This window comes from Povalibacter sp. (genome assembly GCF_036520495.1).
Classification (GTDB): domain Bacteria; phylum Pseudomonadota; class Gammaproteobacteria; order Steroidobacterales; family Steroidobacteraceae; genus Steroidobacter.
Genome location: NZ_DATDJO010000041.1, coordinates 1 through 56921, shown reverse-complemented (window position 1 = coordinate 56921; position 56921 = coordinate 1). Strand labels below are relative to the sequence as shown.

The 56921-nt window shown below is 61.7% G+C and carries 55 protein-coding genes and 1 tRNA gene (1 of these 56 running past the window's edge); 28 read left to right on the top strand and 28 right to left on the bottom strand.

The genetic code is table 11. From position 1 onward, the window contains the following. From VIZ63_RS16360 to VIZ63_RS16325, 8 genes are all read right to left on the bottom strand, one after another. Positions 1 to 644, bottom strand: part of the annotated coding region (locus VIZ63_RS16360; RefSeq protein WP_331610744.1) for a heavy metal translocating P-type ATPase (this coding region is incomplete at its 3' end). The annotated region extends 1462 nt beyond the left edge of the window; 644 of its 2106 annotated nt are in view. Next, entirely contained in the window at positions 641 to 826 is a 186-nt protein-coding gene (locus tag VIZ63_RS16355) for a hypothetical protein (RefSeq protein ID WP_331610743.1), read from the bottom strand. The genes VIZ63_RS16360 and VIZ63_RS16355, both read right to left, overlap by 4 nt. Then, positions 823 to 1713: a cytochrome-c oxidase, cbb3-type subunit III gene (gene ccoP / locus VIZ63_RS16350; RefSeq protein WP_331610742.1), complete on the bottom strand. Its 891-nt coding sequence runs from the start codon at positions 1711 to 1713 to the stop codon at positions 823 to 825. Before ccoP ends, VIZ63_RS16355 begins: the two co-directional genes overlap by 4 nt. After that, positions 1710 to 1862 (bottom strand): cbb3-type cytochrome c oxidase subunit 3, encoded by a 153-nt coding sequence (locus tag VIZ63_RS16345; RefSeq protein WP_331610741.1) that lies wholly within the window; start codon positions 1860 to 1862, stop codon positions 1710 to 1712. Before VIZ63_RS16345 ends, ccoP begins: the two co-directional genes overlap by 4 nt. After that, a complete protein-coding gene (gene ccoO, locus VIZ63_RS16340; RefSeq protein ID WP_349261208.1) occupies positions 1859 to 2494 on the bottom strand; it encodes a cytochrome-c oxidase, cbb3-type subunit II in 636 nt (211 codons plus the stop codon). The genes VIZ63_RS16345 and ccoO overlap by 4 nt, the downstream gene beginning before the upstream one ends. A 12-nt stretch (positions 2495 to 2506) precedes the next feature. Beyond that, positions 2507 to 3985 (bottom strand): cytochrome-c oxidase, cbb3-type subunit I, encoded by a 1479-nt coding sequence (ccoN, locus tag VIZ63_RS16335; RefSeq protein WP_331610739.1) that lies wholly within the window; start codon positions 3983 to 3985, stop codon positions 2507 to 2509. A gap of 337 nt (positions 3986 to 4322) precedes the next feature. Then, positions 4323 to 4952: a response regulator transcription factor gene (locus VIZ63_RS16330; RefSeq protein ID WP_331610738.1), complete on the bottom strand. Its 630-nt coding sequence runs from the start codon at positions 4950 to 4952 to the stop codon at positions 4323 to 4325. Between the two features lie 37 nt (positions 4953 to 4989). Further along, entirely contained in the window at positions 4990 to 5760 is a 771-nt protein-coding gene (locus VIZ63_RS16325; protein ID WP_331610737.1) for a HAMP domain-containing sensor histidine kinase, read from the bottom strand. Between the two features lie 162 nt (positions 5761 to 5922). Here VIZ63_RS16325 and VIZ63_RS16320 point away from each other — a divergent pair, with 162 nt between their 5' ends. Beyond that, positions 5923 to 7440: an ATP-binding protein gene (locus VIZ63_RS16320; protein ID WP_331610736.1), complete on the top strand. Its 1518-nt coding sequence runs from the start codon at positions 5923 to 5925 to the stop codon at positions 7438 to 7440. Between the two features lie 100 nt (positions 7441 to 7540). Continuing rightward, positions 7541 to 9910: a Tex family protein gene (locus VIZ63_RS16315; protein WP_331610735.1), complete on the top strand. Its 2370-nt coding sequence runs from the start codon at positions 7541 to 7543 to the stop codon at positions 9908 to 9910. Between the two features lie 94 nt (positions 9911 to 10004). Here VIZ63_RS16315 and VIZ63_RS16310 read toward each other — a convergent pair whose 3' ends face one another. From VIZ63_RS16310 to gspC, 5 genes are all read right to left on the bottom strand, one after another. Beyond that, a complete protein-coding gene (locus tag VIZ63_RS16310; RefSeq protein WP_331610734.1) occupies positions 10005 to 10256 on the bottom strand; it encodes a hypothetical protein in 252 nt (83 codons plus the stop codon). 184 nt (positions 10257 to 10440) lie between these two features. Then, entirely contained in the window at positions 10441 to 11661 is a 1221-nt protein-coding gene (gspF, locus tag VIZ63_RS16305; RefSeq protein WP_331610733.1) for a type II secretion system inner membrane protein GspF, read from the bottom strand. Positions 11662 to 11788: 127 nt separating this feature from the next. Then, a complete protein-coding gene (gene gspE / locus VIZ63_RS16300) occupies positions 11789 to 13315 on the bottom strand; it encodes a type II secretion system ATPase GspE (RefSeq protein ID WP_331610732.1) in 1527 nt (508 codons plus the stop codon). Positions 13316 to 13363: 48 nt separating this feature from the next. Then, the gene (gspD, locus tag VIZ63_RS16295) at positions 13364 to 15529 is read right to left on the bottom strand and encodes a type II secretion system secretin GspD (RefSeq protein ID WP_331610731.1); all 2166 of its coding nucleotides are present in this window, start codon (positions 15527 to 15529) and stop codon (positions 13364 to 13366) included. A gap of 28 nt (positions 15530 to 15557) precedes the next feature. Next, complete coding sequence (gspC, locus tag VIZ63_RS16290; RefSeq protein WP_331610730.1) at positions 15558 to 16556, bottom strand: type II secretion system protein GspC; 999 nt, start codon at positions 16554 to 16556, stop codon at positions 15558 to 15560. A gap of 442 nt (positions 16557 to 16998) precedes the next feature. Here gspC and clpS point away from each other — a divergent pair, with 442 nt between their 5' ends. Beyond that, positions 16999 to 17316, top strand: coding sequence for an ATP-dependent Clp protease adapter ClpS (gene clpS, locus VIZ63_RS16285; protein WP_331610729.1), 318 nt, complete (start codon positions 16999 to 17001; stop codon positions 17314 to 17316). A gap of 9 nt (positions 17317 to 17325) precedes the next feature. After that, complete coding sequence (gene clpA, locus VIZ63_RS16280; RefSeq protein ID WP_331610728.1) at positions 17326 to 19602, top strand: ATP-dependent Clp protease ATP-binding subunit ClpA; 2277 nt, start codon at positions 17326 to 17328, stop codon at positions 19600 to 19602. Positions 19603 to 19701: 99 nt separating this feature from the next. On the opposite strand, the gene infA is transcribed toward clpA, so the two are convergent. The 4 genes from infA to trxB form a co-directional block, all read right to left on the bottom strand. Beyond that, on the bottom strand, positions 19702 to 19920 hold the full coding sequence (gene infA, locus VIZ63_RS16275) for a translation initiation factor IF-1 (protein WP_324319183.1): 219 nt from the start codon (positions 19918 to 19920) through the stop codon (positions 19702 to 19704). 186 nt (positions 19921 to 20106) lie between these two features. Further along, positions 20107 to 20832 (bottom strand): leucyl/phenylalanyl-tRNA--protein transferase, encoded by a 726-nt coding sequence (aat, locus tag VIZ63_RS16270; RefSeq protein ID WP_331610727.1) that lies wholly within the window; start codon positions 20830 to 20832, stop codon positions 20107 to 20109. Positions 20833 to 20979: 147 nt separating this feature from the next. Beyond that, entirely contained in the window at positions 20980 to 22155 is a 1176-nt protein-coding gene (locus tag VIZ63_RS16265) for a GNAT family N-acetyltransferase (protein WP_331610726.1), read from the bottom strand. A gap of 17 nt (positions 22156 to 22172) precedes the next feature. After that, positions 22173 to 23141, bottom strand: a complete 969-nt coding sequence (trxB, locus tag VIZ63_RS16260) for a thioredoxin-disulfide reductase (protein WP_331610725.1) — start codon at positions 23139 to 23141, stop codon at positions 22173 to 22175. Between the two features lie 323 nt (positions 23142 to 23464). Here trxB and VIZ63_RS16255 point away from each other — a divergent pair, with 323 nt between their 5' ends. The 5 genes from VIZ63_RS16255 to serS all read left to right on the top strand — a co-directional run bounded on the left by VIZ63_RS16255 (position 23465) and on the right by serS (position 29516). After that, complete coding sequence (locus VIZ63_RS16255) at positions 23465 to 25795, top strand: DNA translocase FtsK (protein ID WP_331610724.1); 2331 nt, start codon at positions 23465 to 23467, stop codon at positions 25793 to 25795. A gap of 21 nt (positions 25796 to 25816) precedes the next feature. After that, positions 25817 to 26479: an outer membrane lipoprotein chaperone LolA gene (gene lolA, locus VIZ63_RS16250; RefSeq protein ID WP_331610723.1), complete on the top strand. Its 663-nt coding sequence runs from the start codon at positions 25817 to 25819 to the stop codon at positions 26477 to 26479. Position 26480: 1 nt separating this feature from the next. Next, entirely contained in the window at positions 26481 to 26882 is a 402-nt protein-coding gene (locus tag VIZ63_RS16245; RefSeq protein ID WP_331610722.1) for a VanZ family protein, read from the top strand. 25 nt (positions 26883 to 26907) lie between these two features. Then, positions 26908 to 28143, top strand: coding sequence for a replication-associated recombination protein A (locus VIZ63_RS16240; protein WP_349261206.1), 1236 nt, complete (start codon positions 26908 to 26910; stop codon positions 28141 to 28143). A 92-nt stretch (positions 28144 to 28235) separates the two neighbouring features. Then, entirely contained in the window at positions 28236 to 29516 is a 1281-nt protein-coding gene (gene serS / locus VIZ63_RS16235) for a serine--tRNA ligase (protein ID WP_331610720.1), read from the top strand. A 225-nt stretch (positions 29517 to 29741) separates the two neighbouring features. Here the strand turns inward: serS and VIZ63_RS16230 are convergent, their stop codons facing one another. Next, the gene (locus VIZ63_RS16230; RefSeq protein WP_331610719.1) at positions 29742 to 30410 is read right to left on the bottom strand and encodes a Bax inhibitor-1/YccA family protein; all 669 of its coding nucleotides are present in this window, start codon (positions 30408 to 30410) and stop codon (positions 29742 to 29744) included. 266 nt (positions 30411 to 30676) lie between these two features. Here VIZ63_RS16230 and VIZ63_RS16225 point away from each other — a divergent pair. The 14 genes from VIZ63_RS16225 to VIZ63_RS16160 all read left to right on the top strand — a co-directional run bounded on the left by VIZ63_RS16225 (position 30677) and on the right by VIZ63_RS16160 (position 43318). Next, positions 30677 to 30766 (top strand) — tRNA-Ser (locus VIZ63_RS16225). Between the two features lie 142 nt (positions 30767 to 30908). Further along, the gene (locus VIZ63_RS16220; protein ID WP_331610718.1) at positions 30909 to 31952 is read left to right on the top strand and encodes a site-specific integrase; all 1044 of its coding nucleotides are present in this window, start codon (positions 30909 to 30911) and stop codon (positions 31950 to 31952) included. Positions 31953 to 31972: 20 nt separating this feature from the next. Continuing rightward, positions 31973 to 32776: a hypothetical protein gene (locus VIZ63_RS16215; protein ID WP_331610717.1), complete on the top strand. Its 804-nt coding sequence runs from the start codon at positions 31973 to 31975 to the stop codon at positions 32774 to 32776. 353 nt (positions 32777 to 33129) lie between these two features. Continuing rightward, positions 33130 to 33582 carry a hypothetical protein gene (locus VIZ63_RS16210; RefSeq protein WP_331610716.1) on the top strand — a complete coding sequence of 151 codons (453 nt, stop codon included), beginning with the start codon at positions 33130 to 33132 and terminating at the stop codon, positions 33580 to 33582. After that, positions 33572 to 34894 carry an AAA family ATPase gene (locus tag VIZ63_RS16205; protein WP_331610715.1) on the top strand — a complete coding sequence of 441 codons (1323 nt, stop codon included), beginning with the start codon at positions 33572 to 33574 and terminating at the stop codon, positions 34892 to 34894. The genes VIZ63_RS16210 and VIZ63_RS16205 overlap by 11 nt, the downstream gene beginning before the upstream one ends. Before the next feature lie 502 nt (positions 34895 to 35396). Further along, complete coding sequence (locus VIZ63_RS16200; RefSeq protein ID WP_331610714.1) at positions 35397 to 35681, top strand: hypothetical protein; 285 nt, start codon at positions 35397 to 35399, stop codon at positions 35679 to 35681. Then, on the top strand, positions 35678 to 36445 hold the full coding sequence (locus VIZ63_RS16195) for a hypothetical protein (protein WP_331610713.1): 768 nt from the start codon (positions 35678 to 35680) through the stop codon (positions 36443 to 36445). Before VIZ63_RS16200 ends, VIZ63_RS16195 begins: the two co-directional genes overlap by 4 nt. Then, on the top strand, positions 36442 to 37059 hold the full coding sequence (locus VIZ63_RS16190) for a hypothetical protein (RefSeq protein WP_331610712.1): 618 nt from the start codon (positions 36442 to 36444) through the stop codon (positions 37057 to 37059). Before VIZ63_RS16195 ends, VIZ63_RS16190 begins: the two co-directional genes overlap by 4 nt. A 17-nt stretch (positions 37060 to 37076) precedes the next feature. Continuing rightward, entirely contained in the window at positions 37077 to 37292 is a 216-nt protein-coding gene (locus VIZ63_RS16185; RefSeq protein ID WP_331610711.1) for a hypothetical protein, read from the top strand. A 68-nt stretch (positions 37293 to 37360) separates the two neighbouring features. Further along, positions 37361 to 38089, top strand: a complete 729-nt coding sequence (locus VIZ63_RS16180) for a hypothetical protein (protein WP_331610710.1) — start codon at positions 37361 to 37363, stop codon at positions 38087 to 38089. A 126-nt stretch (positions 38090 to 38215) separates the two neighbouring features. Next, the gene (locus tag VIZ63_RS16175) at positions 38216 to 38539 is read left to right on the top strand and encodes a phage tail assembly chaperone (RefSeq protein ID WP_331610709.1); all 324 of its coding nucleotides are present in this window, start codon (positions 38216 to 38218) and stop codon (positions 38537 to 38539) included. After that, positions 38536 to 41499, top strand: coding sequence for a phage tail tape measure protein (locus VIZ63_RS16170; RefSeq protein ID WP_331610707.1), 2964 nt, complete (start codon positions 38536 to 38538; stop codon positions 41497 to 41499). The genes VIZ63_RS16175 and VIZ63_RS16170 overlap by 4 nt, the downstream gene beginning before the upstream one ends. A gap of 23 nt (positions 41500 to 41522) precedes the next feature. Next, on the top strand, positions 41523 to 41933 hold the full coding sequence (locus tag VIZ63_RS16165; RefSeq protein ID WP_331610705.1) for a hypothetical protein: 411 nt from the start codon (positions 41523 to 41525) through the stop codon (positions 41931 to 41933). After that, a complete protein-coding gene (locus VIZ63_RS16160) occupies positions 41930 to 43318 on the top strand; it encodes a terminase large subunit domain-containing protein (protein WP_331610704.1) in 1389 nt (462 codons plus the stop codon). The genes VIZ63_RS16165 and VIZ63_RS16160 overlap by 4 nt, the downstream gene beginning before the upstream one ends. 243 nt (positions 43319 to 43561) lie before the next feature. On the opposite strand, the gene VIZ63_RS16155 is transcribed toward VIZ63_RS16160, so the two are convergent. The 8 genes from VIZ63_RS16155 to VIZ63_RS16125 form a co-directional block, all read right to left on the bottom strand. Next, entirely contained in the window at positions 43562 to 44206 is a 645-nt protein-coding gene (locus tag VIZ63_RS16155; RefSeq protein ID WP_331610703.1) for a PEP-CTERM sorting domain-containing protein, read from the bottom strand. Positions 44207 to 44386: 180 nt separating this feature from the next. Further along, complete coding sequence (locus VIZ63_RS16150; RefSeq protein ID WP_331610702.1) at positions 44387 to 44665, bottom strand: hypothetical protein; 279 nt, start codon at positions 44663 to 44665, stop codon at positions 44387 to 44389. Next, on the bottom strand, positions 44662 to 45147 hold the full coding sequence (locus tag VIZ63_RS16145) for a hypothetical protein (RefSeq protein ID WP_331610701.1): 486 nt from the start codon (positions 45145 to 45147) through the stop codon (positions 44662 to 44664). The genes VIZ63_RS16150 and VIZ63_RS16145 overlap by 4 nt, the downstream gene beginning before the upstream one ends. An 83-nt stretch (positions 45148 to 45230) precedes the next feature. Then, positions 45231 to 45578, bottom strand: coding sequence for a hypothetical protein (locus VIZ63_RS16140; protein WP_331610700.1), 348 nt, complete (start codon positions 45576 to 45578; stop codon positions 45231 to 45233). Positions 45579 to 46595: 1017 nt separating this feature from the next. Beyond that, positions 46596 to 46760: a hypothetical protein gene (locus VIZ63_RS16135; protein WP_331610698.1), complete on the bottom strand. Its 165-nt coding sequence runs from the start codon at positions 46758 to 46760 to the stop codon at positions 46596 to 46598. Between the two features lie 609 nt (positions 46761 to 47369). Continuing rightward, positions 47370 to 48500 (bottom strand): HAMP domain-containing sensor histidine kinase, encoded by a 1131-nt coding sequence (locus VIZ63_RS16130; protein WP_331610697.1) that lies wholly within the window; start codon positions 48498 to 48500, stop codon positions 47370 to 47372. A gap of 154 nt (positions 48501 to 48654) precedes the next feature. After that, positions 48655 to 48849, bottom strand: a complete 195-nt coding sequence (locus tag VIZ63_RS25675; protein ID WP_414703806.1) for a hypothetical protein — start codon at positions 48847 to 48849, stop codon at positions 48655 to 48657. After that, positions 48843 to 49142: a hypothetical protein gene (locus VIZ63_RS16125; RefSeq protein WP_331610696.1), complete on the bottom strand. Its 300-nt coding sequence runs from the start codon at positions 49140 to 49142 to the stop codon at positions 48843 to 48845. The genes VIZ63_RS25675 and VIZ63_RS16125 overlap by 7 nt, the downstream gene beginning before the upstream one ends. A gap of 130 nt (positions 49143 to 49272) precedes the next feature. Here VIZ63_RS16125 and VIZ63_RS16120 point away from each other — a divergent pair, with 130 nt between their 5' ends. Then, complete coding sequence (locus tag VIZ63_RS16120) at positions 49273 to 50346, top strand: phosphotriesterase family protein (RefSeq protein WP_331610695.1); 1074 nt, start codon at positions 49273 to 49275, stop codon at positions 50344 to 50346. Between the two features lie 382 nt (positions 50347 to 50728). Here the strand turns inward: VIZ63_RS16120 and VIZ63_RS16115 are convergent, their stop codons facing one another. Beyond that, complete coding sequence (locus VIZ63_RS16115) at positions 50729 to 50893, bottom strand: helix-turn-helix domain-containing protein (RefSeq protein WP_331610694.1); 165 nt, start codon at positions 50891 to 50893, stop codon at positions 50729 to 50731. Positions 50894 to 51364: 471 nt separating this feature from the next. Here VIZ63_RS16115 and VIZ63_RS16110 point away from each other — a divergent pair. Both VIZ63_RS16110 and VIZ63_RS16105 read left to right on the top strand, forming a co-directional pair. Then, positions 51365 to 52806 (top strand): IS3 family transposase gene (locus VIZ63_RS16110; RefSeq protein ID WP_414703807.1). Its coding sequence is split into 2 segments (ribosomal slippage): positions 51365 to 51755 and positions 51755 to 52806, totalling 1443 coding nucleotides; the frame shifts between segments, so codons are not numbered across the junction. A gap of 226 nt (positions 52807 to 53032) precedes the next feature. Further along, complete coding sequence (locus tag VIZ63_RS16105) at positions 53033 to 54187, top strand: DUF418 domain-containing protein (RefSeq protein ID WP_331610693.1); 1155 nt, start codon at positions 53033 to 53035, stop codon at positions 54185 to 54187. A gap of 48 nt (positions 54188 to 54235) precedes the next feature. On the opposite strand, the gene VIZ63_RS16100 is transcribed toward VIZ63_RS16105, so the two are convergent. After that, positions 54236 to 55093, bottom strand: coding sequence for an REP-associated tyrosine transposase (locus tag VIZ63_RS16100; protein ID WP_331610692.1), 858 nt, complete (start codon positions 55091 to 55093; stop codon positions 54236 to 54238). A gap of 365 nt (positions 55094 to 55458) precedes the next feature. Between VIZ63_RS16100 and rmuC the strand changes: the two genes are divergently transcribed. Both rmuC and VIZ63_RS16090 read left to right on the top strand, forming a co-directional pair. Continuing rightward, positions 55459 to 56751, top strand: a complete 1293-nt coding sequence (gene rmuC / locus VIZ63_RS16095) for a DNA recombination protein RmuC (RefSeq protein WP_331610691.1) — start codon at positions 55459 to 55461, stop codon at positions 56749 to 56751. A gap of 50 nt (positions 56752 to 56801) precedes the next feature. Continuing rightward, a partial coding sequence (locus tag VIZ63_RS16090; RefSeq protein WP_331610745.1) for a transposase occupies positions 56802 to 56921 on the top strand: 120 nt, incomplete at its 3' end.

Below are 56921 nucleotides of genomic sequence, written 5' to 3'. Positions count from 1 at the left end.
AAGCCGAGCCAGCGGAACAATTCGTGAGTGGCGGGCGCCGTATCGCCGCCGCCGAGATACAAAACCGCTGCGAACATCATGGCCTGCATGCTGCCGAAGCCGGCAACCAGCAGACGTTTCAATGCATCGCGCGATTCGCGCCGACGCACGTCGTCGAGTGCCTGCTTGTCCAGCGGCAACGCGCGATAACCCGTGCGCGACAGATGATCGAGGATTCGCGGCAGGTCGACGATGGCGTCGTTCCAGGCGACGCGTGCGCGCCGGGCGACGGCATTGACCTGGACGGAGGTCACGCCTGGCAGATTGCCGAGCGCACGTTCGATCAGCCACACGCAGGCCGAGCAGCGCACGCCTTCGATCAGCAGCATGGTTTCCCGGCGTCCGGCGCCAAGATCGCGGATCACGTGACGTGCAATCTCCGGTCGCTGCCAGGCGTTGCTGTCACTGAACGACTCGGGCTTCTGCGCGGACTGGGTGCGCAGACGGTAGTAATCGCCGAGTCCGATCTGCTCGATCCACTCAGCGGCGGCGCGGCAGCCGTGACAGCACATCGCGCGCGTCTCGCCGCCAACGCGTGCATGAATGACAACGCCTGCGGGCACGGGTTCTGCGCAATGCCAGCATGCATTGTCGTGTGTCGTCATTGGGAGGAGGGCTGGTGCGTCGCCGGCATTTTCAGCAGGCGTTCGCTGCCGACTGCCACGGGTTCATCAGGATACTGCGACGCCAGCACGATCATGCCGATGCAGCCGGCGAGCGAGACGACGAAGAGTGCGATGCCGAGCCACAACACCGGCACGCGATACCAGGGCAACGCGTCGTTCATGTAGGTCCTTGCGCGTGCAGCCAGGCCGCGATCATGCGCACCTGCTCTTCACCAAGACGACCTCGCCAGGCGGGCATGACACCGCTGCGACCTTCGGCGATGCTCGCGCTCACGCTGGCGAAATCCCTGCCATAGAGCCAGACGGAGTCGGTCAGATTCGGAGCGCCGAGCGCCGGATTGCCACGGCCGTCGGCGCCGTGACACGCAACGCACAGCATCTCGTAGCGCGGCTTTCCGGCGGCCACCCAGTCGGCGGGAGCATTGACGCCGCTCAGGCTCAAGACATACGACGCCACCTCATTGACGCCATCGCGGCCGAGCGTCGGAGCCCAGGCCGGCATCACGCCGTTGCGTCCGTCGAGAATGCTGGTCATCAGCGAGTCGTGACCGTACAGCCAGTCGTCATCGACCAGATTCGGTGCACCCAGCGACTGATTGCCGCCGGCCGCAGTGCCGTGGCAGGCCGCGCAATTGTCGAGATACAGCCGTTCGCCGCTGGTGAGCGCTGTCCGATTTTTCGACAGCTGCCCGATATCCATCGACCCCAATGGTTGCAACGACGCTTCGATCTTCGCGTTGTTCGCCGCGGTATCGCGCTGCCATTGATCGATCGACGTCCAGCCCAGCGCGCCGCGGTAGCCGCCGAAGCCCGGATACAGCGCCAGGTAGCCGATGCCCACGACGAACATGCTCGCGGAGAACAGCACCCACCACAGCGGCAGCTTGCGCACGCTTTCGCGCAACACGCCGTGCGCCCAGACGTGACCGGTAGTACCGTCGGGTTGCGTCGGAATCTGCAGGCGCTGACTCCACAGAAACAGAAAGAATGTGATGCCGAGGTTCAACACCACCAGGAACATGACCCAGCCCGACCAGAAGCCGCTCATCGTGTCTCGTCCTCATGCAGCGGCACACGCGCCAGCGCATCGAAGTTCTTGCGGTGATACGGCAGCCAGGCCCAGATCCAGATGCCGAGGAACGTCAGCGTGAGCACGACGATGATCACGCCGATCATGTGACCCCACAGCGCGCTCATGGCGACACCGTCCTGGCTGCTGCGGCGACGTTGTGGACGCCGAGGCCCTGCAGATACGCGACCAGTGCGTCGAGCTCGCTCCTGTCCTTGACGGCAGCCGGCGCAGCAGTGATCTCTTCCTCGCTGTACGGATCACCGAGCAGGCGCAGCACACGCATGCGTGCCTGGATGTCTTCGCCGTCGACCGGGCGTTTGGCCAGCCAGGGATAGTTCGGCATGTTCGACTCGGGCACGAGCGAGCGCGGCGCGATCAGGTGCAGGCGCTGCCATTCATCGGAGTACTTGCCGCCGACACGCGCCAGATCCGGACCGGTGCGCTTGGACCCCCACTGGAATGGGCGGTCGTACACCGATTCGCTGGCGACCGAGTAGTCGCCGTAGCGCTGCGTCTCGAAGCGCAGCGTGCGCACCATCTGCGAATGACAGAGGTGGCAGCCTTCGCGCACGTAGACGTCCTTGCCTGCCAGCCGCAGCGCGTCGTACGGCTTGAAACCTGGTGCGGGTTCCACCGTGTGCGCCTTGATGAACAGCGGCGTGATCTCGGCGAGACCGCCGAGCGACACCATCAGGGCGATCAGCGCACCGAGCAGGCCGGCATGCTTCTCGATCTTTTCCAGATGCTTGTAACGCAGCGCCATGATTGCTTATCCGTGGGCCGGCAGCGGCGCCGGCACCTGGTCTTCGACGGGTTCGGGGATCGGTTCGGGGATGGGAACCAGGATCGGCTTGATCTTGTTGGCGCGCGCATCGGCCGCGGTGTGCCACAGGTTCCACGCCATGACGACCATGCCGGCGAGCACCAGCACGCCGCCCAGTACGCGGATCGCGTAGAACGGTTTCACGGCGATCAGGCTGGCGAGGAAGCTGTAGGTCAGCGAACCATCGGGATTGGTCGCGCGCCACATCACACCTTCGGTCACGCCTGCGGCCCACATCGACAGCACGTACACCGCAAGTCCCGCCGTATGCAGCCAGAAGTGCAGATTCATCGCGCTGAGCGAATGCATCGCCGGGCGATCCAGCGCACGGGGTGCCATCGCGTACAGCGAGCCGATCGTGATCATCGCCACCCAGCCAATGGAGCCGGAGTGCACGTGCGCGACGGTCCAGTTGGTGTAATGCGAGAGCGAGTTGACCGACTTGATCGCCATCATCGAGCCTTCGAAGGTCGATGCGGCATAGAACACCAGCGCCAGCACCATGAACTTCGCGGCCGGATCGACGCGCACCTTGTCCCAGGATCCGTTGAACGTCAGCAGGCCGTTGGCGGCGGAGCCCAGGCTCGGCATCAGCAACACCAGCGAGAACGCCATGCCCACCGACTGCACCCAGTCCGGCAGCGCGCTGTACAGCAGATGGTGCGAGCCCGCCCACATGTACACGGAGATCAGCGCCCAGAAGTTCACGATGGAGAAGCGATAACTCCACAGCGGCTGCTGCGCCTGGCGCGGCACGAAGTAGTACATCATTCCCAGGAAGCCGGCCGTGAGGAAGAACGCGACAGCGTTGTGGCCGTACCACCACTGCACCATCGCATCGACCACGCCCGAGTAGATCGGATAGGACTTGGTCAGCGACACGGGCACCGCGAGGTTGTTGACGACGTGCAGCAGACCGACCGCGATGATGAAGGCGCCGTAGTACCAGTTGGCGACGTAGATGTGCCGGATGCGCCGTTTTGCCAGCGTCGCGAAGAACACGACACCGAACGAGACCCACACCACGGCGATCAACAGATCGATGAACCACTCGGGCTCGGCGTATTCCTTGCTCTGCGTGATGCCGAACGGCATGGTCGCCATGGCAAGAAACAGTGCGAGCTGCCAGCCCCAGAACGTGAACATGGCGAGTTTGCCGAGCGCGAGCCGCGTGTGACCCGTGCGCTGCACGACGTAGTAGCAGGTGCCCATCAGGGCAGAGCCGCCGAAGGCGAAGATCACGCCGAAGGTGTGATTGGCGCGGATGCGGCTGAAGGTCAGCCACGGCACATCGAAATTCAGCGCGGGCCACGCCATCTGCGCGGCGGCGAGAACTCCGATAGCCATGCCGACGATGCCCCAGACGGCAGCGGCGAGCAGGAACAGGCGAACGATGTGGTCGTTGTACGTTTCTGATTTGGGCATGGCTGTGTGTCTTGCGCGGCGGCGGCAAGGTACAGGGGCCAGGCGCGGCGCCCATTAAGGGGAGTCCGAGAAGTCCGGCGAGGAAGTCCTGTGATGCGCATCGTTGCGCGCCCGCGCGCAGTGAAATCTGCGACGCGCAGCGCACAAAAACGAGCTCTCGGCAGCCGCTTGCCGCGGCCATTCACTTAAGGGGAAGTCCGTAGCCGCTGCGTCTGCCAGCGCTGGAGCAGAAGGGAAGGTCTCCACGGGGTACGCGGGGAGAAGAATGTTCTGTGCTTTTCTCGCCCCGAGTTACCCCGTGGACATTCTTTCTTTGTCCGCGTGAAATCGCAGGAAACTAGCCGTTCTCGCCAGTGAGCATCAGATGCATCTTCACCAGATGCGCGATGGAGCGGGCGCCCATTTTTTCCATGACGTTGGCGCGATGGATTTCGATCGTGCGTTCGCTCAGGCCGAGATCGATGGCGATGACTTTGTTGGCGCGACCGTCGACGACCAGCTTGATGACATCCTGCTCACGCGGCGTCAGCGATTCGAAACGGCGCCGGATGTCGGCATGACGCTCGATGACCTCGCGATTCTCCGCATCGAGTTTCAATGCGGCGTTGATGCGGTCGAGCAGATCCTGATCGCGGAAGGGCTTTTCCAGGAAGTCGAACGCGCCGTGTTTCATGGCCTGCACGGCCATGGGCACGTCGCCGTGTCCCGTGATCATGATGACCGGCAGCATCGAGCCGCGCAGGTTCAGCTGCTGCTGGACTTCGAGGCCGCTCATCTGCGGCATGCGGATGTCGAGAATCAGGCAACCGGGGCGGGTGGGATCGTGCTGCTGCAGAAAATCTGCCGGCCGCGCGAAGGTCGCGGTGGCATGACCGATGGTGGCCAGCAATGCTTCCAGTGCGCGGCGCATGCCCTCATCGTCATCGACGACCTGGACGAGCGGGACGGTCTTCTTGCTGTCTCTCATGCGGACAGGATCGCAGATCCGGGCGGCCCGACAAACCCTATGCCGTGGGATGCAGCGGCAGCCGGATCCAGAAGCGGGCGCCGCCGGTGGCGATGTCTTCGAAGCCGATCGCCCCTTCGTGAGCCTCGACGATGGCCCGGCTGGAGGCCAGGCCCAGGCCGGTGCCCTGCGTCTTGGTCGTGAAGAACGGGCGGAAGATCTGATCGCGCGCCGTCAGCGGCACGCCGGGTCCGGAATCGCTGACGGCAATTTCGATGTTGTAGCGGTCCGACGTGACGTTCAGGCTCACGGCGGGCTTCCTCTTCGTCGCATCGTCCGCGCCGGCGGCTTCGATGGCGTTCTGCGCCAGGGTGAAAATGACGTGCTGAATCCGCAGCGCATCCACCTGGACGTGCGGGAGATCGGAGGCGACCTGCACATCGAACTGGCAACCGGCGCGCTGTGCCAGCGTATCGAGCAGTGGAAACAACTCGTAGATCAGGTCGCCGAGAGCGTGGAAGGATTTTTCACGGGTATCGCGATTCACCAGTCGTCGCATCCGGCGAATGCCTTCGGCGGCCGTCATGGCCTGCGCGCTGATCTGCCGCAGCACATCGATCGCCTGCGGCAGCATCGGGTCGTCGCGATCGAGCATGCGCTGGCCGGCCTGCGCGAAGGTCGTGATGGCGCCCAGGGGTTGATTGATCTCATGCGCCATGCCGCTCGCCAGTTCCTCCAGCGCGGAGGCACGGGTGATTTCCAGCAGGCGTTCGAACATGGGCCGCGCGAGGCTGTCCGGGCTGCGAACGGGTTTGGTCAGTCGATTCATGGTGTGTCCGTGACGCAGTGTGCGAGCCCAGCCTGCCGTAGCCCAGGACAACGCGCACCCGCGACATCCCCGCATCTGGTTGCGCCTGCCCCTTAATGTGCTTCATGGCGGCTTGCCTGGTGGCGGCGACCCGGCGGTCACTGCCGTGCAACAATGTAGACCATGAGCGAAGCCGATGAAATCACGCGCCAGTTGCTGCGTTATTCGCCGGATGCGCTGGTCGTGGTGGATGCCGGCGGCATCATCCGCTTCGCCAACGAGACGGTGCGGGATCTGCTGGGTTACGAGCCGGGGGATCTCACCGGCAAGCCGATCGAAGTACTCGTGCCGGAGCGTCTCAGGCAGCGCCACGGCTCATATGTCGCAAACTTCCTGCGTGCGCCGCGCAATCGTGAGATGGGTGTGACGGTCGCAGACCTTGCCGCGCAACGGGCCGACGGCTCCGAATTCCCCGCGGCGATCCGTCTCGCGCACTTTCACGTTGGCGAATCCCTGCTCGTCGCTGCGGCCATTCGCGACATGACCGAGCGCCGCCGCATCAACGCAGCGCTGGTGCTGGCTCGCGAGGAAGCGGATCGCGCCAATCGCGCCAAGAGCCGCTTTCTTGCCTCAGCCAGCCACGATCTGCGGCAGCCCCTGCAAACCGTGCGGCTGCTGAATGCGTCGATGCTGCGCATGGTGAATGACACGGACGTCGGCGCGCTGTTGCGACGTCAGGAGCAGGCGATCGATAGCATGACCCGCCTGCTCAACGGCCTGCTGGATGTCAGTCGCCTGGAATCCGGCGCCATCGAGCTGCAACTCGTCGATGTCCGCCTGGACGATCTGCTGGACGAACTGCGGCAGCAATTCGAACCCATCGTGCGTGCGCGGGGCATCTCGCTCTATGTCACTGCGGAAAACGTGGGGCTGCGCACGGATCGCACGCTGTTCACGCAACTGCTCGAAAACCTGCTCGGCAATGCCTTGAAGTACACGGACCGGGGCAGCGTGTCGCTTACCGGCACGCTGCAATCCGACGCTCTGCACCTGGATATCGAAGACACCGGCATTGGCATCCCGCAGGAGAAGGTCGAGCATATTTTCGACGAGTACTACCAGGTCGATTCCAGCGGCACGCGTCGCGCGGGAGTAGGTCTCGGACTCGCCATCGTGCGCGAAGTGTCGCGCCTGCTCGGTTACACCGTGGCCGTGTATTCGCAAGTGGGTGTCGGCACACGGGTGCGGGTAAGCATTCCCCGCGACATGCTGGTGGCCCGCGATGCGGTCGCCGACCCGCAGGCGGCACGGCATGCGGCGCGCAGCGCGTCGCGGCCGCGTCTGATCCTGATCGAGGACAATGAGGGCGTGCGGGTCGCCACCGAGCTGTTCCTGCAGCTCGAGGGCTTTGAAGTGACGAGCGCGGGCTCGGCAGGCGAGGCGCAACAATTGCTGGAGTCGATGCGCGGCGATGAACTGCTGGTCGTCGACTATCACCTCGAGGGCAGCCGGACCGGCCTCGAACTTGTCAGCGGCGTGCGGCAGCGTCGCGGCGTGGAAATACCGGCGGTCGTTCTGAGTGGCGATCTGCCATCGGTGCTGCGCGTGCAGAAAACCCCGATCCCGCGTTGCCGGTTTCTGAGCAAGCCAGTGGACACCGAAGCACTGCTGCAGGCGATCAGCGAACTGGCCACGGGCTGATCGCCAACACTATCGCCGTGGTTTGGCAAGTCTTGTTGCCCGGGGATGCGTTCTGCATAGTTCGCGTCCCTCGTAACTGCCAGTGCCGACCGACGTATTCATGTTGCCTTCCATCGAATCGCGCATTGCCGCTGAACTCTCCGTCAAACCTGTACAGGTTGCTGCCGCCGTCGCTCTGATCGACGGGGGTGCGACCGTGCCGTTCATTGCCCGCTATCGCAAGGAAGTGACGGGCGGACTGGACGATACGCAGCTGCGTACGCTGAATGAGCGCCTGAGCTATCTGCGCGAACTCGAGGAACGCCGCACCACGATCCTGAAGAGCATCGACGAACAGAAGAAGCTGACGCCCGAGCTGCGAGCCAGCATCGAAGCGGCGGACAGCAAGCAGCGTCTCGAAGACCTTTATCTTCCCTACAAGCCGAAACGCCGCACCAAGGCGCAGATCGCGCGGGAGGCGGGGCTCGAGCCGTTGGCCGAGGCGCTGCTCGGCGATCCGACGCTGACGCCTGCCGTCGAAGCTGCGAAATATCTGAAAGAGCCGTTCACCACCGACAACGGCGACAACCCAGGCGTCCCCGACGTGAAAGCCGCACTGGACGGCGCGCGCCAGATCCTGATCGAGAAGTTCGCCGAAGATGCGGAACTCATCGGTTCGTTGCGCCTGTGGCTGCAGGACAATGCCGTCATGGTCTCGAAGGTGGTCGAGGGCAAGGAGGAGGCCGGCGCCAAGTTCCGCGACTACTTCGACTACAGCGAGCCGATCAAGGCCATTCCTTCACACCGTGCGCTCGCGCTGTTTCGCAGCCGCACCGAGGAGATCGTGCGGCTGGCGCTGAAGTTGCCGGAAGAACTGGAACCTGCGCAGAAGGCGCAGCCCGCTACGGCCACACCAAATACCTGCGAACTGAAGATTGCAGCGCGCTATCGGATCGCCGATCAGGGACGCGCCGCCGATACGTGGCTGAAGGAAACCGTGCGCTGGACCTGGCAGGTCAAGGTGGCCTGGCAGCTGGAAGCGGAGTTGTTCACCGCCTTGCGCGAGCAGGCGGAAGAAGAAGCCATCCGGGTCTTCGGCAGCAATCTCAAGGACCTGTTGCTCGCAGCGCCCGCGGGCGCGCGCGTGACGATGGGCCTCGATCCCGGCATTCGCACCGGCGTGAAAGTGGCGCTGGTGGATCGCACCGGCAAGGTGCTGGAGACCGCAACGGTCTACCCGTTTCCACCGCGCAACGACATCGAAGGCACGCTGCATACGCTCGCCGTGCTCATCAAGAAGCATCAGATTGAGCTGGTCGGCATCGGTAACGGCACAGCCTCGCGCGAGACCGATCGTCTGGCCGCGGAGCTGATCAAGCGGCTGCCGGACCTGCGCATTACCAAAGTGGTGGTGTCCGAGGCGGGCGCGTCCGTCTATTCCGCGTCGGAGCTGGCCTCCAAGGAGTTGCCGGATCTCGACGTTTCCTTGCGCGGCGCAGTCTCGATTGCGCGGCGATTGCAGGATCCGCTGGCCGAACTGGTCAAGATCGATCCGAAGTCCATCGGCGTCGGCCAGTACCAGCACGACGTCAACCAGACCCGCCTGGCGCGTTCGCTCGATGGCATCGTCGAGGACTGCGTGAACGCCGTTGGTGTCGACGTGAACATGGCGTCGCCGGCGCTGCTGGCGCGAGTGTCGGGCCTGACGGCCTCGCTTGCCGAGAACGTCGTGAAGCACCGCAACGAGCACGGTGCTTTCGGCAATCGCAGCGACCTGAAGAAGGTGCCGCGTCTGGGGCCGAAGGCATTCGAGCAGGCCGCAGGCTTCCTGCGCATCGTGGGCGGCGACAATCCACTCGATGCCTCATCGGTGCATCCGGAGGCCTATCCGGTAGTCGAGCGCATCCTGGCCGATCTCAAGCGGCCGATGCAGGACGTGCTGAGCGATGCATCGCTCGTCCGCCGCCTGGATGCAGCCCGATTCACCGACGAGAAATTCGGTCTGCCTACGGTGCAGGACATCCTGCGCGAACTGGAGAAGCCGGGTCGCGATCCGCGTCCGGAATTCAAGACCGCTTCGTTCAAGGACGGCGTCGAGGAACTCAAGCATCTGGAGCCGGGCATGCTCCTGGAAGGCGTGGTCACGAACGTGACGAATTTCGGCGCCTTCGTCGACATCGGCGTCCATCAGGACGGTCTGGTGCACATCTCCATGATGTCGCACAAATTCATCAAGGATCCGCGCGAGGTCGTGAAGGCCGGCGACGTGGTGAAGGTGAAGGTGCTGGAGGTCGACGTGCAGCGCAAGCGCGTCGCGCTGACCATGAAGCTGGATGAGGCGGCGCCACGGCCGCGCCCCGGCGAATCGGCTGGTGGAGGTCGCCCGAACGTCCGGCCGCCGTCCAGTCGTCCGCAGCAGCAACGTGAGCAGCCGCCGCCGCCAGGCAGCGGGCTCATGGCCGAGGCGTTTGCGAAGGCGTTGAAGAAGTGAGAGGCGGCCAACCGGCCAACTGGCTCACTGGTCTGCCGGCCAGAATGAAGCAGAGACCCTGTCTTTAATCTGGCCAGTTGGCCAGTTGGCCGCCTTAGCTCTTCCGCCGTCGCCGTACGGCGCCAGGTTCGTCGATGTCGTAGTCGTCCAGATCGGAAAGCTGCGCAGCGGTTTCCAGTTCTTCGCGGCGCCGTTCGAGGCGGCGCAGCGCCGGCTCGCCGACTTTGGGCGTGCTCTTCTTGCGCTTGTCCAAATCGTCCAGCAGATGATCCAGACCGGCATCATCCGTATCGACTACGGCGTCGTCTTCGTCATCGTCGAACTCATCTTCCGGCTTCTCGATCATTCGTAGCACCGATGGCAGTCGATGTTAGAACCGCAAGTGGAGATTGAAGAGAATGCGGAAATATATAAATGGAATGCGGGCACCCCTGCAAGAGTGATTTTCAAGCAACACGCAGGCCAGTGACTCGGTAACGCATCGGTAACGCATCGCAGCGCCGCCAGCGCCGCGAAATCGCCAGGGGCGATCAGGCAATGAGCTGATTGAGTTCGAAAATCGGCAGCAGCATGGCCAGCACGATCAACAGCACGAATCCGCCCATGACGAGAATCATCAGCGGGCCGAGCAACCCGACGAACGTGCCAAGGATGGCTTCCATTTCGCGCTCCTGGTTGGTCGCCGCGCGATCGAGCATGGTCTCGAGTTCGCCGCTGGTCTCGCCGCTGGAGATGAGGTGGATCATCATCGGCGGAAACATCTTGGTTGCGCCCAGCGAGCGCCCGATGGCTGCGCCTTCCCGCACCCGCGCTGCGGCTTCCTGCACCGCGTTGCGCATCGGCAGATTGGTGACCACTTCGCCGGAAATGCGCAGCGCTTCGAGCACTGGCACGGCGCTGGAGGTCAGCGTGGCCAGGGTGCGGGCGAAGCGCGCCGTGTTGTTGCCGCGCACGACCTTGCCGATCAATGGTACGCGTAACAGGAAGGCGTGATAGCGCTGACGGGCTGCGGGATTCCGCAACCAGCGATTGAAGAGCCACGCGCCGAGGCCCAGGCACAGGATCACCAGCCAACCCCAGTCGCGGGCGAAGTCGGAGACCGTGATGAGGATTTCCGTGAGGACGGGCAGTGCTGCCTTCGAGTTTTCGAACTGCTTGACGATCTTCGGGACGACGAACGTCAGCAGGAGGAAGACGATACTGGTGCAGACAACGAACAGCAGCACCGGATAGAGCATGGCGTTCATCGTGCGGCTGCGCAGCTGCTCACGGCTTTCGGTGTAGTCGGAAAGTCGTTCGAGCACCGTGTCCAGGTGGCCTGACTGTTCGCCGGCCGCGACCGTGGCCCGGTAGATTTCCGGGAACACGCGCGGGAAGTCCGACAGGCCGTCCGCAAGCGAGTGACCTTCGAGAACCTTGGCGCGAACACCGAGAATGACGCTACGGATGCGCGGCTTCTCGGTCTGTTCGCCGACGGCCTGCAGCGCTTCATCGAGGGGCAGGCCGGACTGGACCAGTGTCGCCAATTGCCGGGTCAACAACGACAGATCGGCGGCGGAGACGCCACGTCGCACCGTTCCAAGTTTCGGGTGCAGCTGCCTGCGTTCCTGTTGTGCGACTTCCGTAACCGTCAGCGGCAGCAGCGCCTGATCGCGTAGCAACTGGCGGACCTGCCGCGCAGTGTCGCCTTCGAGAGTGCCCTTGCGCTCGCGTCCGGCAGTATCGACGGCGGTGTATTCGAAGGCGCTCATGGGAAAGGCCCTAGGCCCTAGGCTCTAGGTGAGGAGAAGCGAGAATGGAAAACGTCTTCGAGCAAGTCATATATCACCGCCAACTCATCATCCCGTTCCAACCTAGCACCGAGCACCTAGCGCCTTCCTAGTCTTCTCTCGTTACCCGCAGCACTTCCTCGATGGTCGTGACGCCGGACGTGATCTTGGCGCGGCCATCGTCGCGAATGCTCGGCGTCAGCGTCCGGGCATGGCGCTCCATTTCCTGCTCGCTGGCGCCGTCGTGAATCATGGTGCGCATGGCATCGTCGATGACGACCAGTTCGTAGATACCGGTGCGGCCCTTGAATCCCACGGAGGTCTCGACGCCCGGCCGGTAAAGCGTGGGCGAGGGCGCGCTATCGGGGATGTTCAGCAGGCGTCGTTCGTACTCGCCGGCCGTATAGGCTTCCTTGGTCTCGGGATTCAGCACGCGGACCAGCCGCTGCGCCAGCACGCCGACCAGACTCGAGGACAGCAGGAACGGCTCGACACCCATGTCGCGCAAGCGCGTGACGGCGCCGACGGCGGTGTTCGTGTGCAGCGTCGACAACACCAGATGGCCGGTGAGCGATGCCTGCACGGCGATGTGCGCCGTTTCGAGGTCGCGGATTTCGCCGACCATCACGACGTCCGGGTCCTGACGCAGGATGGCGCGCAGGCCGCGGGCGAAGGTCATCTCGACCTTCGTGTTCACCTGTGTCTGGCCGATGCCATCGATGTAGTACTCAATGGGGTCCTCGACCGTCATGATGTTGCGCGTGTTGTCGTTGATGCGTTCCAGCGAGGAATACAGCGTCGTGGTCTTGCCCGAGCCGGTCGGTCCCGTCACCAGCAGGATGCCGTGCGGCTTGTGGATCAACTCATCCATCAACTTCTGGGTGCGCGGGTCCATCCCCAGCGAATTCAGTTCGAGCCGGCCCGCCTGTTTGTCGAGCAGACGCAGCACGACGCGTTCGCCGTGACCGGCCGGGATGGTCGAGACGCGGACGTCGACGGCACGGCCCGCGACACGCAACGAGATGCGTCCGTCCTGGGGCAGGCGTTTCTCGGCGATGTCGAGCTTCGACATCACCTTGATGCGGGAAACGACCAGCGGCGCCACGGCGCGGCGGGACTGCAGCGCTTCGCGCAATACGCCGTCAACCCGGAAACGCACGACCAGGCGGTTCTCGAACGGTTCGATGTGAATGTCCGACGCATTGTCCTTCACGGCCTGCGTGAGGATGGCGTTGATCAGCTTGATGATCGGCGCGTGATCGTCGCTTTCGAGCAGATCGGAGGGCTCTGGAAGGTCCTGGGCGAGGTGGGCGAGGTCAGTGTTGTCCTCGAAGCCCTCGACCATCTGCATGGCCGTCGTGCCGCCTTCATAACGCTTGCGCAGCAGCGCATCGAACTGATCGCTGTCGACCCGGCGCAGTTGCAATGGAATGCCCAGCACGCGTCGCACTTCGGCGATGCTCGATGGCTGTGCGCCCGTGCGATAGACCGCATCGGCCACGCCGTCTTCAATCGACTGAACGAGTACGCCGTGCCGTTTGCAGAAGGTAAAGGACAGCGGGGCGTTCGCAGCAGGCACGCTCGCTGCCGGAACCACGGGCTCCGCAGCTAGCGACAGATCGACGTCGGCGCTCATGGTATTGCTCCTGCAGTCGGAGGCGGGCGGCCGCCTCCGGCACTGATCTCAGGGATTGGTGGGCGGCGGAACCGTTTCCGGAGGCGGTGCGGCCGGTAGCGGCGCCGTCTGCAGCGGTGGTTGCGCCTGTGTCTCGTCAGTGTTCGCTGGCGGAGGGCCCGCGCCTGCGGTGGGATCCGCATAACGCGAGAGTTCTTCGATCGGCGGCAGGAGCGGCTGACGCTCGCCCGGCAGCAGGTTCACTTTACCGCCACGACGCTCCAGCTGCTGGTTGCGCATGACGTTGTACTTCGCATTGGTCTCGATCGCTGCTTTCACGCCATCACGCAGGATGGTGGGGCGGATGAAGACCATCAGGTTGCGCTTTTCCTTGCTGCCCGATCGGGTCCTGAACAACTCGCCGATGATGGGAATGGCGCCCAGCACCGGCACGCGGCTTTCGCTCTCGATGGCTGCATCGCGAATCAAGCCGCCCAGCACGATGATGCCGCCGTCTTCCACCATCACCTTGGTGTTGATGGTGCGCTTGTTGGTAATCAGGTCGACCGCACCCGACGAAGCTGTCGCCCCAGGCGCGAGATCGGACGATTCCTGTTCGATCTTCAGCGTCACCGAGTCGCCTTCGTTGATCTGCGGTGTGATCTTGAGAATCGTGCCCACTTCCTCGCGCTGAATGGTCTGGAAGGGATTCACGGAGCCGTTGTTGCTGCCGCTGCCGGTGCTGGTGAACTGGCCGGTGACGAACGGCACTTCCTGCGCCACCTTGATTTCGGCTTCCTCGTTATCGAGGGTCGTGATGGACGGCGTCTGCAGGATGTTGGAGTTACCGTCGCCGCGCAGCGCGCGCAGGATGACGGCGAAGTTGGTGCCGTTGTCGAGGAATCGCCCGGCGCCTAGCGTGAGGCCCGTTGGCAGCCCCGTGCTCGCCAGCAACGCCGGATTGTCGATGGCGGCGGCAATGCTGCCGATACTGGCGTTGCCGACCGGCTGATTCCACGTGCCGATCGGCACCGTGCTGTTGGAGTCGGTATTGGCGATGGCCCAGTTGACGCCCAGTTCCGATGCCTTGGTGGCGCTGATTTCCACGAGGATGGCTTCGATAAGCACCTGCGGGCGCCGAATGTCGAGCTTGTCCACCACCGACATGATCGAACGCATGATCTTCGGCGGCGCCGTGACGATCAGTGCATTGTTCTGCGTGTCCGACCAGATCGAGACGCTGCGGTCGGCTCCGGCAGAGGCGCTGCCCGGGGACGCCGCGGGAGCTCCGCCGGGAGTTGCCTGGACGATACCGGTGATCTGTTCCTTGAGCTTTCCTGCGATGGATTCGGCATCGGCATAGCGCAGGTAGCGCACCTGCGTATCACCGCCAGCTTCGAGCGGCGTGTCGAGATGGGCGATCAGGGCGCGCAGCTGCAGGCGCCGATTCTTTTCACCGGACAGCAGGACGCTGTTGGTGCGGTCGTCGGCGACCACCTTCGTGGACGCCACACCGGCTTCCTGCTGCGGGCCGGCGGCCGAATACAGAGTGTTGACGACCCGGACTATCTCCGCGGCGCTGGCGTTTTCCAGGCGGATGATCTCGACCTCTTCGTCACCGGCCTGGTCGATGCGCTGGATGATGCGCATCATGCGGTTCACGTTCGAGGCGCGGTCGGAAATGATCAGCGTGTTCGAACTCTGATGCGCCACGAAGTGTGCACCCTGCGGCAGCAGTGGCCGCAAGGCAGGGACCAGGTTTGCGGCATTCACGTTCTTGACCTGGATCACCTGCGTGACGATCTCGTCCGACGACGGACTGACCTGGTTCGGCAGATCGTTGCCCGGCATCCAGCGCGAATTCTGCGCCGGGACGATCTTCACGACGTTGCCGGACGGTACTGCGACGAAGTCATGCACCTGCAGCACCGACAGGAAGGCGTTGTAGAACGCATCCGCGCTCATCGGCGTGGACGAAAGGATCGTGACCTGCGCGCGCACGCGCGGATCGATGATGAAGGTCTTGCCCGTGATGGACTGCACTGCCTGCACGACCAGCGCGAGATCGGCGTCCTTGAAATTCGGCGTGATGGTCTGCGCCTGTTGCTGTTGCTGCGCCTGCTGCTGCTGGGTCTGGCCCGACGACCAGGTGAGAGTCATCGCCAGTACGCACAGCAACGGGCCGGCCGTGCGCAGCCCGCCTTTGCGCCGCGTTCTCGTCGTGGAAATCGTCATGCACAGTCCTTACTGATCACTGCTGCGCTCACTGTGTTTCGGGTCCGCCGTTCGCCGGCGTGACAGGTTGTTGTGACATGCCGCCGCGGCCTGCTCCAGGCGGCTGCGGGCCGTTCTGGGGTGCGGCGTTCTCGGGCAGCATGACCTGGGCCGTGTTCAGCGTCAGATCCTGAGATTGCCCGTTACGCTCCACCGTAACCGTGACGCGGTCCGATGATCCCATGGTGTTGAAAATTTCCATGCCGCGCTGCGGGTCGTCCAGCGACGTACCGTTGATCGCCAGTACCAGATCGCCTGGCTGCAACCCAAGACGCGCGAACAGCTGACGGTTCCGGCCGGGGTACACGCGATAACCGCGCTGTACGCCATTGGCGAATACCGGTTGCGGTCGGACCACTTCGGCGAAAGCGCCCGGGTTGGACTCGGCGATGCGCTTCAGGTTCTCCTGGAACTGCGATTGCGGCCGTGCGGCTGTCGGCGCCGCGCTCGACATCTGCAACCCTGCGAGGCTCTGCGTGGGTAGTGCCAGTGCTTCGAGTGTGCCGCCGCGTTCGAGAATGACCCGGTCCGGATACACCGCATGCAGCCTGGTGCCCGGTCGCACAGCCTCACCCACCGCGAAGACATTTGCTGCGGCCGCCGATTCACCGATGATCGCGAGTCCTTTCGCCGGGTCGTTGGTGGCGAACACCGCCGACAGCACCAGGTTCATCTGGGTGGGTGTGGCACTGGCGGGATCCACTGCAGCTGCCGCTTCTTCCTGACCGAACAGGTTGGCGTCCGCTATCTTCTGCACGTCAACGCCGCGCGGCGGCGCTACGACCGTCGTGCCGATTCCGGGTGACGGCAACGGAATGGCGACGGGTTCCTGGCGATCGAGCAAGATCCAGGTCAGTTGTACGAGCTGCCAGGCGATGGCCACGACGAGGATGACGGTCAGTGCTTGCGGCAGCGTGCGCGACGCACGATCCAGCCATTGCTGTGGCGTCAGAGTTTCGAGGGCGCGCATGCTGGATGGAATCGCCATTCGGTGTATCAGTCGTCGTTCCGGTGTCGTTGTATCGTTGCCGCGTGCACCCATAGCCCCGGCTAATCACGGCGCGCCATCATACGGAGTAGCAGTACTCTGTCACAAGAGATTGTTCCCATTGATGAAAACACCTTCGTGAGCGTATGTGTTTAGCGTCACTGCAGTGCTTGCCGGGCAAGTCTGGCGGTCATTCGTGTCGGTTTTATTGTGCGTCGCAGACGCGCGTACTCAGGCGCCGTTCGCAGGCGGCAGTCAAACCCTGAATGTGCGGTCCACGGCTGCGTGATTCCACGCCGATCGTCGCGAATCCACTGGACTTTTCGCTTTCAGGAACCGTGACTTAGTTGCGCGCGCTGCTGCCTTGTAATGTCCGAGATTCCCCCCTATAAAGAGTCGGAACCGTTTCACAGCAACGAACATTTCATTCACTGCAGCGACGATGCCGGAAGAGGGAACACAGCACGAACGTGGCTTGGTCACAGAAGAGGCCCAACCGCGACTGAAACGGCCACCGCTGTTCCGTGTGGTATTGCTGAACGACGATTACACGCCGATGGAGTTCGTCGTCGACGTGCTGGAGAATTTTTTTGGCATGGATCGCACGACAGCCACCCGCGTGATGCTCGAAGTGCATACCCGGGGCAAGGGTGTTTGCGGAGTGTTCACTTTCGAAATCGCCGAAACGAAGGTTGCACAGGTCACTACGTATTCCCAGCAGCACCAACATCCGTTGTTGTGCACGATGGAAGAAAACTGAGACGCCGAAGTGTTAAGCAGCGAACTTGAAATCTGTCTCAACGAGGCCTTCCAGGCAGCCCGCGACGCGCGTCATGAATTCATGACCGTCGAGCATCTGCTGCTCGCCATCGTCGATACCCCCAAGGTCCGGGACATCCTGCGGGCATGCGGCGCCGATGTGGTCCGGTTGCGCAAGGACCTCAAGGATTTCATCGACCAGACCACCCCGCGCCTGAAAGAGGATGACGACCGCGAAGTGCAGCCGACCCTGGGTTTCCAGCGCGTCCTGCAGCGGGCAGTTTTCCACGTGCAGTCCAGCGGCAAGAAGGAAGTCACGACGGCCAACGTGCTGGTCGCGATCTTCAGCGAGAAGCACTCGCACGCGGCCTACCTGCTGTCGATGCAGGATGTGGCCCGCCTGGATGTCGTCAACTTCATCGCCCACGGCCTGTCCAAGATCGCCGAGGATCGTCCCGAGAAGGACGAATCCGTCGCGGCCGCCGAGACCGAGCGTGAAGGCGAGGGCGACACCGCGCTGGAAAAATACACGACCAATCTGAACAAGCTTGCCCTGGAAGGACGCATCGATCCGCTGATCGGTCGGCGCGTCGAGATCGAGCGCACCATCGAAATCCTGTGTCGGCGCCGCAAGAACAATCCGCTGTATGTCGGCGAAGCCGGCGTTGGCAAGACCGCGATCGTGGAGGGCCTGGCCCGCCTGATCGTGGAAGAGAAAGTGCCCGATGTGCTGTCCGACAGCACCGTGTTCTCGCTCGACATGGGCTCGCTCATCGCCGGCACCAAGTACCGGGGCGATTTCGAGAAGCGTCTGAAGAGCGTGCTTTCCGAATTGAAGAAGACGCCGGGTTCGATCCTGTTCATCGATGAGATTCACACGGTCATCGGCGCCGGTGCGGCGTCCGGCGGCGTCATGGATGCCTCGAACCTGATCAAGCCGGCGCTCGCCAACGGCGAACTGCGGTGCATCGGTTCGACGACCTACGCTGAATACCGCGGCATTTTCGAAAAGGACCATGCGCTGGCGCGCCGTTTCCAGAAGATCGACATCATCGAGCCGTCGGTGCCGGAGACGATCGAAATCCTGCGCGGCCTGCGTTCACGCTTCGAGGACCATCACGGAGTGAAATACGCCGACGATGCGCTCGTTGCGGCAGCGGAACTCGCGGCGCGTCATATCAACGACCGTCAGTTGCCGGACAAGGCGATCGATGTGATCGACGAGGCGGGCGCGCGCCTGCGACTCAGGCCGGAAGCTGAGCGTGAGACCACTGTGACGATGCAGATGATCGAGGACGTGGTCGCCCGCATTGCCCGCATCCCGGCCAAGAATGTGTCGAAGTCCGATCGCGATGTGCTGCGCAACCTCGAACGTAACCTGAAGCTCGTGATCTACGGCCAGGATCCGGCCATCGATACCCTGGCGGCTTCCATCAAGATGGCCCGCTCCGGGTTGGGCGATCAGCGCAAGCCGGTGGGCTCGTTCCTGTTCGCCGGTCCGACGGGTGTCGGCAAGACGGAAGTGACGCGACAGCTGGCGATCGCGCTCGGCGTCGAGCTGATCCGTTTCGACATGTCCGAATACATGGAACGTCACACCGTATCGCGCCTGATCGGTGCGCCTCCGGGGTATGTAGGGTTCGATCAGGGTGGCTTGCTTACCGAAGCCATCAACAAGCATCCGCATTCGGTGCTGCTGCTGGATGAAATCGAGAAGGCGCATCCCGATGTCTTCAACCTGCTGTTGCAGGTCATGGATCACGGCACCCTGACGGACAACAACGGTCGCAAGGCGGATTTCCGCCATGTGGTGATCGTAATGACCACCAACGCCGGCGCGTTCGAGATGAACCGCCCATCGATCGGCTTCACGCAGCAGGATCATGCAACCGACGGCATGGAAGCGATCCGCCGCTTGTTCTCGCCGGAGTTCCGCAACCGCCTCGATGCGATCATCCAGTTCAGCCCCCTCGATCCGCGCACCATTCAGCGCGTCGTGGACAAGATGCTGGTCGAGGTCGAGGCGCAGCTCGAACAGAAGGGTGTGCAGCTGCACGTCGACGATTCGGCCCGTGAATGGCTGACCCGCAAGGGGTACGACCCGAAGATGGGCGCGCGTCCGATGGCTCGCGTGCTCCAGGAAGGCATCAAACGTCCGCTGGCTGAGGAACTGCTGTTCGGCAAGCTGGTGTCAGGCGGGCATGCCTTCGTCACGCTGGGCGACGACGACAAGCTGAAAGTCGAAGTGCGTGCCGACAGCGAGCAGCCCCTGCTTGAAGGCAGCTGATCAATCAACAGTTCACAATGAACAATTAATGGCAGCGAGAAACAAAAAAGGCCGGCAATGCCGGCCTTTTTCAATTGTTCATGTCAATTGTTGATTTCGTTACCGTCCGCGGTAGACGATTCGTCCCTTGGTCAGATCGTACGGTGTCAACTCCACGGTCACCTGATCGCCGGTCAGGATGCGGATGTAGTTCTTGCGCATCTTGCCGGAGATATGCGCAGTCACCGTGTGACCGTTGGTGAGTTGCACCCGGAACGTGGTGTTAGGAAGGGTGTCGACGACCCGACCTTCCATCTGAATTGCGTCCTCTTTGGCCATGCACTCACTATATGAAATTACCCGGGGGTGGCCCGGAAGCGCGCGAATTGTGCATAAAGGCTGACCCCATTGCAATGAAGCCACAGAATGAGTGGCTGCCCGGTGAGCCTTTCCCGGCGTGAGACAGGGGAATGGCTGAGGAAAGTTGCAGGCGGGCAACGCCGATACACGGCTCAATTACAGGGCTCAATGCGCGCGTGGTTCATTCGCCCCTGATTCATTCCAATGACCGGCCCGGTCCTCGCCCGCAGTGTGTTCAGCTAGTTGCCGGATGAATTGCTCGCGCGGGATGAGTTGTGCGCCGAGGCTCAGCAGGTGCGGCGTGGCCATCTGGCAATCGATCATCTGAAAGTCGCGCTCGATCAATTCGCGGCACAGCCGGCTCATGGCGACCTTGGATGCATCGCGTTCGAGGCTGAACATGGATTCGCCGAAGAACATCCGGCCAACGGCGACACCGTACAGGCCGCCGACCAGCTTACCGTCGAGCCAGGTCTCCACCGAATGCGCATAACCCTGGGCATGCAGGGAATCGTAGGCCCACTGCATCTCGGGCGACAGCCAGGTTCCGCCAGGTCGCACTGCGCTGCTGCCGCACGCCTCGATGACATGCGTGAAGGCAGTGTCCACCCGGGTTTCGAATCCCTTGTTACGGATCGTCTTGCCCAGACTGCGCGACAGTTTGAATTCGTTGGGGAACAGTACGGCCCGGGGATCGGGACACCACCACAGGATCGGCTGGCCCTGCGAGTACCACGGAAAAATGCCGCGTCGGTAGGCAGCGATCAGACGAGTGGGCGAGAGATCCCCGCCTGCAGCCAGCAGGCCGTCGGGTTCACGCAGGGCATGATCCACCGGCGGAAAGGTATCCGGCGAATCGCGCTCCGATAGCCAGACGATGGAGCCTCTCACGATGAACTCCGTCAGAAAACAGGTGGTGCGCCCAGTGTTGCACAGGCAGCGAGGGACGGGAATGAGACTTCGGCGGCGGGCGGGTTCACCAGAATTTCCGGCAAGCCGGACCCACAGCCAGCGCTCCGGATCCAATGAGTTCGCGGGTCAGGGCTCGGGATTTCCCGGCACCAGCGCTGGGAGTTCCATGTCCTTCCTGAACGGCACGTGGTCGCGCACGTTGGCGGCGTACTGGTCGATTGCGTCGCGCTCTTCGCGCAGATAACTGTCGATCGCGCGGCGGAAGCGGGGATCGGCGATCCAGTGGGCTGACCAGGTGGTCGCCGGTTCAAAGCCGCGCGCGACCTTGTGCTCGCCCTGCGTGCCCGGCTCGAAGTGCTGCAGCCCCTGCTCGATGCAGTATTCGATGCCCTGGAAGTAGCAGGTTTCGAAATGCAGGCTGTCGAAGTTGGCGGCCGCACCCCAGTAGCGTCCATAGAGCGTGTCGTGGCTGCGAAAGAAAATGGCGGTGGCGATGGGGGTGTCCTGCAGCATGGCCAGCTTCACCATCACCGCGTCGGGCAGCACCCGGGACAATGTCTTGAAGAATGCGGCGTTCAGGTAGTGCTCGTTACCATGCATGGCGAAGGTCCGCGCCGAGAATTCGAAGATGACGTCCCAGAGCGAATCCGTGATGTCGGCGCCCGACAACGTTCGATAGGTCACGCCGCCCTCGCGGACCCGGCGTCGTTCACGCAATGCCTTTTTGCGCTTGTCGGCGCGAAAGGTAGCCAGGAATTCCTCGAAACTAGCGAAGTTGCGGTTGTGCCAATGGAACTGACAGTCCTGCCGCAGCATAAAGCCCGAGTCACGCAGCACATCCCGATCGCAGTCCGTCACGAAGATCGCATGCGCTGACGACAGCGAGTGTTGCTGTGCGTGACCGATGATGGCCTCGGCCAGTGCACGTCGGGTTGCTGCTTCGTCCGTCCCGGGTGCGACCAGCAGGCGCGAACTCGTCGCAGGCGTAAACGGCGTCATGCTGACGAGCTTGGGGTAGTACTCCAGCCCTGCCTGCGTGTAGGCGCGCGCCCAGCTCCAGTCGAAAACGAACTCACCCCAGGAATGGGTCTTGAGGAACAGCGGCGCAGCCCCGCGCAGTTCGCCTGAATCGTCTTCGAGAAGCAGGTGGTGGGGAATCCAGCCGGTCGACTCGCCCACGCAGCCGGTGTCCTCCAGCGCCGCGAGGAACTCATGGCGCAGGAAGGGCGTCTGCGTGGCGTTCAGCGCATTCCATTGCGCTGCCGCAACACGGTTGATGGAGGTCAGGAACCGCGTTCGCATGTCATCGATGATCGGGGTCAGTGCTTCTTCGCAGCATCGAACTGGTCCAGGTACTTGTCCGCATCCAGCGCCGCCATGCAGCCGGTGCCCGCGGAGGTGATCGCCTGGCGATAGATGTGATCGGCCACGTCACCCGCCGCGAATACGCCTGGAACGCTCGTCTGAGTGGCGTTGCCGTTGATTCCCGATTGCACGATCAGGTAGCCGTTCTTCATCTCGAGCTGATCGACGAACAGCTGCGTATTCGGCGCATGGCCGACGGCGATGAAGACGCCCGACACGTCCAGGTCCTGCTTGAGTTGATTGGCCGTACCAGTGATGCGCAGTCCGGTGACGCCGCTGTCGTCGCCCAGCACCTCGTCAACCGCGTGATTCCACATGATTTTCACCTTGCCGGCGCGTTCCTTTTCGAACAGGTGATCCTGCAGGATTTTTTCGGAGCGCAACGTGTCACGTCGATGCACGAGCGTCACGTGCGAGGCGATGTTCGCCAGGTACAGGGCTTCTTCCACTGCCGTGTTGCCGCCACCCACGACAGCGACTTTCTGGTTCTTGAAAAAGAAACCGTCACAGGTTGCACAGGCCGAGACGCCGCGGCCGCGGAAGGCTTCTTCGGACGGCAGACCAAGGTACTTGGCCGTCGCGCCGGTGGCGATGATCAGGGCATCGCACGTGTAGACGCCGCGGTCGCCTTCGAGGCGGAACGGGCGCTGCTTGAGATCGACCTTGTTGATGTGGTCATTGAGGACTTCGGTATTGAAGCGTTCGGCATGCTTGCGCATGCGCTCCATCAGGCCGGGGCCCGTGAGTCCATGTGGATCGCCAGGCCAGTTGTCGACTTCGGTCGTCGTCATGAGCTGGCCGCCTTCCTCCATTCCCGTAATGAGCAGCGGCTTGCGGTTGGCGCGCGCTGCATACACAGCGGCAGCGTACCCCGCAGGGCCGGAGCCCAGGATCAGGACGCGGGAGTGACGGGGAGTGCTCATGTATCATCCACCTCGAATTTACGGATCTTTGTTGCACGGATGCGCGCATCCTCCGCTCGATTCTCGAGCAGCGTCAGATGTCGACGGCTGGCGAGGCAGGCAGGATGCGGCGGGCCGCGACGCAATGGTAAGGAATGGGCTACGTGGCAGCAAAATAGACTGCTTCGATGGCACTGATCGAGGCGCTGCAGGGAACAAGTGAAATTCCCGACAGCGGATGCGGCTGGCGAGCGTCGCGTCTGACAAGAAGCCTCATAAATATCATTCAGTTACAGGTATAGTCTGAAGTCGGTTATCCGGCTATCGCAAGAGGCATCTCAGCATTGGCCAGCACAGCACCCGCACGCGGCACCGCCGCACGTAGCAGCACGCGCCTTGGATCGACCGTCGTTCGATCCCTGCGCGAAGGTGCGCTGTGGGTGTTCGGCGCGCTGGCGCTGATCGTGCTCGCAGCTCTCCTCAGCTACGACCGCAACGATCCGTCCTTCGCGACCACTGGCGAGCCGGGTCCGATCTCCAATGTCATCGGTCCGTTCGGCGCGCATCTGGCCGGGCTGCTGGTGATGCTGTTCGGTGCGCCTTCGTTCCTGTTCCCGATCATGATCGGCTTTGCAGGATGGCTGCTGTACCAGGATCGCAGCAAGGAAGACTCGCCATCGCGAGCAACGCTCGCATTTCGTGTCATCGGTTTTTTCCTGACGCTGATCACGAGCTGTGGACTGGCGACCCTGCACTTCAGCGCCAACGACTATCCGAGTTCGGCCGGCGGCGTTCTGGGTGAGTTTGCGGGTGGCGGGCTGGAACACAGCCTGAGTTTTCTCGGCGCAACGCTGCTGCTGCTGGCGCTGTGGCTCGCGGGCGTGTCGCTGTTCATCGGCGTTTCCTGGATCGAGATCATGGATCGCGTCGGTCGTGCGACATTGCAGCTGGTCGAGTGGAGCAGGGGCAAGATCAATGCCGCCCGCGAAATCAAGCAGGGCCGCGATGTGAAGGAAGCGCGCTCCGAAGTCATCCGCGAGGAGAAGAAGCGGGTAGCTGCGCGGCCGCCGCCGAAGATCGAATCCGTCCTTCCCAAAGTGGAAAAGAGCGAGCGCGTCGAAAAGGAAAAGCAGGTTCCGCTGTTCGACAAGCCGACGTCCAAGGAACTGCCGCCGCTTTCGCTGCTGGACGACGCAAAGCCGCAGACCGCGGGTTATTCCGCCGAAGCGCTCGAAGCCATGTCGCGCCTGGTCGAATTGAAGCTGCGCGACTTCGGCGTCGAAGCGGAAGTGGTCGAAGTGCATCCGGGACCGGTGATCACGCGCTTCGAGCTGCGTCTCGCGCCGGGCGTGAAAGTCAACCAGATCACGAATCTCGCCAAGGATCTGGCGCGCGCGCTGTCGGCAATCAGCGTGCGTGTCGTGGAAGTGATCCCGGGAAAGTCGACCGTGGGTCTCGAGATTCCGAACGAGAAGCGCGAGCTGGTGACCCTCGGCGAGATCATCAAGTCGCGAACGTACGACGAAGTCACGTCGCCGCTGGCGCTGGTGCTCGGCAAGGACATCGCCGGCCATCCGGTCGTCGCCGACCTCGCGCGCATGCCGCACTTGCTGGTCGGTGGTACCACCGGTTCGGGTAAGTCGACGGCCGTGAACGCGATGGTGCTGTCGTTGCTGTACAAGTCAACGGCCGAAAGCGTCCGCATGATCATGATCGACCCGAAGATGCTGGAGTTGTCTGTCTACGAAGGCATTCCGCATCTGCTGGCGCCGGTCGTGACCGACATGAAGGAAGCCGCGAATGCGCTGCGCTGGTGTGTTGCGGAGATGGAGCGCCGTTACCAGCTGATGTCGGCACTCGGCGTACGTAATCTCGCGGGCTTCAATCGCAAGATCAGGGAAGAGCAGGAGGCCGGCCGCCCGATCCGCGATCCGCTGCTGATGAAACATCTGGGCCCTGAAGGCAGGGCGGAAGACATCCCGCTGCTGGACCCCTTGCCGTTCATCGTGGTCATCGTCGACGAGCTCGCCGACATGATGATGATCGTCGGCAAAAAGGTCGAAGAGCTGATTGCACGCCTGGCGCAGAAGGCACGCGCGTCGGGTATTCACCTGATTCTTGCCACACAGCGTCCGTCGGTCGACGTCATCACCGGCCTGATCAAGGCCAACATCCCGACACGTATCGCATTCCAGGTCTCCGCCAAGGTGGATTCGCGCACGATTCTCGACCAGGGCGGCGCCGAACAATTGCTCGGTCACGGCGACATGCTGTTTCTGCAACCGGGCACATCGGTGCCGGTGCGCGTGCACGGCGCGTTCGTTTCGGATGCCGAGGTGCATCGGGTCGTCGCCGGGCTCAAGGGATCCGGTCCGCCTGCGTACGTGCAGGAAATCCTCGATGGTCCGGTCACGCCGATTCCGGGCTTTCCAGGCGAAGGCCAGGAAGGCGAGGGCGAGGCGTCCGATGGCGAGCAGGACATGCTCTACGACCAGGCGGTTCGCATCGTGGTGGAGAGTCGCAAGGCATCGATCTCCGGCGTACAGCGTCGCCTCAAGATCGGCTACAACCGCGCCGCCCGCATGATCGAAACCATGGAAGCGGCGGGTCTCGTCGGACCGTTGCAAACGAACGGATCGCGCGAAGTTCTGGCGCCGCCGCCGGCGGAAGAATAGCCCCGCAGCCTTCGAGGAATCATGATCATCAAGACCATTGCACGGCGTGTCGTCGCTGGGCTTCTGCTGAGCTTTTCCCTGGCGTGCGCCTCGGCGGCCGATGACGCCGGCTACAAGCGGGTCGAGCAGTTGCTCGGCAATCTGCAGAGCCTGCAGGCCGATTTCAAGCAGACGCTCACCGACGGTAAAGGCGAGGTCGCGGAGCAATCCAGCGGCACGATCGCCATCCGCAGACCGAATCGCTTCCGCTGGGAATACCAGCAGCCGCACGAACAGTTGATGGTCGCCGATGGCACGCGCATCTGGCTGTTCGATCCGGATCTCGAGCAGGTCACCGTCCGCCGCATGGGCGATTCGCTGTCGGCAACGCCTGCGATGCTGCTGAGCGGTGAGGGCAAGCTTTCCGATAATTTCAATGTCACGAAAACGACCAGGGATGCGGCTGCCGAATGGGTCATGCTGGAACCCAGGCGCAATGACACGGACTTCAAATGGGTGCGGCTCGGCTTCGGCGGTGACGTACTGAAGTACATGCAACTGGCCGACAAGCTGGGTCAGATCACGACGCTCGAGTTCACCAACGTGCAGAAGAATCCATCGCTCGATCCGTCCCGCTTCGTTTTCAAAGTACCCGAAGGCTCCGATGTGATCGGAGACTCCGGCGCCGCTGCGAGTGCCCCTTAGAATGTTGCAGCTCAGGTACGGGCGCTGGTGGCTTGCGATCGGCTGGTTACTGGTTCTTGCGGTCATGGTCGTGTGCCTCATGCCTGCGCAGGAATTGCCAAAGACCGGCATGAGCGACAAATCGGAGCATCTGATCGCGTTCTGCGGCCTGATGCTGTGGTTCGCGGGCCTGTCGCCGCGATCCAGCTATCTGCGCATCGCTGGCGCGTTGTTCGCGCTTGCCGTGGGTATCGAGATCGCCCAGAGCCAGATGCATCTCGGACGGTACGGCGATGTCTGGGACGTAGTAGCCGACTCTATCGGCATCGCGACCGGCCTGGGCCTGGCCTATGCCGGACTCGGGCGCTGGGCACAATGGTTCGACGGATGGGCAGGCGGCCGTGAACTCAAACGCGCCGACTGACGACCTGCGGCCGCTGGCTGACCGGATGCGGCCGGCGATGATCGACGACTACGTCGGTCAGAGTCATTTGCTCGGGCAGGGCAAGCCGTTGCGTCGCATGCTCGAAGGCGGTCATCTCCACTCGATGATTCTGTGGGGGCCACCCGGTACAGGGAAGACCACGCTAGCGCGGCTGGTCGCGCTTCGCTGCAACGCCGACTTCATTGCGCTCTCGGCCGTGATGGCTGGTGTGAAGGACATTCGTGCCGCCGCCGAAACAGCGGCAACGGCGCGACGCGAATCAGGTCGGCGCACAGTGCTGTTCCTCGACGAGGTGCATCGCTTCAACAAGGCGCAGCAGGATGCCTTCCTGCCGTGGGTCGAAGACGGCACGCTCGTCTTCATCGGCGCGACCACCGAGAATCCTTCCTTCGAACTCAACAACGCATTGCTGTCGCGTGCGCGTGTCTACGTGCTGCGGGCACTGACGGTCGAGGATCTGCTCGGTGTACTGCAGCGGGCGTTGCGGAACGAGCCTGACGTTCTGATCGATGATGGCGTGCTCAGCCTGATGGCAACCGCCGCCGACGGCGATGCGCGGCGTGTGCTGAATATGCTGGAACTCGCGCTCGATCTGGCGCGCGCCTCCGAACCTGCCCATCTCACGCAAGCGATCGCCAACGAAGTGGCGGCTGGCGGCTTGCGGCGCTTCGACAAGCAGGGAGAGGCGTTCTACGACCAGATTTCCGCCTTGCACAAGTCCGTGCGCGGATCGGACCCGGATGCCGCGCTTTACTGGCTGTGCCGCATGCTCGATGGTGGCTGCGATCCACGTTACATCGCGCGACGCGTGTTGCGCATGGCGTCGGAAGACATCGGCAATGCCGATCCGCGTGTACTGACGATGGCGCTGGAAGCCTGCGAAGTCTATGAGCGGCTGGGCAGTCCCGAGGGCGAGCTCGCGATCGCGCAGGCCGTCGTGTTCATGGCCTGCACCGCGAAGAGCAACGCCGTATACGTCGCCTTCGGCGAGGCGATGGCGGATGCGAAACAGCGCGGTTCCCTCGATGTTCCGCTGCACCTGCGCAATGCGCCCACGCGCCTGATGAAGCAGCTCGGATACGGCAAGGACTACCGCTACGCGCACAACGAACCCGATGCGTACGCGGCCGGCGAAAAGTACTTTCCGGACGAAATGGCGCCGACGCAGTACTACCGACCCGTAGCCCGCGGGCTGGAAATCAAGATCGCAGAAGCCCTGGAGCGCCGCAAGAAGAAGTGACGCTTCGCTCAGGCAGGCGCTGCCGGGTGCTGTTTGGAAAAACCCGGCTGTCTGCTACCTTCTCGCCCCGTTACTCACCACAGCTCACTGACATGCTCGACCCCAAGCTGCTGCGTTCCGATCCCGCTGCCGTTGCCGCCAATCTCGCGCGTCGCGGCTTTTCGCTGGACGTCGCGAAACTCGGCGTACTCGAAGAATCGCGCCGCAAGTGGCAGCTGCGCGTCGATGAGCTGCGCAACGAGCGCAACGTCAATGCGAAGTCGGTCGGCAAGGCCAAGGCACAAGGTCAGGACATCGCGCCGCTGCTGAAGCAGGTCGAAACACTGGGTGAAGAGCTCGCGAAAGCCGATGCCGAGCTGACCGCCGTGCAGACAGAGCTCGACCAGATCGCACTCGGCATGCCGAACCTTCTGCATGAAAGCGTGCCCGATGGTCGCGATGAAACGAGCAATGTCGAGATTCGTCGCTGGGGCACTCCGCGCGAGTTCACCTTCAAACCGCGCGATCACGTCGAACTCGGCGAGAAGCTCGGTCAGCTGGATTTCGCAGCGGCCGCGAAAATTTCCGGAGCCCGTTTCAGCGTGCTGAGCGGCGCACTCGCGCGACTGCAACGTGCGCTGATCCAGTTCATGCTCGATCTGCACACGGGTGAGCATGGCTATCGCGAGGTCTACGTTCCCTACCTCGTCAACGCCGACTCGTTGACCGGGACGGGCAATCTGCCGAAGTTCGAAGCCGATCTGTTTGCTCTGAAGGGCGAGCACAAGCTCTATCTGATTCCGACGGCAGAAGTGCCCGTAACCAACCTGGTTCGCGACACCATCGTCGAGGCAGCCGATCTGCCGCTGCGCTTCACTGCACACACGCCGTGCTTCCGTTCCGAGGCCGGTTCTCACGGCAAGGACACGCGCGGCATGATCCGTCAGCATCAGTTCGAGAAGGTCGAACTCGTGCACATGGTCCGGCCGCAGGACTCCTATGCCGAGCATGAAACGCTGACCCGCAATGCCGAAGAAGTGCTGAAGCGACTGGCTCTGCCTTATCGCGTCGTGCAGCTTTGCGCGGGCGATATCGGCTTCGGCTCCGCGAAGACTTACGACATGGAGGTCTGGCTGCCCGGCCAGCAGGCCTATCGTGAGATCTCGTCGTGCTCGAACTTCGAAGCCTTCCAGGCGCGCCGCATGCAGGCTCGCTGGCGCAATCCGGAAACGGGCAAGCCCGAGCCCCTGCACACGTTGAACGGCTCCGGCGTCGCGGCGGGCCGCGCGCTGGTCGCAGTGCTGGAGAACTATCAGCAGGAAGACGGCAGCATTACAGTCCCGGAAGTCCTGCGGCCGTACATGGGCGGAGTGGCGCAGATCGGAAGAGGCTAACTGGCGAACCGGCTAACTGGTCCGCGGGCCGGAGTCGGAAGTGGCTCTGGGTGTCTCTACGGGTCCGACTTCAGTCGGACATCTTCAGATTCGAGACGGGTCCCGCTCAAGCCGGACCCACAATGTGTGGCAAGACGCACCCAATACAAAGGGCGCTGCAGTCGCAGCGCCCTTTGTATTTCTGGCCAGCCGACCAGTGAGCCAGTCGGCCAGTGGCCCCAAAAATCACTCGTCTGACGACATTCCCAGCAGATGCAGCAGGCTGGTGAACAGGTTGTAGATGCTCACGTACAGCGTGACCGTCGCCATGATGTAGTTGGTCTCGCCGCCGTGGATGATCTGGCTGGTCTGGTAAAGGATCAGGCCGCTGCTCAGCAGGACGAAGAGGCCGGAGACGACCAGCGACAGCGTCGACATTTCGAAGAAGAAGGCGACCAGGCCCAGCACGAACGCGCCAACCAGACCGACCATCAGGAAGCCGCCCATGAAGCTGAAGTCACGCTCGCTCTTCACGGCGTAGGCTGACAGCCCCAGGAACACGGCCGCTGTCGCACCCAGCGCAGTCATGACGACCTGCGAACCGTTCGGCAGCATGGTCAGGTAGGCATTGAGGATCGGGCCGAGCGTCAGGCCGAGGAAGCCGGTGAGGGCGAACACCCAGAAGATGCCCCAGCTGCTGTTCTGGGTCTTGTTGACCGCAAACAGAATGCCGACGTAGGGCAGAAGCATCCACAGTCCGAGGAATGGCACATTCAGCGCCATGGAAACGCCTGCCATCAGCGCGCTGAAAGCGAGCGTCGCGCCAAGCAGCAAATAAGTGTTCCGGAGAACCTTGTTGGTCGTCAGTGCTGAACCACGTGTGGTAGTACTGACATTGGCCGGGTAGGTCTGCATCGCAACTTATCTCCTGTAAGGGTCCGAACCGATTCGACCGCGGCGACTGTCGCAAGTTCGCGTCGCGGCCAATATGCGGGGCATTCTAGCAACAGCCTGCCGTTCGCTGTCCACGCTTTCGGAAGATGGCGCTAAACACCACAGAATCAATGGTTACGGCTTGTCCCGCCGCTCAGGAATAGTGACAATGCGCGCCCCGCAGGGAGGCCAACTGGCCGACTGGTCTGCTGGCCGACTGGCCAGAGACCACGGGACTCGATGATGCAGGAAGGGTGGCCGAGCGGTTTAAGGCTCTAGTCTTGAAAACTAGCGTGGGTTAACGCCCACCGTGGGTTCGAATCCCACCCCTTCCGCCAGATTTTTCAATCACTTACGAACTTCCCAACAAGAGGAAGTCCAGGCTCAAGTTGCATCCCAAGTTGCACTGACTTTCTAGGTCGGCGCATATTTGCTCTTACGTGCGACAAACGTCAAGCGCACGCATCGGAGAAAGAGCGTATGCCGACGATTCAAAGGCGGAAGTATTCGGACGGCTCGATCGCGTACCTCGCCCAGGTTCGAGTGAAGCCGTTCAAGTCGACGTCGAAATCATTCCCGAAGAAGGCTGAGGCGGTCGCATGGGCGGAAAAGCTCGAGCGCGAACTGCGGTCGAAGCGGAAGGCTGTCCGCAGCGATCTGACCAAGCTCACCATCGCCCAACTCGGTCGGGAGTTTCTCGATGATCCCGAGACCAAGAAACTGAGGATGTATGCCTGGCTGGAGCAGTACATCGCTTGGTGGGTGAATCACTTCGGCGGCGGCAAGGCGATCGACGTGAACGTGCTGGCGTTGCGCGAGGCTCGCGCGAAGCTGCAGCCGGGGCGGGCGCCGGCGACGGTGAACCGATACCTGTCTGCAATGCGCGCGTGCTGGAACTGGGGTCGCTCGGCCGGCCTGCTGCCTATGGACATGCTGTGGCCTTCCAGGTTGATGCTGACGGAACCGAAGGGCCGAACCCGCTACCTGTCGGACGAAGAGCTCAAGGCGCTCTTGAAAGCCTCAAGCGACCATTCACCGATGATGCACGCGGCCATTCTTGTGTCGCTCGGCTGTGGCATCCGTCAGAGCGAACTGCTGCGCCTGCAGTGGTCCGACGTCGACCTCGACAAACAGCGCTTGCGCATTCTGCTCACGAAGAACGACGAATCGCGCAGCGCCTACCTTCCGAAGTCTGCGGCTGATGCACTGCGAGCTCTGAAGCGGGCCAAGATCGTCGGTAAGCACGTGATCACTGACGCCGAGGGTCAGGCCGTGAACAAAGATTGGATCGAGCATCGATGGCGCCCCATTCGCACTGCTGCGTCCCTTCAGGACTTTCGATGGCACGATCTACGACACAGCTGCGCGTCGTTCCTGGCGCAGCAGGGCGCGAACCTCCTCGAGATCGGCAGCGTGCTCGGACACAAGTCCACGACGATGACGAAGCGGTATGCGCATCTCGTCGAAGGTGCGCCGGTCACTGGACACACAAAGCTGGATGAGAAGCTCGGGGGCGGCAAGTGACGGCGGCCGCATGGAAGCCCGTGAATTCTTTGCACGCTGTGGCGGCAGGTAGAATCGACGGCCAAGTACAGCGAACACATCCTAAGGATACCAAGCGCGGCAAAGCGATCTACGAACGCCTCGTCTATCGCGAAGAAATGCGACCCGCCTGGAAAAAGCTGCCGCGGTTCGTAGGTTCGTTCAGAAGATGGCTTTGCGATTCCCCAGGAATGGCGTTGGTATTCGAGCCGCTGGACGACCAAGAACTCACAACCCTTTTCGCCGATCATCTTCTCAATATATGCGGCGACACTGTTGAGAGGTATGCAAGAACTCGGGCGCTTCCGCCTGAGCAGCATCAAAGGTTCTATCAGGATGCAGCACGGAAGGCCGAGGAAGTAGCCGCGGTTATCGATGCCAACGACGACTTGTCGAGCTACTTTTCTGACTACCCGAATATCTATCTCGGCGATCCATGGGACCTGGGACGAGTGGTCGTGTCGCAGCTATCGGCTCGCGGCGTTCATATCGACGAGTCGCAAGCAGAGAGCGTCGGTGTTGACGTCGCTCTTTGTGTGCTCGCGTCACTCCCCACTGTGCCGGGTGTGCTCGGTGCGGTCGCGGAGCGGATGAAGGAGATTGCCGCGGATGGGCCATTAAGCCCGCGACCAACAAAGCGACAGGCCGCACGTAGCTACTTCATCCGATACGTTTCGCGGTTCCTGCAGAGCACGCTGGAAGATCCGCTTGACGATGTGGTGGCCAGTTGCGCGACCGTCCTGTTCGACGAGGCTGTAGATGCCGGACATGTGAGAAAGCTGCGCGCGGGTCAAAAAAGGAAGTAAGTCGGCCGTCGCGGGCTAGATAGTTCCTCGCGGTCGTAGGAGGTAGTCGAATACAAAGTACGTGCGCACGTTTTTTCAAGGTTGCACGGTATGTCACGCACTCAAGGTTCCTCACTCGCTCCTCACTCTTGGGACCTGGAGCATTGGCCAACAGAAGTTTGGCCCCATAAAGAGAGCCGGGCTCGATACGTTATTCGTTCCAATCGCGACGAACTGATCGCAGCCGGCGCACTGACTCGCGTAGGCCGCGAGATCGTCGTTCTCGGCGGGAAGTACACCCGATGGCTTGAGAAGCGCGCAGCGCATGTCCCCGGCTACGAGATAGCAGCTAATCGCGAACCCGCGACGTCGGTATGACCGCCACAGTGTTGCTCGACCGGCTCCAGGGCGTGCGACTGACTGGACCCGGAATATGGCGTGCCCGCTGTCCAGCACACGAAGGTAAGTCGCTCTCGCTCAGCGTTCGTGAGGGCGAGCAGGGCCGGACTCTCGTGCACTGCTTCGCCGGCTGCGATGTTGCCGAAGTGCTCACCGCTGTCGGTTTGACCGTTTCGCAGCTTTTTTCCGAGCGCTCTCCCGAACACCGTCACTCGCCGAGCCGCATGCGCATGCCGGCGACCGAAGCGCTAGCGCTGCTCGATCATGAGGTGCTGGTGGCTTCACTGATCCTGCGCGACATCCTCGCCGAGAAGAGGGTCGATGCCGATCAATGGCAGCGGTTGAGCTTGGCATCGACTCGAATCTCCGACGCTCGCACGTATTCGTGTCCTGCGCGCGTGCCAAGGGAGTCGGCGCGTGCGTCGTAACTACGACCAAGTTGCCGAAGCGAAGCCGAGTGAAGAGTTTGATCGTCCCCTGCCGCCGGTGGATGTGTACGAAGACAGCGAGCCAGCGACGAAGGATCGCAATGTTCGCGAGTTGCCGCCCATTCAAGTGCTCGGCTTCACCACTGCGGAGTTGCTCAGCCAGATCGAGCCAGAACGGTATCTGCTACCGGGGCTTGTTCCAACCGAGGCGTACACGCTAATCGCCGGCGCTCTGAGTGCCTACAAGTCGACGCTGTTGACCTACCTCGCGCTGTGGCGAGCAACAGGCTTCGATCTGCTGAACCTCGAGCCAGATGGCGCCGGCTGCGACATTGGCCCAGCGCTAGCCATTGTTTACGAGGACTCCGATCGCCGCTTCCGCTCCAGGACGCAGCGCATCGTCCAGCACGCGCATGCCGGGATCTTAGAGGTACACGGAAAGCGTTCCGCCAGTGACTTCCTGGAGCGCATCGAGAAGAACTTCCGCCGCATAGTATTCACCGGCCAGGCAGGCGCGACGCTTGTCTGCCGTGGGCCCAGCGGCATCATTCAGCCCAACGAATCACTGATCGTTCCTTTGACGGCAGCGGCTCGCGGCTTTACAGCGGGCGACCTCCTGATTGGGGTCGATCCCCTTCGCCTCGCGATCACCGGAAGCCAGAACGATGACGATGGCGCCGATGTCGTCGTTCACACACTCAATAGGATCGCTTCTAGCCTGCCGAACAGCGGCATCGTGATCTGCAGTCATACGACGAAAGGAGACGCGAAGGAGCCGGCAGACGGCGGTGGCTACACCGCTGCGTCGTACAGCACGAGCGGATCCGCGCTCTACAGTCAGCATGCCCGCAGCAACTTTCTGATCAGTCGGATCAAGGCGGACAGGGCGCGCGAACTGCTTGATGTTGGGGATATCGACGCCGATGAGCTCGAACGCCAACCGATCGCGAGATTGACGCATGGGCGCCTTAGTCACGGCGGCGAGAGTGCCGACCGCTACCTACGCAACGTCGGCGGCGCCCTGGTGCCTATTGAGAAGCGCGAGACGCGGACGACGGCAGACCGTATCCACGAAGCGTTCCCGGTCGTTGCCGCAGCGATTGACCGGCTGATTGTCCAGAACCTTCGGGTCAGCGCCAAAGCCTTGCTGGCCGATGACGAGTGCAAGCGCCGCCTGGGGCCGGTTCGCGAGGCAAAGAAGATCATGGAGCTCCTCGAGGAGAATGGATTCCTTGAGTTCACCGGCACGACGAAGAACAGAACCGGTCGCATCACCGACAAGGGCAAGCGTCACCTGGGGGCTCTGGAGTGACGCAAGTTCCAGTGAATCGAATTGTATCGAATCGCTGCCGGTTGCCGGGCCACGCTCCGGTCCATTGCTTTCGATTCATTCGATTCACCCTTAAGGGAAGAGAGGAGTGTTTCGAATCAAAACACTCCCTCATCCCTCCTTCCCAGCACTCGATTCGTAGCGAATGTTTCGAATCGTTTCGAATGAATCGAATCAACGAGACGAAGGGGAGGGAAGTCCCACTTTCACGTCTTTCTGCCTGGCCTAAAAAGGCGATTCCTGCATCGCGCGTCTCACTCGGTCACGCTTCCCGAATGGACGAAATGACGGCCCTTCGTGCGATCGAGTGCAACTGGCGGTGCAACTTGGTGCGCATCGCGAGTGCAGATTCACGGAAATTCAGGCTCGGGGCCGCATCCAGCACGCGAGTTTCTGAAACTGGCGCCATCAAGAAAGCTGCACTACCCCGGCGCACGTCACATGTGCGCGAGCGCTGCAACGGTTGGGCATCGAGGTGGCACCGATGAGCAGCCATCGCCTCACTGAGGACGCATACCGGTTGCGGGCGCAGCTGCATCGCCCCGTCTATCGGCACGCCATGGCCGCCGCCGCCCGCGAACTGGCTGCGCGTGGCCTCCGCCGTTACGACATCGCCGCTGCTCTCGGGGTTAGTCCCGAAGCGGTGGCATCGCTGCTCAGCGACTGCGCCAATGCGTCCGGCGCAGGCACCGATCCGCTCCCATCAAACGAAGCCGCTGCGGCACACGCCGCGGCCTGGTCGCAACCACACACGAGGGACTCCCCATGACGATCGCAGAAGTCAGCGCCAACCGAGGCGGCACAAACGCCAACAACACGACCTCGATCTCTCGTGCGTTCAGTCAGAACGTAGCGACGGGATCGCTGGTCATCGTTGTCGGAATGCGGTTCTCGGGATCGCAGGATGCGTACCTCGCGGCCGACTGCACCAAGAGCGCTGGCACGGCGACGCTCGGAACGATCCAGCTCGATCGAGTGCAGAGCATTGACCTCGGCACAACGAATGATGAGTGGGTCTCGATAGGCATCTTCTCAGCGATCGTGACGAGCGGCGGAAGCCTGACGATGCAGTTAGGCGGTGCACCCTCGGGTTCCTATCACCTGATCGGGATGGATGAATTCACGGGCAACTGGGACTCATCGCGGGCGGAATCCGGGAATGTGGGCGGGACCGAGTCCGACGGCCAAACATCCGCGTCCAGCGGGAACGCGACCAGTGCGGGCGCCGCGCTATTCGTGGGTGGCCTGAATGTGAACTCAAATGTTGGGGTGTCGATAACGCCAGATGGTGCGTTCACGACGATCTTTGAAGACGAGAGCGGCGCAAACAACTTGGGCTCCGCAATCTTTCGCCTCGTCTCTAGTGGGACGACGGATGCCGCTGAGTGGACGATCGGTAACCCAAACTTTGGCTGGGCCGCAGCGCTGCAGATTTACAAGGAAGCGGCGGGGGGCGGTAGCGGCTCGCTCATCACTCGTGATCGAAACATGAACGGTGGCATGCGAGACATGTGCGGGGGCATGGGCGGATGAGCGACTTCGCGCTCGACATCCGCCGCTTCGTCGAAAAGGCAAAGGCCAACGCCGACCTGGTCGTGCGCAAGGTCGCGCTCGATCTACTTACGCGCGTCGTTCAGCGAACGCCTGTCGGCAATCCCGAACTGTGGGCGTCGAATGCGGAGGCAGCGCTGCAGCGCTCTGAGCACAACGGCGTCGTCGATCACATCAACGCGATGCTGATAAGCGACCCCGCCAACGTGACCGTGAAAGGCAACTTGCGCCGCAAGGTACGCAGCCGTGCAAACCGTCGCCTGTCGCGTTCTCAACTCGCGAAGGAGTATCCCTTCAAGGCGGGGCAGGGCTACGTCGGCGGCAGGCTGCGCGGGTCGTGGACGGTCACCGCCGGCACACCCTCGACAACCGAACCCGGTCGCATCGATCCCGACGGCTCCGAGACGATCGCCGCCGCCGCCGCTGCACTCGCCTCGTTCACGGCGGGCCCGTCGATCTACATCACGTCGAACGTGCCCTATGCCAACCGCATCGAGTACACCGGGCACAGCAGCCAAGCACCGGCCGGCATGGTGCGCGTGTCGATCACGGAATTTCAGCAGTTCGTCGACGCCGCAGTTCAATCACTACCCTGATCCATGAGGACCACCTGATGAGCATCGTTCAATACACACTAGCCAGCCCCAAGGCTGGCATCACCAAGTCGACGCCGACCGGCACCGGCGAGGCATTCATCTCGATCATCGTCGAGACGGATTTCGCGGAGGCTGAGCGGGCAGCGCGGCTCAACTCCATCCACGCGCGCGATGCGATCCTCGAAGGCTTGCGGCGTGCCGTGCAGGAGATCAGTGAGGAGTTGAGCCGATGAAGAAAATTCTTTCGTCATTGCTACACGACGGCGAACTGCGGCAGGCGGGCGCGATGATGAGCGCCCACTTGCCGAGCGGCCGGATCCTCCACATCCAGGCGCCGCCGTTCGAATCCGATCCCGACGATGCAGCCGGCCTGCCCTCAGCGCCGCGTGGTGCGGTCGAGGTCGTGAAGTCGTTCGTCGAACTTGACCGGCAGGTTACTTTGCTCGCGAAGGACGTCCGCTTCACCGACGCTGGTCGAAACGAAAAGCTGAGCGGGCCGCGGGCCAACGCGATCAAGACGTTCGCGGTGGCGTACGAGTCGCGTGTCCTCGCCCATGAGATCGAGGTCGAACAGCAGGAAACTGCGTTCTACAAACTGCCGGCTTTCTCAACTGAAAACTACCAGCGCGAGCGGCACATTTTGGACCTGCTGCTGTCGGCGCCGAAAGACAGAAGCAGCGCACTTTTTGCGCATGCGATGTCCGGCGACGACGAGGAGATGGCGGTCGCGCTGCTCCGTGCACCGAAGATTTTCGACGTGCTGTGGAGTGGCCAGGTCAGCGGCCAGAGGATGCGCGAACTCGGTGAGCAGGGTTGGCGAAATGCTGTCGAGAAGCGAGATCCCGAACGTGCAGCACACGTGAAGATCGCGCGCGAAATGAACGATTGGGGCAAGGCAACCTTCAAGAACCTCGCGCGCGAACTTCGGGAGCCCGGCAAGAACGGCGTCGCGGACCTGATTGGCGACGAGTTGCGGTTCAACTCGAAACTGATTGCGCAGCTTGCTGGCCACGCCTCGGGTCTGTTCTGAGAACGTGAGAGGTGGGTCTAACTGCGCTGAGTCACCCACGTACCGAAAAGGAACCCGCAGAGCCCGCGGGTACTCATCCCACCGCGGCGGGCATTTCACAAACCTCCTGAGTGTTGAGGACATCCAATGACGAAAATCAAACTCATACCGGATCCAACTTTCGATGCAACCGTGCACATTCCAGTGCCAGGGAAGGAGGATCCGACGCCGGTGCGCTTCACGTTCAAGCACCGCAATACCGATGAGCTGCAGAAGTTCATCAGGAAGGAGCGCAGCGACGTGGATTACGTCCTCGAGGCGTGCGAGGGGTGGGAGCTCGACGATGCTTGGAATCGCAAGAACGTCGCCGCGTTGCTCAACACGTACCACGCAGCAGCGCGGGCAATTGCAGTCACGTACCTGACTGAATTGACCGGTATGCAGCCGCGCGAGCGCGAGGAGACGCGATGAGCGATCTCGTGACGCTCGGCGTTCGAATCGATACCGCGGACGTTGGGCGCGGCGCCGCGGAACTCGACAAGTTCGCGTCATCCGCCGACAAGGCGAAGAACTCAGCGGCTGCCATTCAGCCTGCGATTGAATCGTCCGGTCGCAGCCTGCAACAGCTATCGGCGGGCGCGAGCGCATCGGCGCAGTCGCAGCAGGCGGGCGCGCGCGCCGGCGAGCAGTTCGTGGCTGCCCTGCGGTCTCAATCGCAGGCCGTCGAGCGCACGGCAGACGGCATGCGGGCGCAACGTGTTGCGCAGGATGCGGCAGCGGCGGCAGCGCTGCGAGAGGCGCAGGCTCAGGCGGAAGCCGCGGCCGCGAAGCGCTCCGCAGAAGTCGCGCAGCAGCGTTTCGTTGCCGGCCTGCGAGATCAGATCGCGTTGCAAGGCAAGAGCCAGGCGGACGTTCTTCGATATCGAGCAAACCAACTCGGCGTCGCGAAGGAGGCCGAGACTTACATCGCGCAGATGGAGCGATCCGCGGCAGCCACGGGCCAGCTGGGAATGTCAGCGCGGCAAACTGCATTCGCGATGCGCCTGTTGCCGATGCAAGTAACCGACATTGTGACCAGCCTTGCCAGTGGGCAGTCGCCATTCCTCGTTGCCATTCAGCAAGGAGGACAGCTACGCGATAGTTTCGGCGGCTTCGGCAACACCCTGCGCGCGCTCGGCACGATCATCACGCCGGTCCGCATCGCCATGGCGGCAACGGCGGGCTCCCTGGCGCTGATCGCGAAAGCCTTCCTTGACGCGCAACGTGAGTCGTTCGAGCTGAACAAGGCGTTGATCATGAGCGGGAACGCCGCCGGCGTCACCTCCGATGCCCTGGCGGGCATGGCGGATCGCATCGACGACGTCGTCGGCACACAGCGCGAGGCCTCGGCAGCGATCGGCGCACTGGCCGCCACTGGCCGCGTGGCTGGCAAGGATCTCGAACGCTTCGCGGCGATCGCGCTGCAGCTGAAGCGCACCGCCGGCGAGTCCGTCGAAGACACGGTCAAATCCTTCGCCGAACTCGGGCGGCGACCGGCGGAGGCGGCGACGCGCCTGAACGAGCGTTTCAACTTCCTGACGGTTGCCACGTATCGGCAGATCAAAGCGCTCGAGGACCAAGGCCGCGTCTTCGAAGCCGGCGAGGTCGCACAGCAGGCCTACGCGCGAGCCATCGAAGAGCGCACACAGGATCTCGAGAAGCATATGGGCACGCTGCAGCGTCTCGCGCGCGGCACGAAAGCGGCCTTCGCCGAAGTCGGCGACGCACTGTTGAGCATCGGTCGGCCCGCCGCGCTGCAGGATCAGATCGCCGATGCCGAACAACGAATCCGTCAACTGCAGGACCTGCAGCGGCGATTTCCGCAAAAGGCTGTCGGCGGGCTGTTCACCGATCGCGCGCGCGAACTCGCGCAACAACAGGCGCGGCTTCGCGGTCTGCGACAAGAGACCGAGGCGGAACAGAGCGCCGCGCGAGCGGGCGCCGAACGCCGCCGCGCGCTGGATGCCTACGTCGCAGGGGAAAAGGAGGCCATTGCCGTCGGCCAGGCGCGATTGGCCGTCATGGAGGCGATGGCGCGCATCGACATGGATCAGGACGTCGGCGGCATCCGCAGATCGCTGAACGCGTCTCTGGGCGGCTACTCCGCCTACGCGGCACAGCTCGAAGCACTGCGGCACGCCGACCTCGTCAGCGAGCGCGATTATTACGCCGCCAAGCGAGCGCTCATCGATCGCGATTCCGATCTGCGAACCTCAGCGCTTCGGCAGGAGCGCGCAAGGGTGGAGGCCGAATTGAAGCGCCTCGATCAGGCGCGCGCCGATGCAGGGCGCGGAACAAAAACGGAGTCGGAGCGAATCAAGGCGGAACTGCCGTTGCAGCGGGAAATTGCGCAGACGCGCGAGCGAATCCGCGACATCGATGCGGAGATCGCTGCCATTGGCGCCGAGCGTGGATCGCAACAATCGCTGCTGAACATCGAACTGCAAGGCACGCAAAAGCTGAGCGAGCAAATACTCGCCAGCACGCGGGCCACCGCTGAGGCGCAGCTCGCGCTCGTCAGCCGGCAGCGCGATCGTGACCTGGATGCCTTCGGACGTGGGAATCGGCAGCGCGAGCACGGCCGCGGCCTTGATGAGATCGAAGATCGATTTCTGCAGGAGCGCCGCAGCCTCGACGAGCGCCGGAGCCGCGGCGATTTCAAGGACCGAGAAGGCCAATACGACGAGCTATTGGCGATAGCGACCGACTATCGCGACCGCGATCTGGCCGACTATGAGGCCTACTGGACCGCGCTCGGCGAGAAGCAAGGCGATTTCTACGTCGGTGCACAGGAAGCGATGGCGAACTACTTCGACGATGCACGCAACGTTGCGAAGCAAAGCGAGGAGTTGTTCTCGAACGCCTTCCGCGGCATGGAGGATGCGCTCGTCGAGTTCGCGATGACGGGTAAATCGAACTTCAAGGATCTTGCGCGATCGATCATCGCTGATCTCTTGCGGATTCAGATCCGCGCGATGGCGGCCAATGCGCTCGGTGGCGCCGGCGGATGGCTCGGCGCGATCTTCGGGGCGATGGGTGGCGGAGGAGCGATTGGCGGCATCGGCGCGGGCGGAGGCTCACCGCCGCTCACGATGGGCGGTGGCTTCGGCGGCATGCCCTTCGCTGACACTGGGATCAAGCGCGTGCCACGCGACAACCAGCCCGCACTGCTGCACAGAGGTGAGGCCGTATTGCCAGCCAACCTGAATCCCTGGGCGGGCGGTAAGTCCCCATTCGGCGGAACGACGGTGAACCTGCATAGCGTCCTGAACGTCGGCGCCGGCGCCAATGTCGCGCAGTTCCAAGCTGCTCTCGACCAGCGCGACTTGAGACTCAAGGCGGAGATCGCCGAGAACTTGCGGCGCGGTCGCTGGGCCGGGGTGATGTCCTGATGTCCCGCCAGAACCTTCCCACCGTGGGCGCCAAGGGCGGCGTAATCGGTAGGCCGCGGAAGCTGCCGCCGGCAGATGCGGCCCAACGTATCCAGCAACTCGCCGCAGAGGGATGCAACAAAGTCAATCTAGCGGCGCAACTCGGTACATCGGTCAAGACATTCAACGAATGGCTCGGTGCCGACGAGTCCCTGCAGCTCGCATTCTCGGTGGGTCGTGAGCGGGAACGAAACGAGCTGCATCAGATTCTGCTACGTGACGCGCGCGACGGCGAGAAGCCCAATGTCAACGCAATTTTCCTTCTGAAGGCCCGTCATGCTTACCGCGAGGGGGATATCGGCGACGACGTCGCCGCGCGATTCAACGTCACAATCAACTTGCCCGCTGCGAAGCCGATGGGCGACTTCATCGATGTAACACCGGAGAAGGCATGAATCTCACAGGATTTCAAAAACGTGTCGCCGAGATCCCGGAGGAGATCAACCTAGCTCTGCTCGGCGGTCGCGGCGGCGGCAAATCGACGGGCATGGCGCTGCTGGGTTTGCGTCACGCAGAAGAGCACGGCGAGCTCGCGCGCATGTTGTTTATACGGCGCAGCTACCCCGGTCTGCGTGACTTCGAACAAACGACTCGGGACGTATTCGGAATCGCTTATGGAACGACGGCGCGTTACTCGGCGAATGATCACGTGTGGCGGTTACCACGCGGCGGATTCTTCGAACTCGCGCAGCTGGATTGTCACGCCGACCTGCAGAAGTTCCAGGGCCGTAGCATCACGACGTGTTTCGTCGATGAGATCGGGCAGTATCCGTCATCAGAGCTTCCCGACTTGCTTCGTGGAAATATGCGCGGACCAAAGGGCGTGCCTACTCGGACAGTCGTCGCAGCGAATCCCGGTGGACCAGGCCAGGCATGGGTTGCGAAGCGCTGGATCTTGGGAAAAGAGCCGTGGAAGGCTTACAGGGACGAACACGGCGCGTGGTGGATGTGGTGCCCCTCTACCATCGATGACAACGACACGATCGATCAGGCGAGCTACAAGCGGCAGCTTGAGGCCGCATGCGCGAGCGATCCGGAGTTGCTGAAAGCGTGGCTCACGGGGTCGTTCATGTCGGCGACCGGGTCCTACTTCGGTCTCTCGCTCGATGAATCACGCAACGCGGTTGGCCCGTTCAAAGTTTTGCCAATGCGCATCGAAGACAATCCGGACCGAAAAACTTATCGTCAACTGGTGCCGTGGGAGAACTGGCTCTGCCATGATTTTGGTTCGTCCGCTCCGTCGGTGACCTACCTGATGGTGGAGTCCCCGGGCGCTGAGTTCGACGGGAAGTTCTATCCGCGAGGGAGCATCATCGTTCTCGATGAGTACGCCGTCTATCGGCGCGACAATTTGAACGCGGGGCTCGGGTGGACGGCTGGAACCACGGCCGAAGCCATCGCCGAATGGTGCGCCGGCTGGAAGGTCAAGCCGCAAGGAGTGGGCGACGATGCGATGTTCGCGCAAACCGGGCACGGTAGTTCGATTGCCGATGAGTTCGGTAGGAAGGCTGTGAGGCTTGATCCGGCGAAGAAGGGCGGCCGCGTTGTCGGCTGGCAGAAGATGCGGCGAATGCTTGCTGACGCAGGCAAGCCGGACGTGCCGGGGCTGTACGTGTCTCGATCCTGCGAATATTTCTGGCAGACGGTGCCTTTTCTCGCTCGCGATCAGAAGCGCGTCGAGGACTGCGACAGCAGCGGACCGGATCACGGCGCTGACGCCGTGCGCTACGGGCTGATGCGGCAGAAGCACATGAGCACGATAGGCCCGCTCAGGATATGACTATGGAGTGCGATTTCCATCCGTAGTGAGTGTGGCTTGCGCAGTGCTTGACCCGACTGCGCGACCTTCGAGAGCTTTAGGGATTGCAAATGCTCCGTAGATAGCTGCGATGCCGGCAAGGATCGCAGCAACACCCACGGCGGTGTTATGAAAGATCGTTGAAACTGCTATCCATCTTTCGGTGCGATCCGTTTTCATTGCGACCGATCCCCATTCGCGTGGCCGTCAGGTGGTTCCACGCGACTATTTCCTGGCGTTTCGCCGCGCAAAGACCAAGGCCAACAAGCCAATCGAAAGCAGACCCATCGTTCCTGGTTCGGGAACCGAAGTGGATCGAACCAAGAATGAGCCGATCTGCGGCGCTAGTGTGTTCGGCGCGAGAAAATCATCGAACGTTGTCCAGCGTCCGGTGAACGAATCACCGAAGCCGGGAGCCGGCACTAGAACGTTGACCATGAATTCAGCAAGCCCAACGCGGGAACCTCCCGTTTCGTCATCGTAGTAGCCGAGAGTCGCGATCGTCAGCGACTGTCCTGTGATGCCTGGCACGAACGAGCGCTCGAATGTCGGTTCAAGTAGCCCGATCATGATTAGCGTTTCTATGAAGTCGAGACCGCCCGAGAAGGTCTCTTCCGGCGAGCCGATGTAGCGGCCTGCGAGGGCGTCGATCTCGGCGCCGGTGGCGTAGCGCCATCCATCCGTGATGAAGCCTCCGGCGTCGTTCAGGACGCTGTTGTACGTCAGTCCGGACGTGAGATTGACGTCGAGCCATTCAAGACCGGTGGCGGTGTCGTGTGTCGAGCTGCCGTAGTTGATCAGTGTTGCTTCGGATGGAAGCGACCACGCCAGCGCAAGCGCGCCCGCAATGCAAAGTCCTGTGCGTTTCATATCCCCCCCTTTGGCCCCATTCGAATTGGGGGCTTGATTGGCAGCCTACTCTCGGCTGTAGGGAATACGAGCTCAAGCTGACATAACCCGCGGCCCTGACGGCCGGCGATTCGGACGATGAACAAAAAGCCCCGCAGCCTTTTGGCGGCGGGGGCTTCTCGGGTCGCCGAATAGGAGCTTTCAGCCTGTCGGCATGGTTTCGCTGATCCGCTTGGACAATGCCTCGCACCGCCGAAGACGCTGCAGCACGTCGTACAGCACGCCCGGCAGGCTATCGGATGCGATGGATTCCTTGATGACTCCCTCGCTGTCTTGGGCCCACACGTCGTGCAACATATCAACGACCGAGCGCGCGCAGAGCAGCTCCGTTTCGAGCTCATTCAATGTATCCGTGACAGTGTCCGCCTGCTCAGTGGTGGTCGGTTGGACCGATGGATGAATGGGTGTGACGTTGCTCATTTCCCACCTCGCGCTTTCCGGGTCTCGCGCCTCGATCTCAGCTGGACCGTGCTTTCGCAGCTAGCAGCCGATCGTCCTACTGACTCGAGTCGCGTCGCTATCGCGTCAAGCTGGTCGTAGGCGCCCCGCAATGCGTGATGACGCGAGAAGTCTTCCGCGATGTCGAACGACATCCGCACGACGTCGACTATGGCCTGGACGTCGAAGATCTCCCCGCGGATCGCTTCGATGCGATCTTCAATTTCGTTGCCGCCGCTCGTGTCGTCCTCAGTCCCGAGCCGGTGTGCGCGCTCGATGATCAGACGCGAATCGATCACCGAGATCGCCGCGCGCGTCGCGTCGATGCACCGCACCGGGCTACCGTCGCCATCGATCGCGTCTGCAGCGGCGTCCAGGAGGTTGTGGATCTCCACGTTGAATTGAGTTTCACGCTCGTCGTACCAGCTGCCGGCTGCGGCCGGTGCGTGACTTCCGTCTGGCATGGTTATTCTCCAGTTAGTGTTAAGGGGAACCGGGCAACGAACTGTTCATCAACTTGCCGTCGTTGTCGCAGACGGCACGGCGCTCATGACTCGCCTTCTTCAGTTTCGAAGTAGGGATGCACAGAGAGGGGCTGCACTTCGGCGCGTGTATTGCGCAGATGAGGGAAGGAATCCCAGATGTTTTGACAATACTGGTCGATCGGCCTGCGCATCGTCTGTGCACGGCGCTCCAGAAGGCCCAAGAATGCGACGCCAGCGGGGCTGAGTAGTTGGCCATTCGCACGGCAGGCCGCCACAACCGCGGTCAGCTCATCGGCGCTGGCGGCCTGAATAAGCGCCTCGAATTCCTTATCGGCTATGGGTTTGAGAAAGATGACGTTGCCGGCGCGCCGTGTTACGCGTGGGCGGACGTGAGGGGATCTGTCTGGCATGCTGGATCGCTCCCTAGGGTAAGTTGCACCCGAGTTGCACTTCGGGCGGTTTTTCCTAGAAAGACAGGGCAGGGCGGGCGATGCATCCTCATGCCGAACTTGCACTTACGTGCGCACAGGTTGCGCAAAAGTGCGAGTCAAGCGACTTGAAAACTAGCGTGGGTTAACGCCCACCGTGGGTTCGAATCCCACCCCTTCCGCCAACATGCTCACAAAAGAGTGTTTCGGGGCGGCTCGGCTGAAGCCAGAAAATAAACCTGGCCAATCTGTCCCCCTATCTCTCTACTCGTGATGAGCTTCTACCGATTCGACGGCTGTCGCCTCTCGAAATAGTTCTGAGCAGTCTGTCCAGACGCGCTTGCAAGAACATGACCACGTAAGCGTGCGTCGACAATTCGATGCGTGTCCCAGAGGGCTGCACCAGAGGGCTGCAACTTACGGAGCAGGGCCGGGACCTGTTTGGTGCGGAGCAAGGACAAACCCGTGGGTTGTGTACTTGCCAACCTCGAGAACTTTCGCGGCACCTCTTTGCTCGCCGGTTCCATCCCCAGAAGCGCAATCTCAACGGCCTTAATCGGGGCGTCCTCGGGCATTTCGACGGTGCCGTACATGACACGCTTGTCGGAGTACCGCATAGGCTTCATTTCGAACGATTGGCCTTGGGCAGAAATTTCTGTGGGCAGAGAAAGGCTATCGATGCGGTAACAGTCGTTACCTTGCTGCAGGAACCATGGTCTGTCGGGGTTGGGCGTAAACGTAATTGTCGTTTGGTATCTGCTCGGACGCTGTTCCAGCGGAAGGTCATACCACTCGTCCACAACCTTCTTTTTGGTATGTGGTGATCGCGCAGTTGATCTACGGCCTTCGCGAGCGGGATGTGCTGAAGCCGTGAACCCCGGACAGATGCGAAGAAACTGTCACTGTTCCAGAATGACAAAAAACACGAAACACGGCGCCGAGATCTAATCTAATCTGACCGGCGCTGTTCAAATTGGCAGCGCCGCCCAATCGCGGGATCTATTTCTTTGCGTCCGTAGCCCGGGCCTTCATCTGGCCCTCGCAGGTCTTCTTGGCTTGCTCCATGGACTGCGTTGAGTTCTTTGCCCGTTCCTTGGCTACGCAATCCTTCAGCATCTGTTCGTGCTTCGCCCGAGTCGTGGCGTCGCCTTTGTCAGCGTCCATAACCTGCCCTTGATGCGGGGTCGAGGCTGCAGCCGGGGAAGTGCTGTTCGTTGGGGGTGCTTCTGTCGCTTTCGTGGATGTGGTGTCTCTCTGGTGCGGACTGGATGCTGCGCTCGGTGCCGTGGGATCCGGAGTCGGAGTCTGGGCCACGGCAGCGGTCGAAAGGACAAGCGATAGGGCTATCAGCAGCGCTGATGTTGCGTGAGGAGTCATAGGGCCTCCTGATGTTGGCCGGGGACTGTGCCTCTATATGAACCCTCGGTGTGGCCGTCGAGTTCATTGTCTATCCGTTTTAAGCAGTGAATTAATCGCCTGTGGCCCGTCTTCCTTTTTGAGTTTTATGCGTACCGCACCGTTTGCATTCGTCAGCGTCTGGACCTGTAAGACCCTACCCGCAACGTCAATGGATTGAGCACACATCTGCTCGAGGCCGCAACTGAGAATGGAATCCCCGAAGCCACCCAGCGCTCATGATCGGTATGCTTCACCGGCCGTCGAGATCTTGATGGCCGGCAGTCCTTCGATTGCCAAACACGCCGCGACCGCGCACGTCACGACCAATCCACCACGGCGATGGCAGATCCGATGACCTTCGCGCTGACGTTGCCTTTACCAGGGGCCCAGACGGGTCTCTACTCGTCTTGGGAGAGTCACGGTGAAAGTGGTGCCATGACCTTCAGAGGACGACACGCTGATAGTCCCCCGATGCCCTTGCGCGATCGTGCTGGCGATATACAAGCCGAGCCCCAAACTGCTGGCGTCCGTACGATCCTCGCCCTGTTGCATCGGGTCGAAGATGCGCACCATCGAAGAACGGGGAATCTGCCGCCCATAGTTGTGCACCCTGAAGACCACGGTCTCATCGCTGCCGTGTGCGCTCACCGTAATCTCACGCCCCGCATCTCCATGCTGGATCGCGTTGCGGACAAGATTGGCAAGTAGCTGATGGATTCGCTTCCGATCCCATTCTCCGACGACGTCTCCCTGGACGTGCAAGCGTAGATCGCACGTGGGGTGCAACTCACGAAACGGCCGCAAGACTTCTTCACACGCGCCCGCTGCATCCATGCGTTGCGTCTCGATGGGCAGTTGCCCGCCCAATCTCGTTCGCGTGACGTCCAGCAAATCCTCAACCATGCCCAGAATGTTGTTCGCGCTCTTCTGGATGTGCGGAACATACTTTTCCACGTGCTCTATCGATGGGATACGCCCAAGACGCTCGGAGCTGGCAATGATGACGTGCAAATCCGTTCGCAAGTCGTGGCCCAGCACTCCCATGAAAAGCTCGCGGGCTCGATCCAGCTGCCGCGAGAAATGAACGACCGACTCAGCCAGCAGCTGGTCGATGCCCTCATTGAATCGGGTCAGCTCACACAGCGTGCGCTCGTCGAGAGGCGCCTGCGAGGCCCAAAGACGAATGACGGTCGCGCGCAGTGCCCGGTATTCCGAGACAAGTTCCTCCAGGGTAAAGCCCACGCCGTAGCGTTGGTCACCGTGCGACTCGGCCGCCGTCTCTTCTGCTGAAAGATCTACGGGTGCCTCTCCGCGACTCTTGGCTTCCTGTTGCACGGCGCTCTGGTCCGTCTCCATCTCCTTCGCGACGGCAAGCAACATTAATCTTGCGTGATCGCGTAGCGCCTCAAGATCGAGCTCACGGCCAGAGACTAGCGTTTGTGCAAACTCCACCCATTCACTGAGTATCCGATCGATGTTCTCGACAATAAATCGTGGGAGCGTCATGAAGGCGGTTCCGTGGAGAGAGGTCTCACTTCTGCGCAAGCCCCTCCGCTCTACAGAAGCAATAGGGGGCGGCATGCTAACCGAGGATGCGGATCTTGCGCTATTGTCAGTACCTGCGGTGATGCTCAGGGTCTCCATCAAACGGAATGCCCTCTCAGGCCGCAATCGCATACTCGTAGTACGGCCGCTGCTTGGGATCCAAAATCGCCTGTAACTCCGCAGACCTGCGCCCTTCGGGTGTCAGCCATCGTCCCACATTCTCTGGCTGGAGATTTACGATGCACCGATCATGCCCTGCCGCCGCCACTTCAGGCGGCGGCTCATCGGTAACCGCAGCAAAGCTCACCATCTCGCCCTCGCTCGGGCTCGTCCATTCACTGCAGAGGCAGGCAGCATTCGCTCTCGGGGTCTCTGGTTGAAATGCAGCACGACATTCTTGCCATCGCGATCCACGTTCTCGAAGAACGAAGTCACCATCATCAGCGCATGTGCGTGACCGAACTCGTTGCGCCAGAACTTCTCCAGGTTATCCCGTCGTGCGTTGTAGAGTCCCGGATACTTGCGGTCGATGAACTCGGACGCGTTCTTCTGCCTCAAGTGATAGCGCGCAAGTTTCAGTGCCTTGCGACCGCCTTGATGCACAATGATCGGCGCATACGTTCGATGAAGGATAAGCGCCCTGAGAGGACTGGCAGCGCCGATCTTCGAGGACGTCAGCACATGTAGCGTGTGCAAATCTCGTGGCGGTGCCGACGCGATTGGAGAGCAGTTCGTGACGACACGTCGGGACTTTCTCAAGATAACTGCCGCTAGCGGCATTGCCGCAGCGCTTTCCGCGTCGGCAGGCGGAGCGCCTTCGCTGAACAGCGTTGGAACTACTCAGACGGTTCTCGGAGCCATCGACCCCAATGCTCTGGGATTTACGCTGGCACATGAACACATTGGCGATGCGCCGGAGGTGTTGGAACGATGGCCGGATGCATGGGGCGGTAAAACCGGGCTCATTGCTACAGCCGTCGACCGGCTCAAAGCCATAAAGGCTGCTGGCATCAGCACCGTCGTCGACCTCACCACCTATGATGTTGGGCGCGACATTCAATTTCTCGAAGAAGTCTCGCGCAGGTCTGGGATGAACATCATCGCAGCCACGGGCCAGCGATTTTCCCCACCGCGATCTCGGTCAGTATCGATGCCGGCGCGCACGACTGACGGGCTCGCCAAGTATTTCGCGAATGAGATCAGTCGAGGCATTGAAGGCACTGGCGTAAAGGCCGGTGTCATCAAGATAGGAACGAGTGCTCGTCCGACCGCTCTTGAAGAGGCGGGCTTGAGAGCGGCCGCTCGGGCCAGCAAGGCGACCGGCGTGCCGATTCGCATCCACACGGATGCTGCCAACCGCGGCGGTGAGAGTGATGCTGTCATCCTGGAGGACGAAGACGTAAACCCTGCCAGAGTGTCTTTCGATCACAGCGACGACAGCGGCGATATCGATTACTTCTTAGGTCTTGTGAGGCGCGGCTATTCTCTCGGCATGGACCATGTCCACCGTGGGCTCTTGGCAGACTTCAAGCCGACGTTCCAAAGAAGAGCGGAATGCATAAAGGCGATCATTGACGCCGGCTTTGCGAATAAGGTTTTCCTCTCGAGCGATTCAGAGTTCGGCGGTTCGTTACTTCCAGAAGAGACACGAGACTGGAGAGAGAACATCGATGCCGCAGAGGGAATGCTATTCACCGCTCGCAGGCTCCTGCCTCGCCTTCGTGAGTTGGGCGTTTCGAGCGATCAGATTCATGTAATCACAGTGGAGAATCCCAAGACCTTCTTCCGCAGGAGTGCTTCCGAGTAGCCTGGCTCCTTGCGTGGTTGTCAGGTCTTGCGATCCAGCATTGGAAGGCGGAGCAAGCAACTTGAGCTATCGGGTCAGCTTTGCGTGATTGCAAGACTTGACCCCGGACGCCGCCGGTAGAGATCGTCTCGTTGTTCACTCAACTGGTGTTTGGTGTGCGAACCGAAGATGGTGGATGCAGCGCTGCGTAATCGTGCGGCAACAGGCCGCTGGCGGTCGTGTTCGTCGCTGCGGCGAGCTTGGGCAGCACCCAGGTCAAGGAGGCCAGCGGATCGACCTGCAAAGCCGACACGTGCCGACGATTGAGTAAATCACCGCTGAGCGCCAGCCGACCTTCGGGTGACCGATGTGCAACCAGTTCTTGGCACCCGGATCCTCGGGGTCAGGTCTTGCAATCCAGCATTTCGATGCGAGCAAGCAACCTGCTAACCGTTGAATAGTGAACGCCAAGATGAGCGGCGATCTGTCGCATGGTGAACCGCCCGGAGCGGTACGCGGCGACGGCGTCGGAGGCGACATCGCTGGTGTCAACGAAGATGTCGGCCAACGACGCCGGTCTTTATTATCCGCTGTGAACGCGGAATCTCCGGGTCCTCGCGTCTCGCTTCGAGCATCAGTGCTTGAGTGCGCTCGATGAATGCTTCGTCGCCCAGGTATAAGTGCTGGGTCAGCGCGGTCCATCTTTTGGGATCAGGTCTTGAGATCCAGCATTTGAAGGCGAAGCAAGCAACTTGACCTATCGGGCCAGCTTTGCATGATTGCAAGACCTGACCCCGTGACCCTAGACCCCGTGACCCTTGACCCCGTGACCCTATAGAAGCGGCGACCAAACGTGCCATCGGTACCGCCGGAAAGAAGGTAATTGGCGAGGCGTGGGAGAAAGCGCAGAGAGCCTACAGTGCGTCAAAAAGAGCGCAGGGTGCGGTGCCCCCCGTGCCAATGTGAAGTGAGACACCTGCCTGGGGCAATTTAGAGTACACAGGCAGTACCCATGATGAACACATTGTTGAACGCTTCCATGAATCCTGCATCGGAATCCTCCTTGAAGGTGAGAGCAACGGACCCAGAGGTTGCCCCGCACGCCAAGCGACGCACGTTCACGAGCGCCGAGAAACAGCGGATCGTGCGTGAGGCAGATCGCTGCACGAAGCTTGGTGAGGTTGGTGCGCTGATGCGTCGTGAAGGCATCTACTCCTCGATGCTCGCGAACTGGCGCAAACAGCAGGCGCACGCTGAGCGTGCCGCACTGGCGCCGCGCAAGCGCGGCCCGAAGCCGGCGGCCAATCTTGTCGAGCAGCGCCAGCTGAAGCAGCTCAGCGGTGAGAACGCGCGATTGCAGCGTGAGCTTGAGCGCGCACGGCTCATCATCGATGTCCAAAAAAAACTCTGCACCTTGCTCGGTCTACCGACGGCGGACTCGGACGAGCAGCCATGATGAGCGCATACCACGAGCTGGCGCCGCACATCGGTGTGGTTGCCGCTTGCCTGGCGCTGGCGCTCAGTCGAGCTTGGTTGTATCGGCAACGGCTGAGGGGGCAGGCGCGAATCCACCGCCTCGCGGTGCGTCCGCGTCCGCCCTTGTCGCTGACGTGCGCCGAACAGCAGGTACTGCTGGATCTTCTGGGCAGCGAGCGCTTCGCCGAGATGGCGCCGGCGGCCGTGTTTGCCACGTTGCTGGATGAAGGTCGCTATCACGGCTCGATTCGCACGATGTATCGGCTGCTGGCCACGCATCATCAAATTCGTGAACGCCGCCGCCAGCGCGTGCATCCAAGCTATGCCAAGCCGGAACTGCTCGCGATGCGACCCAATGAAGTGTGGAGTTGGGATATCACCAAGTTGAAGGGCCCCGCGAAATGGACCTGCTTCCATCTGTACGTGATCCTAGACATCTTCAGTCGTTACGTCGTGGGCTGGATGCTCGCTGCGCGCGAATCCGCACTGCTCGCCGAGCAACTCATCGCCGATACCACCGCGAAGCAGAATATCGTACCCGGCACCCTGACACTGCATGCCGATCGCGGCAGCAGCATGCGATCCAAACCCGTCGCCGACCTGCTCATCGACCTGCAGGTCGCCAAAACGCACAGCCGACCGCACGTCTCGGACGACAACCCGTACTCGGAGTCGCAGTTCAAGACGCTGAAGTACCGGCCCGACTTCCCGCAGCGCTTCGGTTGCATTGAGGACGCGCGTGCACACTGCCAACAGTTCTTCCAGTGGTACAACACCGAGCATCGTCACGCAGGCATCGCGCTGATGACGCCGCACACGGTGCACCACGGCCACGCCGTCGAGCTCACCCAGCGGCGCATCGTCACGCTCACCGCCGCGTTCGCTGCGAATCCGAACCGCTTCAAGCATGTCGCGCCCACGCCGCCCGAATTACCGAGCGCCGCCTGGATCAATCCGCCGAAACAGAATCTCGCATCAACCAAACACACTGAGATTGCTCTTTAAACTTTCGAACCCAGGTGTCTCAAAGTCATTGACACGTTCCGGCCTGCCCGCGTTACATTTCCGATTTCTTTTCGCCCGCCGGTTTAGCTACGCTCGCCGTGCGACGGACGCTGCGACGGGCGCGGAGCCGAACCGACCTTGAGCGCCTGGACCAGGATCTTCGATCGCGAACACAAACGAGCCCGGCTGACACGGGCCAATCGGAGCACCTTGCAAAGGAGGGATCATGCAAGACACAGCGCGCAAACCAGAGCGCATCGAAGTCGTGGATGCATTGCGCGGTTACGCGCTCATGGGACTGTTCCTTATCCACATGGTCGAGTACTACGAGCTGTACTGGGCCGACCCGTTCCCGAACGCGGTCAACTCCACCATGTTCTTCCTGTTCGGCGGCAAGTCGTACGCCATGTTCGCGCTGCTGTTCGGCGTGAGCTTCTTCATCATCATGGACAGCCAGGCGCGTAAAGGGGTCGACTTTCGCGCGCGCTTCCTCTGGCGCCTCACGATCCTGTTTGCATTGGGATTCGCGCATAGCCTGATCTATGGCGGCGATATTATGCAGGTGCTCGCTCTGACGGGCCTGCTGCTCGTGCCGCTCTACGGGGCCAGCAACGTCGTGCTGATCGGGCTCGGTGCGTTCTTCATCCTGCAGGGGCCTGCATTGATCCTCAACGCCGCGGGCTTTCAGCGGCAAGGCGATCCGACCCTTCACCCTTTGCTCATGAACGCATACGCCCACGGATCGCTGCTGGAGGTGTTCAGTGTGAACACCTGGGCGGGACAGGTGGGTAAGTGGGGATTCATGTTCGACAGCGGCCGTTTGTGGAACATCATTGGCTTCTCGCAGCTTGGGTTCGCCCTCGGACGCATCGGTTTCTTCACTCAGAGCGACAGGTTCAAATCGCTCTATGTGCGATCGATCGTCATTCTTGTCATCGTTGCCGGGGCGATGCTGTGGTTCGGCCATCGACTGGCACCCGTGCTGTCGGGGCGTGTGGTCGAGTCGTGCACGAACAATTCACTGATGCTGGCGACGTTACTTGGATTGCTGCTGCTCTATCGGGTGCCCGCGGGTGCGAAAGTGTTGCGTCCGCTGGCACCCTGCGGTCGCATGACGTTGACCATCTACATCACACAGTCCCTGTTCCTGGTGCCTGTGTTCTATGGCTTCGGCCTCGGCGCCTATGCGTGGCTCGGACAGGGTGGCAGCGCCGCGCTGGGTATCGCGTTATGGGTGCTGCAGATGTGGCTCGCGAGACGCTGGTTCCGAAACTTTTACTACGGCCCCTTGGAATGGCTGTGGCGATCAGCGACATTCCTCGACAAAACTATTCCGTTCAAGCGTCGGAACGACGCGACTCCTCAGGTGGTGAGTGCATGAGCCGGTCCTCTGGTCCTCTGGGGTCCGTCCTCTGGTGTCTCCTCTGGGTCAGGTCTTGCAATCCAGCATTTCAAGCCGAGCAAGCAACCTGCTGACCGTTGAATAGTGAACGCCCAGATAAGCGGCGATCTGTCGCATGGTGAACCGCCCGGAGCAGTACGCGGCGACGACGCCGGAGGCGACATCGGTGGTGTCAACGAAGATGTCGGTTAACGACGCGGGTCTTTTTATCCGTTGTGAACGCGGAATCTCCGGGTCCTCGCGTCTCGCTTGGAGCATCAGTGCTTGAGTACGCTCGATGAATGCTTCGTCGCCCAGATAGATGTGCTGGGTCAGCGCGGTCCACGGCGAACGCATGGCCATGCCGGCATCGACGAAGCTGCGGAATGCACGCGTCGCCCGTGCTGCATCGGGGGCGAAGTAACGCAATACATCTGACACGGCCAGCCACGGTGGAGCGACGGTCTCGCCGAGGGTGCTGCGAAAGCTGCTCCATTGCCAGTCAGCAGCGTGAGTGACAAGGCCGGCCCGCACAGGGTTGAGAAGGACGTAACGGATAACCTCGAGCAGGTAGCTCCGGTCATCGACGATCACTGCGTGATAACGGCCTTGCAGCAGATGACCGCAACGATGGTGATGTCGATTGAATCGCTGAGTGTAGAGGCCGTTCAGGTGGCGCATGCATCGGGATAGGTTCGGTTCCGGCGTCTGCACCAATAGATGGAAGTGATTGTCCATCTGGCAATAGGCGTAGACGCGCCACTGCAGCCGGTCTGCCACTTGAGCCACAAGAGCAAGCCACTCCATGCGATCCGCATCCTGCAGAAAGATGGTCGAGCGCTGATTGCCTCTTGAAGTCACATGGTAGAAGCCACCGGCGAACTCGATCCTCAAAGGTCGCGCCATTTCACGCCTCCCTGTGGTGTGGCGCGAACAGTGCCTCTATGGATGTACGAAAGGTGCCGGAATTATTGGCCTATCGGGTCAGTTTTGCGTGATTGCAAGACCTGACCCCGACGCCAAAACGATGCGATACTGCCACGGCACAACCCTTACAGGGCACGAGTCAGGCGTGATTGCGAATCTCAGTCCGCAGTCGCGCGTCGACTTTTGTGCACAACGGGGCGCCTCCCGAACGTACCTACCGTCGCCCCATGCCGTTGACGCAATGGCTCGCGCGGATGCCGGCATCCAGTGTCACGTTTTGAGACTGCCAGTACCTATAACTACATTCGTGCGCCGTAGCGGGCGGTCATTTGGAGCAACAATTCTTGGAAATCAATTTCGCGGCCGCCATTATCCTGGTCGTTGCATTTCTCGCCGGCTTGGTAGTGATGTTCGCGCTGTCCCGGAGCCGACTGGGCATTCAGATCGAGAACGCCAAGTCGCAACTGGCCATCGAACTCGCGTCCATGCGCGAACGAGCAGGGCGGGTCCCGGTGCTTGAGGATCACATCGTCAAGCTTCAGGCGGCGGAACAGGCCAGGCAGGGCGAGGTTCTCGCGCTATCGAGAACAGAAGCCGATAAGAGCCGATTGTTGCAATCGACAGAGGAGCAGCTGGCTGACGTTCGAGCACAACTCGCCGGGACTGAGAAGCAGCTGACGGAATTGGCCGCGGAGTTGACAACCGCAAAGCAACGCCAGGCCACCTTCGCATCGGAGGCCTCTCGCATTCCCGCCCTCGAAAATCGAATCAAGCAATTCGACGAATCGAATCTGGCGATGACCCGCGAAGTGGCACAGCTGAGGGAGTCATTCGGTCGTGTTACTGCAGAATTCAAGGCGGAACGCGACGTGTCCAGCACGATGCGAAGCGAACTGGAGAGCTCCCGGACGCAATTGGCTGCGGCGCAAACTGCCATTGCGCAATTGTCCGTTGAGAAAGCCGATCTCACCACGCGACTGGACGCCGAGCGGAAGCAAGCAGTCGAAAAGCTGGAGTTGTTGAACGACGCAAAACTTACGCTCTCAGACCAGTTCAAATCGCTCGCCAACGACATTCTCGAAGAGAAGAGCAAGCGATTCGTCGAGCAGAATCAAACGAACCTGGGCCAGCTCCTCGATCCTCTGAAGTCTAAAATCACTGAGTTCCAGTCCAAGGTGGAGGATGTGTACGTCAAAGAGTCGAAGGATCGCTCAGCGCTTGGCGAGCAGGTGCGCCAGCTCATGGCGTTGAATCAATCCCTCAGCACGGACGCCAAGAACCTGACGCAGGCGTTGAAAGGCTCGAACAAAGCGCAAGGAAATTATGGGGAGTTGGTTCTTGAACGGGTGCTCGAATCATCGGGACTTCGTAAGGGCGAGGAGTATGAGATTCAGGTGAGTCACACACGCGAAGATGGATCGCGGGCGCAGCCGGACGTGGTGATCAGACTTCCAGAGAATCGGAATCTGGTGGTCGATTCGAAGCTCTCGCTTGTTGCCTACGAGGAGTCCGTGTCAGTCGAGTGCGACGAGGACCGAGCGGCGGCGATTGTGCGACACATCGCATCGGTGCGGGCTCATATCAAAGGCCTCTCGGAGAAGAACTACCAGTCCCTGTATCCCCCGCTGTCAGGATAGTTGTCGCCTCTGCTGATTGAAACCTTGTTGGGGGTGGAAGGCGGGAGGAGATGGCGTATTCGAATGAGTTCAGAGAGTCTTTGGTACGGCGGATGTTGGCGAAGGAGATTGGGATGTCGGCGTTGGCTCGGGAAACTGGCATTGCCGAGGCGACGTTGTATCGTTGGCGA

Excerpts from the sequence above, each read along its gene's own strand:
- VIZ63_RS16245 (WP_331610722.1), top strand. The coding sequence starts at position 26,481 with ATGTTGCAGCTCAGGTACGGGCGCTGGTGGCTTGCGATCGGCTGGTTA.
- VIZ63_RS16195 (WP_331610713.1), top strand. The coding sequence starts at position 35,678 with ATGACGATCGCAGAAGTCAGCGCCAACCGAGGCGGCACAAACGCCAAC.
- VIZ63_RS16355 (WP_331610743.1), bottom strand. The coding sequence starts at position 826 with ATGAACGACGCGTTGCCCTGGTATCGCGTGCCGGTGTTGTGGCTCGGC.
- VIZ63_RS16310 (WP_331610734.1), bottom strand. The coding sequence starts at position 10,256 with ATGATCGAGAAGCCGGAAGATGAGTTCGACGATGACGAAGACGACGCC.
- VIZ63_RS16240 (WP_349261206.1), top strand. The coding sequence starts at position 26,908 with ATGCGGCCGGCGATGATCGACGACTACGTCGGTCAGAGTCATTTGCTC.
- VIZ63_RS16185 (WP_331610711.1), top strand. The coding sequence starts at position 37,077 with ATGAGCATCGTTCAATACACACTAGCCAGCCCCAAGGCTGGCATCACC.
- VIZ63_RS16210 (WP_331610716.1), top strand. The coding sequence starts at position 33,130 with ATGACCGCCACAGTGTTGCTCGACCGGCTCCAGGGCGTGCGACTGACT.
- VIZ63_RS16220 (WP_331610718.1), top strand. The coding sequence starts at position 30,909 with ATGCCGACGATTCAAAGGCGGAAGTATTCGGACGGCTCGATCGCGTAC.
- VIZ63_RS16145 (WP_331610701.1), bottom strand. The coding sequence starts at position 45,147 with ATGCCAGACGGAAGTCACGCACCGGCCGCAGCCGGCAGCTGGTACGAC.
- ccoN (WP_331610739.1), bottom strand. The coding sequence starts at position 3,985 with ATGCCCAAATCAGAAACGTACAACGACCACATCGTTCGCCTGTTCCTG.
- gspC (WP_331610730.1), bottom strand. The coding sequence starts at position 16,556 with ATGGCGATTCCATCCAGCATGCGCGCCCTCGAAACTCTGACGCCACAG.
- gspE (WP_331610732.1), bottom strand. The coding sequence starts at position 13,315 with ATGAGCGCCGACGTCGATCTGTCGCTAGCTGCGGAGCCCGTGGTTCCG.
- VIZ63_RS16100 (WP_331610692.1), bottom strand. The coding sequence starts at position 55,093 with ATGGCGCGACCTTTGAGGATCGAGTTCGCCGGTGGCTTCTACCATGTG.
- VIZ63_RS16175 (WP_331610709.1), top strand. The coding sequence starts at position 38,216 with ATGACGAAAATCAAACTCATACCGGATCCAACTTTCGATGCAACCGTG.
- gspF (WP_331610733.1), bottom strand. The coding sequence starts at position 11,661 with ATGAGCGCCTTCGAATACACCGCCGTCGATACTGCCGGACGCGAGCGC.
- VIZ63_RS16325 (WP_331610737.1), bottom strand. The coding sequence starts at position 5,760 with ATGAATCGACTGACCAAACCCGTTCGCAGCCCGGACAGCCTCGCGCGG.
- VIZ63_RS16320 (WP_331610736.1), top strand. The coding sequence starts at position 5,923 with ATGAGCGAAGCCGATGAAATCACGCGCCAGTTGCTGCGTTATTCGCCG.
- VIZ63_RS16330 (WP_331610738.1), bottom strand. The coding sequence starts at position 4,952 with ATGAGAGACAGCAAGAAGACCGTCCCGCTCGTCCAGGTCGTCGATGAC.
- VIZ63_RS16170 (WP_331610707.1), top strand. The coding sequence starts at position 38,536 with ATGAGCGATCTCGTGACGCTCGGCGTTCGAATCGATACCGCGGACGTT.
- VIZ63_RS16315 (WP_331610735.1), top strand. The coding sequence starts at position 7,541 with ATGTTGCCTTCCATCGAATCGCGCATTGCCGCTGAACTCTCCGTCAAA.
- VIZ63_RS16230 (WP_331610719.1), bottom strand. The coding sequence starts at position 30,410 with ATGCAGACCTACCCGGCCAATGTCAGTACTACCACACGTGGTTCAGCA.
- VIZ63_RS16130 (WP_331610697.1), bottom strand. The coding sequence starts at position 48,500 with ATGACGCTCCCACGATTTATTGTCGAGAACATCGATCGGATACTCAGT.
- VIZ63_RS25675 (WP_414703806.1), bottom strand. The coding sequence starts at position 48,849 with ATGGTGAGCTTTGCTGCGGTTACCGATGAGCCGCCGCCTGAAGTGGCG.
- VIZ63_RS16190 (WP_331610712.1), top strand. The coding sequence starts at position 36,442 with ATGAGCGACTTCGCGCTCGACATCCGCCGCTTCGTCGAAAAGGCAAAG.
- VIZ63_RS16140 (WP_331610700.1), bottom strand. The coding sequence starts at position 45,578 with ATGCCAGACAGATCCCCTCACGTCCGCCCACGCGTAACACGGCGCGCC.
- gspD (WP_331610731.1), bottom strand. The coding sequence starts at position 15,529 with ATGACGATTTCCACGACGAGAACGCGGCGCAAAGGCGGGCTGCGCACG.
- serS (WP_331610720.1), top strand. The coding sequence starts at position 28,236 with ATGCTCGACCCCAAGCTGCTGCGTTCCGATCCCGCTGCCGTTGCCGCC.
- VIZ63_RS16345 (WP_331610741.1), bottom strand. The coding sequence starts at position 1,862 with ATGAGCGCGCTGTGGGGTCACATGATCGGCGTGATCATCGTCGTGCTC.
- VIZ63_RS16150 (WP_331610702.1), bottom strand. The coding sequence starts at position 44,665 with ATGAGCAACGTCACACCCATTCATCCATCGGTCCAACCGACCACCACT.
- lolA (WP_331610723.1), top strand. The coding sequence starts at position 25,817 with ATGATCATCAAGACCATTGCACGGCGTGTCGTCGCTGGGCTTCTGCTG.
- infA (WP_324319183.1), bottom strand. The coding sequence starts at position 19,920 with ATGGCCAAAGAGGACGCAATTCAGATGGAAGGTCGGGTCGTCGACACC.
- VIZ63_RS16200 (WP_331610714.1), top strand. The coding sequence starts at position 35,397 with ATGAGCAGCCATCGCCTCACTGAGGACGCATACCGGTTGCGGGCGCAG.
- VIZ63_RS16135 (WP_331610698.1), bottom strand. The coding sequence starts at position 46,760 with ATGGACGCTGACAAAGGCGACGCCACGACTCGGGCGAAGCACGAACAG.
- ccoP (WP_331610742.1), bottom strand. The coding sequence starts at position 1,713 with ATGAGCGGCTTCTGGTCGGGCTGGGTCATGTTCCTGGTGGTGTTGAAC.
- VIZ63_RS16105 (WP_331610693.1), top strand. The coding sequence starts at position 53,033 with ATGCAAGACACAGCGCGCAAACCAGAGCGCATCGAAGTCGTGGATGCA.
- trxB (WP_331610725.1), bottom strand. The coding sequence starts at position 23,141 with ATGAGCACTCCCCGTCACTCCCGCGTCCTGATCCTGGGCTCCGGCCCT.
- VIZ63_RS16265 (WP_331610726.1), bottom strand. The coding sequence starts at position 22,155 with ATGCGAACGCGGTTCCTGACCTCCATCAACCGTGTTGCGGCAGCGCAA.
- clpS (WP_331610729.1), top strand. The coding sequence starts at position 16,999 with ATGCCGGAAGAGGGAACACAGCACGAACGTGGCTTGGTCACAGAAGAG.
- VIZ63_RS16155 (WP_331610703.1), bottom strand. The coding sequence starts at position 44,206 with ATGAAACGCACAGGACTTTGCATTGCGGGCGCGCTTGCGCTGGCGTGG.
- VIZ63_RS16160 (WP_331610704.1), top strand. The coding sequence starts at position 41,930 with ATGAATCTCACAGGATTTCAAAAACGTGTCGCCGAGATCCCGGAGGAG.